This window comes from Stenotrophomonas sp. Steno-C18 (assembly GCF_056393195.1).
The window spans coordinates 1-55,807 of record NZ_JBWJOX010000007.1; the positions used below are offsets into that span (position 1 = coordinate 1).

The 55,807-nt window shown below is 68.1% G+C and carries 54 protein-coding genes (1 of these 54 cut by a window edge); 17 read left to right on the top strand and 37 right to left on the bottom strand.

What is annotated here, in order from left to right; all coding sequences use genetic code 11:
- Window positions 1-33: 33 nt before the first annotated feature.
- From AC06FE_RS14500 to AC06FE_RS14510, 3 genes are all read right to left on the bottom strand, one after another.
- A complete protein-coding gene (locus AC06FE_RS14500; RefSeq protein WP_132865778.1) occupies window positions 34-693 on the bottom strand; it encodes a hypothetical protein in 660 nt (219 codons plus the stop codon).
- Complete coding sequence (gene aceF, locus AC06FE_RS14505) at window positions 690-2,069, bottom strand: dihydrolipoyllysine-residue acetyltransferase (protein ID WP_192287760.1); 1,380 nt, start codon at window positions 2,067-2,069, stop codon at window positions 690-692. The genes AC06FE_RS14500 and aceF overlap by 4 nt, the downstream gene beginning before the upstream one ends.
- A gap of 187 nt (window positions 2,070-2,256) precedes the next feature.
- Entirely contained in the window at window positions 2,257-2,811 is a 555-nt protein-coding gene (locus tag AC06FE_RS14510; RefSeq protein WP_313252315.1) for a DNA-deoxyinosine glycosylase, read from the bottom strand.
- Window positions 2,812-3,013: 202 nt separating this feature from the next.
- Between AC06FE_RS14510 and AC06FE_RS14515 the strand changes: the two genes are divergently transcribed.
- Window positions 3,014-3,655 (top strand): OmpW/AlkL family protein, encoded by a 642-nt coding sequence (locus AC06FE_RS14515; RefSeq protein ID WP_132865781.1) that lies wholly within the window; start codon window positions 3,014-3,016, stop codon window positions 3,653-3,655.
- A gap of 89 nt (window positions 3,656-3,744) precedes the next feature.
- Here the strand turns inward: AC06FE_RS14515 and AC06FE_RS14520 are convergent, their stop codons facing one another.
- The 6 genes from AC06FE_RS14520 to AC06FE_RS14545 all read right to left on the bottom strand — a co-directional run bounded on the left by AC06FE_RS14520 (window position 3,745) and on the right by AC06FE_RS14545 (window position 9,014).
- Window positions 3,745-4,506, bottom strand: coding sequence for a YiiX/YebB-like N1pC/P60 family cysteine hydrolase (locus AC06FE_RS14520; protein ID WP_132865782.1), 762 nt, complete (start codon window positions 4,504-4,506; stop codon window positions 3,745-3,747).
- 60 nt (window positions 4,507-4,566) lie between these two features.
- A complete protein-coding gene (locus tag AC06FE_RS14525) occupies window positions 4,567-5,130 on the bottom strand; it encodes a CcdC protein domain-containing protein (protein ID WP_478073442.1) in 564 nt (187 codons plus the stop codon).
- Between the two features lie 143 nt (window positions 5,131-5,273).
- A complete protein-coding gene (locus AC06FE_RS14530) occupies window positions 5,274-6,068 on the bottom strand; it encodes a MetQ/NlpA family ABC transporter substrate-binding protein (protein ID WP_478073443.1) in 795 nt (264 codons plus the stop codon).
- A gap of 84 nt (window positions 6,069-6,152) precedes the next feature.
- Entirely contained in the window at window positions 6,153-6,842 is a 690-nt protein-coding gene (locus tag AC06FE_RS14535) for a methionine ABC transporter permease (protein ID WP_192287764.1), read from the bottom strand.
- Complete coding sequence (locus tag AC06FE_RS14540; protein ID WP_478073444.1) at window positions 6,839-7,846, bottom strand: methionine ABC transporter ATP-binding protein; 1,008 nt, start codon at window positions 7,844-7,846, stop codon at window positions 6,839-6,841. Before AC06FE_RS14540 ends, AC06FE_RS14535 begins: the two co-directional genes overlap by 4 nt.
- 271 nt (window positions 7,847-8,117) lie before the next feature.
- Window positions 8,118-9,014, bottom strand: a complete 897-nt coding sequence (locus AC06FE_RS14545; RefSeq protein WP_132865787.1) for a DMT family transporter — start codon at window positions 9,012-9,014, stop codon at window positions 8,118-8,120.
- 105 nt (window positions 9,015-9,119) lie between these two features.
- Here AC06FE_RS14545 and AC06FE_RS14550 point away from each other — a divergent pair, with 105 nt between their 5' ends.
- Both AC06FE_RS14550 and AC06FE_RS14555 read left to right on the top strand, forming a co-directional pair.
- Window positions 9,120-10,211 carry a serine hydrolase domain-containing protein gene (locus tag AC06FE_RS14550; RefSeq protein WP_478073445.1) on the top strand — a complete coding sequence of 364 codons (1,092 nt, stop codon included), beginning with the start codon at window positions 9,120-9,122 and terminating at the stop codon, window positions 10,209-10,211.
- Window positions 10,212-10,296: 85 nt separating this feature from the next.
- Window positions 10,297-10,782 (top strand): YajQ family cyclic di-GMP-binding protein, encoded by a 486-nt coding sequence (locus AC06FE_RS14555; RefSeq protein WP_132865789.1) that lies wholly within the window; start codon window positions 10,297-10,299, stop codon window positions 10,780-10,782.
- Between the two features lie 18 nt (window positions 10,783-10,800).
- On the opposite strand, the gene AC06FE_RS14560 is transcribed toward AC06FE_RS14555, so the two are convergent.
- From AC06FE_RS14560 to AC06FE_RS14570, 3 genes are all read right to left on the bottom strand, one after another.
- On the bottom strand, window positions 10,801-11,907 hold the full coding sequence (locus AC06FE_RS14560; protein WP_478073446.1) for a helix-turn-helix domain-containing protein: 1,107 nt from the start codon (window positions 11,905-11,907) through the stop codon (window positions 10,801-10,803).
- A 74-nt stretch (window positions 11,908-11,981) separates the two neighbouring features.
- Window positions 11,982-13,109, bottom strand: coding sequence for an NAD(P)-dependent alcohol dehydrogenase (locus tag AC06FE_RS14565; RefSeq protein ID WP_478073447.1), 1,128 nt, complete (start codon window positions 13,107-13,109; stop codon window positions 11,982-11,984).
- A 14-nt stretch (window positions 13,110-13,123) separates the two neighbouring features.
- Window positions 13,124-14,587, bottom strand: coding sequence for a benzaldehyde dehydrogenase (locus AC06FE_RS14570; protein ID WP_478073448.1), 1,464 nt, complete (start codon window positions 14,585-14,587; stop codon window positions 13,124-13,126).
- Between the two features lie 223 nt (window positions 14,588-14,810).
- Here AC06FE_RS14570 and AC06FE_RS14575 point away from each other — a divergent pair, with 223 nt between their 5' ends.
- Window positions 14,811-15,380 carry a DUF1415 domain-containing protein gene (locus AC06FE_RS14575; RefSeq protein WP_192287771.1) on the top strand — a complete coding sequence of 190 codons (570 nt, stop codon included), beginning with the start codon at window positions 14,811-14,813 and terminating at the stop codon, window positions 15,378-15,380.
- A 101-nt stretch (window positions 15,381-15,481) separates the two neighbouring features.
- Here the strand turns inward: AC06FE_RS14575 and AC06FE_RS14580 are convergent, their stop codons facing one another.
- From AC06FE_RS14580 to AC06FE_RS14600, 5 genes are all read right to left on the bottom strand, one after another.
- Entirely contained in the window at window positions 15,482-16,159 is a 678-nt protein-coding gene (locus AC06FE_RS14580) for an HAD family hydrolase (RefSeq protein ID WP_446539888.1), read from the bottom strand.
- Entirely contained in the window at window positions 16,156-16,863 is a 708-nt protein-coding gene (locus AC06FE_RS14585) for a pseudouridine synthase (protein ID WP_478073449.1), read from the bottom strand. Before AC06FE_RS14585 ends, AC06FE_RS14580 begins: the two co-directional genes overlap by 4 nt.
- On the bottom strand, window positions 16,860-17,915 hold the full coding sequence (locus AC06FE_RS14590) for a class I SAM-dependent methyltransferase (protein WP_313252323.1): 1,056 nt from the start codon (window positions 17,913-17,915) through the stop codon (window positions 16,860-16,862). Before AC06FE_RS14590 ends, AC06FE_RS14585 begins: the two co-directional genes overlap by 4 nt.
- A 62-nt stretch (window positions 17,916-17,977) precedes the next feature.
- Window positions 17,978-18,283: a DUF3247 family protein gene (locus AC06FE_RS14595; protein WP_132865796.1), complete on the bottom strand. Its 306-nt coding sequence runs from the start codon at window positions 18,281-18,283 to the stop codon at window positions 17,978-17,980.
- A 63-nt stretch (window positions 18,284-18,346) separates the two neighbouring features.
- Window positions 18,347-20,365 (bottom strand): hybrid sensor histidine kinase/response regulator, encoded by a 2,019-nt coding sequence (locus tag AC06FE_RS14600; RefSeq protein WP_446539886.1) that lies wholly within the window; start codon window positions 20,363-20,365, stop codon window positions 18,347-18,349.
- Between the two features lie 187 nt (window positions 20,366-20,552).
- Between AC06FE_RS14600 and AC06FE_RS14605 the strand changes: the two genes are divergently transcribed.
- Window positions 20,553-21,122: a DUF3016 domain-containing protein gene (locus tag AC06FE_RS14605; RefSeq protein WP_446539885.1), complete on the top strand. Its 570-nt coding sequence runs from the start codon at window positions 20,553-20,555 to the stop codon at window positions 21,120-21,122.
- A gap of 73 nt (window positions 21,123-21,195) precedes the next feature.
- Here AC06FE_RS14605 and alr read toward each other — a convergent pair whose 3' ends face one another.
- Together alr and AC06FE_RS14615 are read right to left on the bottom strand one after the other, a co-directional pair.
- A complete protein-coding gene (gene alr, locus AC06FE_RS14610) occupies window positions 21,196-22,272 on the bottom strand; it encodes an alanine racemase (RefSeq protein WP_478073450.1) in 1,077 nt (358 codons plus the stop codon).
- Window positions 22,272-23,537 (bottom strand): D-amino acid dehydrogenase, encoded by a 1,266-nt coding sequence (locus AC06FE_RS14615; protein ID WP_132865800.1) that lies wholly within the window; start codon window positions 23,535-23,537, stop codon window positions 22,272-22,274. Before AC06FE_RS14615 ends, alr begins: the two co-directional genes overlap by 1 nt.
- 149 nt (window positions 23,538-23,686) lie before the next feature.
- On the opposite strand from AC06FE_RS14615, the gene AC06FE_RS14620 reads away from it, so the two are divergent.
- Window positions 23,687-24,166 (top strand): winged helix-turn-helix transcriptional regulator, encoded by a 480-nt coding sequence (locus AC06FE_RS14620; protein ID WP_132865801.1) that lies wholly within the window; start codon window positions 23,687-23,689, stop codon window positions 24,164-24,166.
- Window positions 24,167-24,328: 162 nt separating this feature from the next.
- On the opposite strand, the gene AC06FE_RS14625 is transcribed toward AC06FE_RS14620, so the two are convergent.
- A complete protein-coding gene (locus AC06FE_RS14625) occupies window positions 24,329-24,760 on the bottom strand; it encodes a classical arabinogalactan protein 4 (RefSeq protein WP_478073451.1) in 432 nt (143 codons plus the stop codon).
- Window positions 24,761-24,862: 102 nt separating this feature from the next.
- Between AC06FE_RS14625 and msrB the strand changes: the two genes are divergently transcribed.
- From msrB to AC06FE_RS14650, 5 genes are all read left to right on the top strand, one after another.
- Complete coding sequence (msrB, locus tag AC06FE_RS14630) at window positions 24,863-25,330, top strand: peptide-methionine (R)-S-oxide reductase MsrB (protein WP_446539882.1); 468 nt, start codon at window positions 24,863-24,865, stop codon at window positions 25,328-25,330.
- Between the two features lie 138 nt (window positions 25,331-25,468).
- Window positions 25,469-26,323: a flagellar motor stator protein MotA gene (gene motA, locus AC06FE_RS14635; protein ID WP_132865804.1), complete on the top strand. Its 855-nt coding sequence runs from the start codon at window positions 25,469-25,471 to the stop codon at window positions 26,321-26,323.
- Window positions 26,324-26,333: 10 nt separating this feature from the next.
- Window positions 26,334-27,269 carry a flagellar motor protein MotB gene (gene motB / locus AC06FE_RS14640; protein ID WP_132865805.1) on the top strand — a complete coding sequence of 312 codons (936 nt, stop codon included), beginning with the start codon at window positions 26,334-26,336 and terminating at the stop codon, window positions 27,267-27,269.
- A 189-nt stretch (window positions 27,270-27,458) separates the two neighbouring features.
- On the top strand, window positions 27,459-27,935 hold the full coding sequence (locus tag AC06FE_RS14645) for a hypothetical protein (protein ID WP_478073452.1): 477 nt from the start codon (window positions 27,459-27,461) through the stop codon (window positions 27,933-27,935).
- Between the two features lie 14 nt (window positions 27,936-27,949).
- Window positions 27,950-28,225 carry a DUF4031 domain-containing protein gene (locus AC06FE_RS14650; RefSeq protein WP_323439034.1) on the top strand — a complete coding sequence of 92 codons (276 nt, stop codon included), beginning with the start codon at window positions 27,950-27,952 and terminating at the stop codon, window positions 28,223-28,225.
- A 30-nt stretch (window positions 28,226-28,255) separates the two neighbouring features.
- On the opposite strand, the gene AC06FE_RS14655 is transcribed toward AC06FE_RS14650, so the two are convergent.
- Entirely contained in the window at window positions 28,256-28,798 is a 543-nt protein-coding gene (locus tag AC06FE_RS14655) for a DUF6630 family protein (protein ID WP_478073453.1), read from the bottom strand.
- A 129-nt stretch (window positions 28,799-28,927) separates the two neighbouring features.
- On the opposite strand from AC06FE_RS14655, the gene AC06FE_RS14660 reads away from it, so the two are divergent.
- A complete protein-coding gene (locus tag AC06FE_RS14660) occupies window positions 28,928-29,176 on the top strand; it encodes a DUF3297 family protein (RefSeq protein WP_132865809.1) in 249 nt (82 codons plus the stop codon).
- A 75-nt stretch (window positions 29,177-29,251) separates the two neighbouring features.
- On the opposite strand, the gene AC06FE_RS14665 is transcribed toward AC06FE_RS14660, so the two are convergent.
- A complete protein-coding gene (locus tag AC06FE_RS14665) occupies window positions 29,252-30,895 on the bottom strand; it encodes a Na+/H+ antiporter (protein ID WP_478073454.1) in 1,644 nt (547 codons plus the stop codon).
- A gap of 210 nt (window positions 30,896-31,105) precedes the next feature.
- Window positions 31,106-31,906, bottom strand: a complete 801-nt coding sequence (locus AC06FE_RS14670) for a dioxygenase family protein (protein ID WP_478073455.1) — start codon at window positions 31,904-31,906, stop codon at window positions 31,106-31,108.
- 107 nt (window positions 31,907-32,013) lie between these two features.
- Between AC06FE_RS14670 and AC06FE_RS14675 the strand changes: the two genes are divergently transcribed.
- Window positions 32,014-32,901, top strand: coding sequence for a LysR family transcriptional regulator (locus AC06FE_RS14675; protein WP_478073456.1), 888 nt, complete (start codon window positions 32,014-32,016; stop codon window positions 32,899-32,901).
- Between the two features lie 9 nt (window positions 32,902-32,910).
- On the opposite strand, the gene AC06FE_RS14680 is transcribed toward AC06FE_RS14675, so the two are convergent.
- Window positions 32,911-35,859 (bottom strand): bifunctional diguanylate cyclase/phosphodiesterase, encoded by a 2,949-nt coding sequence (locus AC06FE_RS14680; protein ID WP_478073457.1) that lies wholly within the window; start codon window positions 35,857-35,859, stop codon window positions 32,911-32,913.
- A gap of 303 nt (window positions 35,860-36,162) precedes the next feature.
- Here AC06FE_RS14680 and AC06FE_RS14685 point away from each other — a divergent pair, with 303 nt between their 5' ends.
- Entirely contained in the window at window positions 36,163-38,271 is a 2,109-nt protein-coding gene (locus AC06FE_RS14685; protein ID WP_478073458.1) for a M13 family metallopeptidase, read from the top strand.
- 132 nt (window positions 38,272-38,403) lie between these two features.
- Here the strand turns inward: AC06FE_RS14685 and AC06FE_RS14690 are convergent, their stop codons facing one another.
- Window positions 38,404-39,324, bottom strand: a complete 921-nt coding sequence (locus AC06FE_RS14690) for an oxygenase MpaB family protein (protein WP_478073459.1) — start codon at window positions 39,322-39,324, stop codon at window positions 38,404-38,406.
- Window positions 39,325-39,645: 321 nt separating this feature from the next.
- Here AC06FE_RS14690 and AC06FE_RS14695 point away from each other — a divergent pair, with 321 nt between their 5' ends.
- A complete protein-coding gene (locus AC06FE_RS14695; RefSeq protein WP_132865816.1) occupies window positions 39,646-40,248 on the top strand; it encodes a hypothetical protein in 603 nt (200 codons plus the stop codon).
- 73 nt (window positions 40,249-40,321) lie between these two features.
- On the opposite strand, the gene AC06FE_RS14700 is transcribed toward AC06FE_RS14695, so the two are convergent.
- From AC06FE_RS14700 to AC06FE_RS14755, 12 genes are all read right to left on the bottom strand, one after another.
- Window positions 40,322-40,651 carry a hypothetical protein gene (locus tag AC06FE_RS14700; protein ID WP_225591819.1) on the bottom strand — a complete coding sequence of 110 codons (330 nt, stop codon included), beginning with the start codon at window positions 40,649-40,651 and terminating at the stop codon, window positions 40,322-40,324.
- Window positions 40,652-40,673: 22 nt separating this feature from the next.
- On the bottom strand, window positions 40,674-41,447 hold the full coding sequence (locus AC06FE_RS14705) for a LytR/AlgR family response regulator transcription factor (protein ID WP_132865817.1): 774 nt from the start codon (window positions 41,445-41,447) through the stop codon (window positions 40,674-40,676).
- A complete protein-coding gene (locus AC06FE_RS14710; RefSeq protein WP_132865818.1) occupies window positions 41,437-42,774 on the bottom strand; it encodes a histidine kinase in 1,338 nt (445 codons plus the stop codon). Before AC06FE_RS14710 ends, AC06FE_RS14705 begins: the two co-directional genes overlap by 11 nt.
- Window positions 42,775-42,895: 121 nt before the next feature.
- The gene (locus AC06FE_RS14715) at window positions 42,896-43,345 is read right to left on the bottom strand and encodes a GNAT family N-acetyltransferase (RefSeq protein ID WP_478073460.1); all 450 of its coding nucleotides are present in this window, start codon (window positions 43,343-43,345) and stop codon (window positions 42,896-42,898) included.
- Window positions 43,346-43,374: 29 nt separating this feature from the next.
- On the bottom strand, window positions 43,375-45,342 hold the full coding sequence (locus tag AC06FE_RS14720) for a WD40 repeat domain-containing protein (protein ID WP_478073461.1): 1,968 nt from the start codon (window positions 45,340-45,342) through the stop codon (window positions 43,375-43,377).
- A 170-nt stretch (window positions 45,343-45,512) separates the two neighbouring features.
- On the bottom strand, window positions 45,513-47,132 hold the full coding sequence (locus AC06FE_RS14725) for a M28 family metallopeptidase (protein ID WP_478073541.1): 1,620 nt from the start codon (window positions 47,130-47,132) through the stop codon (window positions 45,513-45,515).
- Window positions 47,133-47,306: 174 nt separating this feature from the next.
- Window positions 47,307-50,375 carry a TonB-dependent receptor gene (locus AC06FE_RS14730; protein WP_192287791.1) on the bottom strand — a complete coding sequence of 1,023 codons (3,069 nt, stop codon included), beginning with the start codon at window positions 50,373-50,375 and terminating at the stop codon, window positions 47,307-47,309.
- A gap of 325 nt (window positions 50,376-50,700) precedes the next feature.
- Window positions 50,701-51,942 carry an RNA polymerase sigma factor gene (locus tag AC06FE_RS14735; protein ID WP_478073462.1) on the bottom strand — a complete coding sequence of 414 codons (1,242 nt, stop codon included), beginning with the start codon at window positions 51,940-51,942 and terminating at the stop codon, window positions 50,701-50,703.
- 48 nt (window positions 51,943-51,990) lie between these two features.
- Window positions 51,991-52,347: a DUF1428 domain-containing protein gene (locus tag AC06FE_RS14740; RefSeq protein ID WP_478073463.1), complete on the bottom strand. Its 357-nt coding sequence runs from the start codon at window positions 52,345-52,347 to the stop codon at window positions 51,991-51,993.
- 19 nt (window positions 52,348-52,366) lie between these two features.
- Window positions 52,367-52,777, bottom strand: a complete 411-nt coding sequence (locus AC06FE_RS14745) for a VOC family protein (RefSeq protein ID WP_132865823.1) — start codon at window positions 52,775-52,777, stop codon at window positions 52,367-52,369.
- Window positions 52,774-53,211, bottom strand: coding sequence for a VOC family protein (locus AC06FE_RS14750; protein WP_192287794.1), 438 nt, complete (start codon window positions 53,209-53,211; stop codon window positions 52,774-52,776). The genes AC06FE_RS14745 and AC06FE_RS14750 overlap by 4 nt, the downstream gene beginning before the upstream one ends.
- 24 nt (window positions 53,212-53,235) lie before the next feature.
- Entirely contained in the window at window positions 53,236-53,664 is a 429-nt protein-coding gene (locus AC06FE_RS14755) for a YciI family protein (protein WP_132865825.1), read from the bottom strand.
- Window positions 53,665-53,826: 162 nt separating this feature from the next.
- On the opposite strand from AC06FE_RS14755, the gene AC06FE_RS14760 reads away from it, so the two are divergent.
- Together AC06FE_RS14760 and AC06FE_RS14765 are read left to right on the top strand one after the other, a co-directional pair.
- On the top strand, window positions 53,827-54,201 hold the full coding sequence (locus tag AC06FE_RS14760) for a YciI family protein (RefSeq protein WP_132865826.1): 375 nt from the start codon (window positions 53,827-53,829) through the stop codon (window positions 54,199-54,201).
- Between the two features lie 287 nt (window positions 54,202-54,488).
- Window positions 54,489-55,807, top strand: the 5' portion of a protein-coding gene (locus AC06FE_RS14765; RefSeq protein ID WP_478073464.1) for a TonB-dependent receptor. The gene runs 1,729 nt beyond the window's last position; 1,319 of the gene's 3,048 nt are visible here — the first part of the coding sequence; its start codon is at window positions 54,489-54,491; the stop codon falls past the right edge of the window.

Sequence of the window (55,807 nt, forward strand, 5' to 3'; positions counted from 1 at the left end):
TTTCAATCGTCGCCATTGTCTTCTCCTGTGGGCTCAGCCGGCGTCTTCGCCGTAGAACCGGTCATGCATCTTGTCGAGCGCGCGTTCGATGCCCTCGTAGCGCTTCTCGTATTTTTTGTCCTTGCTGTGCGCCAGCTCGACCAGCAGCGCAGCCTGCTCCAGCAGCTCCGCCAGTTGGCCGCAACCGGGCCGCAACCCGCTGTAACGCTCGCCGTTGATGGTGAAGGACACCACCTCGCCATCGGTCACCGGTGCACGCGCAGCCACTTCGGGCGTGGCCAGGGCACTGGCCCATGCCGCCACCAGGCGCTGGGCCAGTGCATCGGGCAGGGGTGCCTGGGCGAACTCCGGCGACTGGTCCAGGCGCAGGTTCACCCCGCCACGGCTGGCACCGCCGTCCCAGTTGTAGATGCGCTTGTCGGCCTGGCCGGCCAGCACCTGCCACTGGCTGCTGCCGGCGTCGCGCCGCAGCAGCACCTGGGTCTCCACGCCCCGCGCCGGCAACACCAGCAGCGACAGACCGTCTTCGGCCTGGCCCCCCAGCAGTTGCGCGGCGGCCTGGCCGTAGTTGCCCACCGCCGGCGGCCAGCCTTCGCCGACCACTGCTTCGCACTGGCGAGCAGCCAGGGCCGGCGAGGATGCCAGCCCCAGCAACGCGATCAACAGCGCCCGCTTGAGCGCGGCCGATGTCACAGCAGCACGCGCCGCATATCGGCCAGCACCTGCGACAGGTACGTGGTGAAGCGTGCGGCCAGCGCGCCGTCGATGACGCGGTGGTCGTAGCTCAGCGACAGCGGCAGCAGCAGCTTGGGGGCGAATTCCTTGCCGTTCCAGACCGGCTGGATCGAGGACTTGGACACGCCCAGGATGGCCACTTCCGGTGCATTGACGATCGGGGTGAAGGCGGTGCCGCCGATGCCCCCCAACGAGCTGATCGAGAAGCAGCCGCCGCTCATGTCAGCCGGGCCGAGCTTGCCGTCGCGCGCCTTCTTCGCCAGCTCGCCGGTTTCCTGCGCGATCTGCACCACACCCTTCTTGTCCACGTCGCGGATCACCGGCACGACCAGCCCGTTCGGCGTGTCGGCGGCGAAGCCGATGTGGAAGTACTTCTTCAGGGTGAGGTTCTCGCCGCTGGCATCGAGCGAGGCGTTGAACTCGGGGAACTTCTTCAGCGCCGCGGCGCTGGCCTTGATCAGGAAGGCGAGCATGGTCAGCTTGATGCCGGCCTTCTCGTTCTCCTTGTTCAGCGCCACGCGCAGGGCTTCCAGCTCGGTGATGTCGGCCTGGTCGAACTGGGTGACGTGCGGGATCATCGCCCAGTTGCGGGCCAGGTTGGCGCCGGAGATCTTCTTGATGCGCGACAGCGGCTGCACCTCGGTCTCGCCGAACTTGCTGAAGTCCACCTTCGGCCACGGCAGCAGGTTCAGGCCACCGCCGGCGGCGGCCGGTGCGGCACCGGCCACGGCCACGCCACCGCTCAGGGCGCCCTTGACGAACTTCTGCACGTCGGCCTTGGTGATGCGGCCGCCCTTCTCGCTGCCCCCCACCTGGGCCAGGTCCACGCCCAGCTCACGGGCGAACACGCGCACTGCAGGGCTGGCATACGGCACCTTGGACGGCAACACGCCTTCGGCGTTGAACTGCACCGGCGGGGTCGCCGGGGTGCCGGCCGGCAGCGCGTCCTCCTGCTGGATCTCGCGCTGGGCCAGCTTGTCGGCCACCGGGGCAACAGCCACCGGCTCGACCTTGGCACCGGTCTCGGCGGTCGGCTCGACCTTGGCCGGCGCGGCCGGGGCAGCAGCGGCGGCCGGCTTGGCGGCGCTCTCCTCGGCCACTTCGATCACGGCCACGACCTTGCCCTCGGACAGGGTGTCACCCACCTTGACCTTGAGTTCCTTGACCACGCCGGCATAGGCGGACGGCACTTCCATCGTGGCCTTGTCCGATTCCAGCGTGACCAGGCCCTGGTCCTTCTTCACCGTGTCGCCGACGGCAACCAGGATCTCGATCACCGGAATGTCGCTGTAGTCACCGATATCGGGGACAAGTGCTTCCTTGATTTCGGCCATGAATAACTCCAGCAACAGTGAGGGAATCTCCTATTGTGGCGTCCCCGGGCCGCAGCGCCAACCGCCTCCACTGAATTCGCCTACGTATGTCCCTGGACAGCCACGCCCCAAGCCCGGCCGGGCGCGACGGTTGTCCCAGCCAGGTCATCAATACTGACCCGAACGGTTGTCCCTGATGTCCTGCCCGTCAACGGCCACGGGCCGTTGGGCCAGCTTGCGCGCCGGTTTCCAGCCACGGCTGCAGTGGCGCCCAGGCCGCGCACAGGCGCGGCAATGTCCATGCCGCGTTGGCCGGACTGGTGGAAGGCAGCGCCAGCACCGGCAGCGCAGCCGCCAAAGGCGGCAAAGCCGGGGACACCCAGCGCCGGAACGCCGCGGCGGCCGCACCGCCATTGCAGGCGATGGCGCGCAGCCCGGGCAGGCCCTGGATCAGCGCCGGCAGCGCATTGGGCACTTCGCTGCCCCGCTCGATGGCCGCATCCAGGCTGCCACTGCGCCGGCACTGGCCGATCACGTCCCAGACGCCGACCCCGGACTGCAACAGGCAGTGCAGGCGCTGCGTGTACTCCAGCGCGGGATCGAATCCGCACAACGCGCCCATCAACGGCCAGAAGCGGTTGCGCGGATGCGCGTAGTAACGCGCCTGCTGCAGTGACACCGCGCCCGGCATCGAACCCAGCACCAGCACCCGGCAATCCGCATTCACCTGCGCAGGCAATCCGTGCAGTAGCTGTTCGTCCATCACGCGCGCCACAACATCGTGAACGGACTTTGGGTGGTTTGTCCCGATTTCATGGGGTTTCGTCCATTGCTTACTGAACGCATGCACAGAAAAAACCCCATGCGTACAGAGCGATTCATCTTCGCATCGCTAGGGTTTGCCACGCCCCGCAACGAGGGCCTCGAAAACAACAATGTCCCGATAGAGAGACGAGGAGTTTGTCATGCGTTCGATCAAGATTCTGAGCCTTGCCACCCTGGGCGCACTTGCGCTTTCTTCCACTGCGTTCGCGCAGGACGGCACGGCTGACACTGCATCGGGCAAGCATTTTGCCGTGGTTGGCGGCGTTGCGCTGCTGCAGCCCAAGAGCGATCCGGTGGACGGCATCGACAAGTTCGATGGCGGCCCGGCCCCGACGCTGAGCGCCAGCTACTACTTCAACGACAACATCGCCGTGGAACTGTGGGGTGCTGCCGACAAGTTCAACCACCGCGTGCGCACCGATGGTGGCGCCAAGGCCGGCTCGGTCGAGCAGCAGCCGATCGCGCTGAGCGCGCAGTACCACTTCGGCGCGGCTGACAACGTGTTCCGCCCGTTCGTGGGCGTGGGCTACTACGAGTCGAACTTCAGCAACGAGAAGATCGATGGCCTGTCCGGCACCGGCGACCACGTCGCCGTGGAAACCGCCAAGGGCGCCATCGGCACCGTCGGCGTGGACATGAACATCAACTCCACCTGGTTCGCCCGTGCCGATGCACGCTACATGCACGCCCGTCCGGAACTGCGCGTCGCTGGCGCCGGCACCGGTCAGGACCTGAAGCTGGACCCGTGGACCGTGGGCTTTGGTATCGGCGCCCGCTTCTGATTCCTCCAGAACAAAGCAGCGGTTGATCCAACAGGCACGGACCGTTCGCGGTCCGTGCCTGTCTTCGTTCACGCAGCCGCAGGGCGGCTTCACGGGGTGCCGTCTTCGCTCCATTGCAGGGCGAGGTAGTCGAAGCCGGATTGCAGGCGTGGCTTGATCACGTCGAAGAACGGCGAGACGTCGAAGTCGCGCGGCGTGTACAGGCTGTAGTTGCGGATGTGCAGGATCTCCAGCCGCTGTTCGCGGCCACCGGCCTGCTCCAGCACCGTTTCGATCTCGGGCAGGATCGGGTAGCGGATCGACTCGAATGCCTGCGCCAGCAAGGTCGAGCAGATCGCCTTGGTCGGTTCGCCGCTGCCCAGCGCGATCAGGCGCCGGCGCATGTTGCCGGGCACGGGCGGCTGGCGGATCAGGTAACGGGCCAGGTCGAACACGTTCTTCAGGTCGTAGCTGTAGCCCAGCCGTGCACGCATGAATGCGACCAGTTGTTCCACCACCATCGGCGCCAGCCCCTGTGGACGGCAGATGCGCGTGTGCTGGTGGGCGAACTCGCTGAGCGGAATGCGCCGCACGCCCTGCTCCACGTCCACGTCGATCAGCATCGGCTGCGGCCGCCCGCCTTCGTGCAATGGCTCCTCGCCGATGTACAGCGCGGCGTGCGACCAGGTGGACTGGGTGAGGTACTTGATCGCCGTGGCGAAGCGGCTGTTGCCTTCCACCAGCAGCACGTCGCCGCGTCGCAGCGTCCGCGCCAGCAACGCCGGGTCGCTGGTGGACGGCCGCATCTGGCGACGCCGTGGCTGGGCGAGGAAATGCGCCATCCGGCGTCCCAGCAGGTTCAACACGCCCATGGATACCCCCGGCAGGATCGTTGCACCAGCCTACCGGCAGCCCGGCGTGGCCGCCATGGATCAGCGCATGCTGCGGTCGTGGCGACGGTAGCGCAGGTGATGCCGTACCCGTCGCCGCAGCAACAGTGCGTACATGCCGGCATAGCCCAGCAGCAGGGCCGCCATCGCCAGCAGGCCGGCATGGCTGAGCCAGCCGCTTTGCGGCCAGGCCACGCCGTTCACCGAGGCCTGCCATCCCTGCACCAGGCCTGCCACCAGGCGCACCACGATCATCAGGGTCAACAGCAGCACCAGCGCCGTGCTGGGCTTGTAGAACAGCACGTCCGGACCCGGGTCGAACCGCGTGAGCCGGTAGCCCAGCACGCCGACCAGCAGCCCCACCAGCCATCCCAGGGCGGCATAGGCCCAGGCGTTGGTCCACCAGAAGCCGGCGATGGCGGTGAACACCACGAACATCACGGTCGAGACCAGCGTGCCCCAGAAATTGAAGGTGACCAGCCAGGGCCGCGCCTGGCGTCGCGCGCCACCATTGCGCACGCGCTGCCACAGCGACAGCGGCAACAGCAGCAGCGTGATCGCAACGAAGACCAGCAGCCCCAACGGCAGGGCGAACAGCATCGGCATGGTGTCAGGGTCCGTTCGTGATGCAGCGGGAACGGGGAGCATAGGCCGGCGCGCGTGATGGCCGGTAGAGCGGAGCCATGCCCCGCCGGGACTTCACCGGGCACGCCCCTGCCGCGCGTGGCCCGGCACGAGCGGTGCGTGGGTCAGAACGCCGGCAGTACCGCGCCCTTGTACTTCTGCTCGATGAAGGCCTTCACTTCCGGGCTGGTCAGGGCCTTGGCCAGCTTCTGCACGCGGGCGTCGTCCTTGTTGTCCGGGCGCGCGACCAGGAAATTCACGTAGGGCGAATCGCTGCTCTCGATGGCCAGCGCATCCTTGGTCGGGTTCAGGCCCGCATCCAGCGCGTAGTTGGTGTTGATCAGGGCCAGGTCGACCTGGTCGAGCACGCGCGGCAGCATCGCCGAGTCCAGCTCGCGGAACTTCAGGCCCTTGGGGTTCTCGACGATGTCACGCTGGGTGGACAGTGCGTTGGACGGGTCCTTGAGCTTGATGACGCCGGCCTTGTCCAGCAGGATCAGCGCGCGGCTGTTGTTGCTGGGGTCGTTCGGGATCACCACGTCGGCGCCGCTGGGCAGTTCGGCCAGCGAGGTGAAGCGACGCGAATAGGCACCGAACGGCTCGATGTGCACGCCGGTGACGGTGACCAGGTCGGTCTTGCGGTCACGGTTGTAGGCCTGCAGGTACGGCTCGGTCTGGAAGTAGTTCACGTCCACCTGCTTCTGCACCAGCTGGTCGTTGGGCTGCACGTAGTCGTTGAACACGCGCACGTCGAGCGTGACGCCTTCCTTCTGCATCAGCGGCTTGACCACTTCCAGGATCTCGGCGTGCGGCACCGCGGTGGCCGCGACCACCAGCTTGGACTCATCCGCGGCCGGCTTGCCGCAGGCCGAAAGCGCCAGCGCGGCGGCGAACAGGGGGAAGGCGAGCAGCTTTTTCATAGGAATCAGGATCCCGTGGGGAAGGATGGTGGACGGCATACCGTAACAGGCCCACCGCGCGGACGACGCACGGCCGGGCGCGGCTTACTTGCGGCTGTAGTGCGCGACCAGCCGGTCGCCGGCCATCTGCAGCAACTGGACCAGCACCAGCAGCAGCACCACGGTGACCAGCGCCACGTCGGTATGCGAGCGCTGGTAGCCGTCGCGGAAGGCCAGGTCGCCCAGGCCACCGGAACCGATCGCACCGCCCATCGCGGTGAAGCCGATCAGCGCGATGGTAGTGACCGTGGCGCCGGCGATCAGGCCCGGGCGCGCCTCCGGCAGCAGTACCTTGAACACCAGCTGGCGGGTGGTCGCCCCCATCGCCTGGCTGGCTTCGATCACGCCGCGGTCCACTTCGCGCAAGGCGGTCTCGACCAGGCGCGCATAGAACGGCGCGGCGCCGACGACCAACGGCAGGATCGCGCCGCGCACGCCCAGCGAGGTGCCCATCAGGCCCAGCGTGACCGGGATCAGCACGATCATCAGGATGATGAAGGGCACCGAGCGCAGCAGGTTCACCAGCAGCGCCAGCACGCCGTAGACCACCGGCTTGCGGTGCAGCTGCGGCGAACCGGTCAGGAACAGCAGCACGCCCAGCGGCAGGCCGATGGCCATGGTCAGCGGCAACGAGCCGGCCAGCATCAGCAGGGTGTCCAGGGTAGCCTGGCCGATGTCGGCCCACTTGCCGGCATCGAGGTGGCGGAAGAAGCCGCCTGCGGTCGCGAACATCATTGGCGCAGCTCCTCCACGTGTACGCCGGCGCCGGCGAACACCGCCAGCGCCGCGTCCTGGTCACCCCCGACCAGTGCGACGGTCAGCTGGCCATAGGGCGTGTCCTTGATCCGGTCGATGCGGCCGGACAGGATGTTGTAGTCCACCCCGGTCTCGCGCGCGATGCGGCCCAGCAGCGGTTCGTAGGTGTCATTGCCGAGGAAGGTCAGGCGCACGATGCGGCCGTTGACCGCGGCGTAGTCGCGCAGCTGCTCGCCTTCGTCCACGTGCTCGGACTCGGACACGAAGCGGCGGGTGGTGGGATGCTGCGGGTGCAGGAACACATCGGTCACCGGGCCCATCTCGACCAGGTGCCCGGCGTCGAGCACGGCCACGCGGTCGCAGACACGGCGGATCACGTCCATCTCGTGGGTGATCAGCACGATGGTCAGGCCCAGCTCGCGGTTGATCTTGCCCAGCAGCGACAGCACCGAGGCGGTGGTCTGCGGATCCAGCGCGCTGGTGGCCTCGTCGCACAGCAGGATCTGCGGGCGCGTGGCCAGCGCACGCGCGATGCCCACACGCTGCTTCTGGCCGCCGGACAGCTGCGCCGGGTACTTGCTGGCATGGGCTTCCAGGCCCACGGTGCGCAGCAGTTCGGCGACGCGCGCATCGATCTCGGCCTGCGCGGTGCCGGCCAGTTCCAGCGGGAAGGCGACGTTGGCCGCCACCGTGCGCGAGGACAGCAGGTTGAAGTGCTGGAAGATCATGCCGATGCGGCGGCGCAGCGCACGCAGGCCGGCATCGTCCAGCGCGGTGGCGTCCTGCCCGTCGATGAGCACGCGGCCGCCGCTGGGTGCTTCCAGGCGGTTGATCAGGCGGATCAGGGTGGACTTGCCGGCACCGGAATGGCCGATGATGCCGAATACCTCGCCGGCCTCGATCGTCAGATCAAGCGGATGCAGCGCGGTGATCGCGCGACCATCGACGACATAGGACTTCTGCAGGTTCTGGAACGCGATCACTGCCTGGGCAACCGGGGGGACAGAATGGGGGGCGTGCAGCCTAGCAGCGCCGACCGCCCGGCGCGCGTGCTGATGGACGGAAGCTTATTCCTTTTGGTTCTAAGCTGGCATCTCCGGGGCTGCGGCTGGCCCACCGGGCCCCATCCCGACCCGGGCGCTGCCCTGCCCCCTCCCCTGGACGCAGCCCAAGGGGACAACAGGGGAGGATGGCTTCGGGCCCGGCCGGAAAGGCCTCACCGGGATCGCCTGCCTATGTGCGGCCGGCGCGGGCTCAGGGATGGTCGACCGGTCCGGCCCGATGGGCCTGCTGTACCCGCTCGCGGTGCAGCAGGTACAGGCCGCTGGCGACGATGATCGCCGCGCCGATCCAGGTCCAGCGATCGGGCAGCTTGTCCCACAGCATCAGGTCCCAGCCGATCACCCAGACCAACCCGGTGTACTCCAGCGGCGCGATCAGCGAGGCCTGGCCAAGCTGGAAAGCCTTGGTCAGCGCGATCTGGCCCAGCGCCCCGGCCAGGCCCATGCCGGCGATCAGGGCAGCGTGCTTCCACTGCAGCGGCTGCCACTGCGGCCAGGCCAGCAGGCCCGCACCCACCGCCATGATCAGAAGGAACCACACCACCATCGACTGCGGGGTATCGGTGCGCGTCAGCAGGCTGACCGTCACCGCGGCGATCGCGTAGGCCGTGGCCGCGATCAGCACCATCAACCCGGGGAAGGAGATGAAACCATCCACGCCCGGGCGCAGCACCACCATCACGCCGAGCAGGCCGATGCCGATGGCCACCCAGCGGCGCGGCCCCACGTACTCGCCCAGCAACGGCACCGACAGCGCGGCCACCAGCAACGGGGCGACGAAGTAGATCGTGTAGGCGGTGGACAACGGCAGCGTGCGCAGCGCGTAGACAAAGCAACCGATCATCACCATGCCCAGCACGCCGCGCAGCAGGTGCAGGCCCCAGCGCACCGGGATGATCGAACGCGGGCCAGCGGTCATCAGCACCCACACCAGCACGAACGGCAACGAGGCCGCGCCACGCAGCGTGGTCACCTGCAGGGTGGGATAGCTTTCGGCCAGCATCTTCATGCCGGCATCCATCAGCGAAAAGAAGGCGACGGCGGCCAGCATCCAGATGATGGCGCGCGCGGGGGATTTGGTCACGGACATGGATCGATTATCCGCTGTCGCGCGCATTATCGGTAACCCCGGCCGGTGCGCTATGTTCAGCCCACATCGTGCCGGGAGATTCCCATGCAAGCGAAGTGTCCGCGGTTGCCCGTTCCCCTCCGCCCGTTGCTGGCCTGCCTGTTGGCCGCACTGCCCTGGCCGTCGCTGGCCGGCGAGGTTCCCGACCCGCTTGCGCTGGCCCAGCTGGACGGCTTCGCGCTGGGCGTGGAAGCGGCCGGCAAGTTCTCCGGCGTGGTACTGGTGGCCAACGGCGACACGGTATTGTTCGAGAAGGCCTACGGCCTGCGCGACGAGAACGGCGATGCGCCGCTGCAGGCCGGTGACCGCCTGAACTTCGCCTCGGCCGGCAAGATGTTCACCAGCGTGGCGGTGCTGCAGCAGGTGGCCGCGGGCAAGCTCGGCCTGGACTCGCCGGTCGGGCAGGTGCTCAAGGACTATCCGAACCGGGCATTCGCCGACGGGGTAACCGTCCGGCAACTGCTCACCCACAGCGCCGGCGCCGGTGACATCGAGGAGCTGTTCGGTGCCACGCATTCCGCAGAGCGCGCCCGGCTGCGGACGCTGGCCGACATGATCGCGCTGCACGGTGGCCGTGCCCCGGAGTTCACGCCCGGCACGCAGCAGAAGTACGGCAACTACGGCTACATCGTGCTCGGCAGGATGGTCGAGGTACTGTCCGGGCAGGACTTCGAAAGTTACATCCGGCAGCACGTCCTCGCACCGGCCGGCATGACCCGGACCGGCTTCGTGGACTGCAGCGACCCGGCCCCCGACCTGGCCGCGGGCTACGTGGAGGTGGACGGCAAGCGCGTGCGCAACTGCGCCACGCTGCCGGCGCGCGGTTTTGCCGCCGGCGGCGAGGTGGGTACCGCGCGCGACCTGCTGCGCTTCGTGCAGGCGTTGAACGCAGGCAAGCTGCTGCCTCCTGCCCTGCTGGCCGAGGCCACGCGCACCCAGCGCGAGTTCATGGGGCTGGGGTTCTTTGCCACCGGCTATGGCGAAGGCGTGCCGGAGCGCGATTTCCGCTGGGGCCATGGCGGCAGCGCCGACGGCATCTGCACCGACGTGCGCCACTACCCGCGCACCGGCGAGACGGTGGTGGTGTTGTCCAACAAGGACGCCCCGGCCTGCTATGCGGTGTCCAACCTGCTGCATGCGCAGTGGAAGGGGCCCTGAACGCCGGCGCATCATGGCGGTGCTCTACCGGGGTGCAAGGCATCGCCTAGAATGGCGGCGGTTTTCATTGAACGGAGTTACCCCCATGCCTTCTTTTGACGTCGTTTCCGAAGTTGACAAGCACGAGCTGACCAACGCCATCGATCAGGCCAACCGCGAGCTGTCCACCCGCTTCGATTTCAAGGGCGTGGATGCCAAGTTCGACCTGGAGGACGAGAAGCTGATCAAGCTCACCGCGCCCACCGACTTCCAGCTCAAGCAGATGGCCGACATCCTGCGCCTGCGCCTGTCCGCGCGGAACATCGACTTCCGCTGCATGGAGTTCGGCGACATCGAGACCAACCTGGGCGGCGCGCGCCAGCAGGTCACGGTCAAGCAGGGCATCGAGCAGAAGCTAGCCAAGCAGATCGCCGCCAGGATCAAGGAAGCCAAGATCAAGGTCGACACCCAGATCAACGGCGACAAGCTGCGCGTGAACGGCAAGAAGCGCGACGACCTGCAGGAAGTGATCGCGCTGCTGAAGAAGGGTGAGTTCGAGCAGCCGCTGCAGTTCGACAACTTCCGCGATTGATCCAACGCCGCGGCAGGGTCAGTCGCCCTGCTGCAACTTGCGGTACAGCGTGGTGCGCGAGATGCCGAGCCGGCGCGCGGCCGCGCTGATATTGCCCTGGTGCAGTTGCATGGCTTCATGCACCGCACGCGTGCCCTGTGCACGCAGCGAGCCCTGCCCCACCTGCCGGGCCGCCTCCGGGATGGCGATGCTGCCGCGCCGCGGCACCGGCGGGCGCAGGTACTGCACGTACACCGCCCGGTCCTCGCTGACCGACACGCGTCGCGCCGCCCCGGCCTGCAGCAGGCGCCGCCGCTGGTGCACGTTGGCCGCGGCGAACAGGCCTTCCAGCATCAGCGCCGGCAAGGGGCCACGCCGTGGCAGGTCAAGCAGGCGCCGGGCGATGCGGTTGGCGGCACGGACGCGCCCGTTCTCCTCTACCGCCAGCAGCCCCTGGAACGGGGTGTGCAGCCAGCGTGGATCATGCTGCAGGGCCAGCAGGTAGCACGGGCGGCATTCGAGCATCAACCGGTTCTCCACCGACAACGCCGCCTGGCGGAAGTAGTCCAGCAGCAGGGCGGCGTTGCGGTCGCCGTTGCCGGTGATGTCCAGCGCGCCCAGCACCTGGCCTTCCAGCCCATGCAGCGGCACGCTCAGGCAGAAGGTGTGCGCGAAGTGGTCCAGGTAGTGTTCGTTGCCACGCACCAGCACCGGCAGGTCATCGGCCAGCGCGCAGCTGGGGGCAGTGGTGCCCAGCTGCGACTCGCGCAGCCGCCGGCCGAGCTGGATCGAGCGCAGCAGCGGCGAATCGGTCAGGCCGTGCTCGCGCTGGGCCACGATCCATCCCTGTGCATTCACGCAGAACAGGGTCCAGTGGCGGCCGCAGAACGCGGCCCACAGCCGGTCCAGTTCATGCTGCACGCAGCGTGCCAGGCGCCGGTCGTCCGGGTGTTCCGGCGGTGGTGGACGGGCGATGCGCGGCTGCAGCATCGGGGCCTCGCGCGGCGCGACGCCAGCCTGCCGCGAGCGTTGCCACGAGCGCAACAGCGGGGGCGGCAGCAGGTGGACGGGTAGCGGTCCGCCTTCGGCGAACGCGTGGCGCGCTTGGGCCAGCTGTTGCTGGCGCTCCTGGATGATCCCGGTCATCACGGCGACTCCTGCGGGTGGGCGCGGCGGCGGCCTGCCCGCGTTGTGTGCATTCCCGACACCTCGTCCCGCCTTCAGCCGCCGATGCGCAGGATCGGCTTGAGCGTGATGCCACGGCGGCTGTCCTCGGCCGCCTGGTTGATCTGCGCCAGCGGGTAGAACGTCACCAGCCGGTCGAACGGAAAGCGCCCCTGCAGGTACAACTGCACCAGTTGCGGGATGAACACCTGCGGCACGCTGTCGCCTTCGACCACGCCACGGATGCTACGCCCGCCCATCAGCAGATTGTTGACGTCGAAGCTGGCCTGGGTGCCCATCTTCGAAGCACCGACCACGCCGATCACGCCGAGCTTGGCCAAGGCGGTGACGCCCTGCTCCAGCACGTCGGCGCGGCCGGTGGATTCCAGCGCGTAGTCCACGCCGCCGGGGCTGATCTGCTGCACCGCCGCGACGATGTCCTGCGTGCGGCTGTCGATGACATGGGTGGCGCCCAGTTCCCGCGCCAGCGCCAGCCGCGACGGCACCACGTCCACGGCGATGATGATGGCCGCACCCGCCACGCGCGCGGCCATCACCGCGCTCAGGCCGACCGCACCGACCCCGTAGACGGCGAAACTGCTGCCGGGCGTGACCTTCATCGAGTTGATGACCGCCCCGGCACCGGTCTGGATGCCACAGCCCAACGGCCCCAGCAGTTCCAGCGGTGCGTCGTCGGGCACCTTCACCGCGTTGTTCTCGCGCGCCAGGGCATAGGTGGCGAAAGAGGACTGGGCGAAGAAGTGGTCGTGCAGCGGGGCGCCGTCGGCGTCCTCCAGCGCGTTGGAACCATCGGCCGCGGCGCCGCCGAAATTCTGCGCATAGAAGTCGACGCAGTACGCGCCGTGGCCGCTGCTGCACGGCTTGCAATGCCCGCAGGCACCGTAGGCCAGCACCACGTGGTCCCCCACCGCGAGCCCCTTCACTTCCGGGCCGATCGCTTCGATCACCCCCGCGCCTTCGTGGCCAAGCACGATCGGCAACGGCACCGGGTAGTACTGGTCGCGCACGATCAGGTCGGTGTGGCACAGGCCCGTCGCCACGATCCGTACCCGCACCTCGTCGCTGCGCGGGCCGCGGATACGCGCCTGCTCGATATGGAAGGGTTGTTCCTTGCCGCGCACCACTGCCACGGTGATCTCGCGCGTTGCATCAATCGCATTCATGCCGGTCTCCTGGCTTACAGCGGATAGGCAGGGGCATCGGCCTTGATCGTCAGCCACTGCCACTGGGTGAACTCGTCGAGGTTGGCCGGGCCACCAATGCTGGTGCCGTTGCCCGAGATGCCCACGCCCCCGAACGGGTTGAGCACCTCGTCGTTCACGGTCTGGTCGTTGATGTGCAGCAACCCCGTGTGCAGCCGCTCACCGAGCTTCAGCGCACGCCCGACGTTGGCGGTGATCACGCCCATCGACAGGCCGTAGGGCGTGTCATTGGCCAGTTCGACCGCTTCATCGTCGCTGTCGAAGGGCACCACCACTGCCACCGGGCCGAAGATCTCCTCGCCGAACGCGGGATTGTCACGGCCCACGTCGGCCAACACGGTCGGCGCGAAGAACAGGTCGTGGAACGTACCGCCGGCGGCCAGCGTGGCGCCGGCCGCGCGCGCGGCGTTGACGATGCCGATGGCGTGGTCGCGTTGCTGCGCGTTGATCAGCGGCCCCAGTGCGACGTCCTCCTGCGCGGGGTCACCCACCTTCAGCTGCTTTGCCCTGGCCACCAGCTTTTCCACGAACGCCGCGTACAGGCCACGCTGCACCAGCACGCGCCCGGTCGCCATGCAGATCTGGCCCTGGTGCAGGTACGCGCCCCAGGCGGTGTTGGCCACGGCCAGGTCGATGTCGGCATCGTCCAGGATGATCAGCGTGTTCTTCCCGCCCAGTTCCAGCGACACCTTCTTCAGGTGCTGGCCCGCGGTTTCGCCGACCTTGCGCCCGGCGGCGGTGGACCCGGTGAACTGGATCATCCGCACGTGCGGGTCGCGGGTGAGCGCCGCACCGGCGGCGCCGTCCCCGGGCAGGACATGCAGCACGCCTTCCGGCAGGCCGGCCAGTTCGAACAGGCGGGCGATCACCAGCCCACCGCACACGGCGGTGCGCGGGTCCGGCTTGAGCACCACCGCATTGCCCAGCGCCAAGGCCGGCGCGACCGCGCGCAGGGCCAGGTACAGCGGGAAGTTGAACGGCGAGATCACCCCGACCACGCCCAGCGGGCGCCGCCGCGCCAGGCTCAACCGCCCCGGCTGCGATGGCAGCACCTCGCCAACGGCACGGGAGGGCAATGCCGTCGCCTCGTGCAGCACGCGGACAACCACCTTCAGCTCGGAACCGGCCTTGAGCCGCGTCGACCCGCCCTCGCGCACCAGCCAGTCAACGATCTCGCCGGAATGGGTTTCGGCCAGCACGGCGGCACGACGCAGCACACCTGCGCGCACTTCGTGCCCGGCATCGGCCCATGCACGCTGCACGTGCGCGGCCCGCGCCGCCGACTCGGCGATCTGCTCGGGCGAGGCCATCGCCACCTGGCCCAGCGCACGCCCGGTCGCCGGCTCGCGTACCTCGTGCAGGATGCGTCCGTCCCGCCACTGCCCGACGAACTGCTTGCCCGACCAGAGTGCGGCCGGCAGGAAGGTCTGTACGCTCATCACACACACTCCACGCATCGCTTGCGATGCATTGGATACCCCCACCCCGGCGTTGGCTATTGGCCGTGCCCGACAATCACGCAGATGCCCGCGCAGGCCGCCATTGCGGGACTTGCGGGTGTTTCATTGCGGGACAGCCGGCGCTGTACCCGGCCTCATCACGGGACAGCAGGTGTGCCGGAACCTCTACAATCGGCCCCCCAGCCAGCCCAAAGGGCCTGCCATGACCGACTTCACCGACCACCTTGCCCCCGATCCCATCGCCGTTACCCGGAACTGGCTGGAGAAGGCGGTGATCGGCCTGAACCTGTGCCCGTTCGCCAAGGCGGTGTACGTCAAGCAGCAGGTGCGCTTCGTGCTCAGCGATGCGACCACGCCCGAGGCACTGCTGGAAGAACTCGCCGAGGAGCTGGTGCTGCTGCGCGACACCCCGGCCGAGCAGATCGACACGACGTTGATCATCCATCCGGACGTGCTGACCGATTTCCTGGAGTACAACGACTTCCTCGACAACGCCGACGCGGTGCTGGAAGCGCTGGACCTGCCGGGCATCCTGCAGGTGGCCAGCTTCCATCCGCAGTACCAGTTCGAGGGCGTGGCCCCGGACGACGTCAGCAACTACACCAACCGCGCGCCCTACCCGATCCTGCACCTGCTGCGCGAAGACAGCGTGGAGCGCGCGGTGGCGGCCTTCCCCGACCCGGACGTGATCGTGGAACGCAACATCGCCACGCTGGACAAGCTGGGCGTGGACGGCTGGGAGCGGTTGTTGTCGGGCGAAAAGCCGCACTGAAACCCACGTGCGGCGCATGGCGCCGGGATTGCATCCCGGCCTGCGGGAGGGTCACCGGGCGAACCGCTTGCCCGCGCTGCCATGAGGGAACCTGGCCGGGTTCAGCCCAGCCAGGGTTGCAGCATCTGGTGCACGTCGTGCAGCGAGCCGGTGATGCGGTGGCCCAGCGCGCGGACGTCGTCGTCAGGCTCGAGCAGGTCGGGAATCTGGATGGTGGTCATGCCCGCCGCCAGCGCCGCGCGCACGCCGGTCGGCGAATCTTCCAGTGCCAGGCAATGCTGCGGCGCCACGCCCAGCCGCGCCGCGGCGAGCAGGTAGATGTCCGGTGCCGGCTTGGAATGGGCCACTTCGGTGCTGGTGGCCACGGCCTGGAAATACGCCAGCAGGCCAGCCGCTTCCAGTTTGCGCTGCGCCAACGGCGTGCGGGTGGCGGTGGCGACCGCGCGCGGCACCTGGTGCGCGTCCAGCAGCTTCAGCAGTTCGAGGATGCCCGGGCGCAACGGCACGCCGGCTTCGACGATGCCGTCGTAACGGGCATAGGAATCGGCCAGCAGCGCGTCGGTGCGCTCCACCCCCAGTGCATCGCCCAGCCTGCGGCGGGTAACCGCATCGGCCGAGCCCACCAGCGACAGCAGCAGGGCGCGCGGCACCTCGTAGCCATGCGCGCGCGCGGTCTGTTCCAGGCAACCGAGCAGCGCGCGTTCGCTGTCCAGCATCAGCCCGTCCATGTCGAAGATCACCGCCTGCGGACGTGCCGGCAGCCCCGTCATCAGGTTCACTGGGCCGCTCCGAACAGGGTCTCCAGATCGGCGGCCTGCAGTTGCCGCCACTGCCCCGGCTGCAGCTGGCCCAGGTCCAGGCCGCCAATGCGCACGCGCTGCAGCGCCTGCACGTGGTTGCCGACCGCGGCGAACATGCGCCGCACCTGGTGGTAGCGGCCTTCGTGCAGGGTCAGGCGCACCTGGCGCGGGCCCAGCACCTCCAGTTCGGCCGGCAGCAGCGGCTTGTCGTCCGATTCCAGCAGCAGCGTGCCGCTGGCGAACTGCGCCGCCTCGTCACCGCGCAGGTCCTGCGCCAGCTCGGCGACGTAGACCTTGTCCAGGCGTGCCCTGGGCGAAACGATGCGGTGCAGCAGCTGACCGTCGTCGGTCATCAGCAGCAGGCCGGAGGTATCGCGGTCGAGGCGGCCGACGCTGGACAGCACCGGGTCGCGGTCGCGGAAACGCTCGGGCAGCAGGTCGTAGACCAACCGCCCCTGGTCCTTGGTCGAGCAGGTGTAGCCGGTCGGCTTGTACAGCATCAGCGCCAGCCCGGGCGGCGGGTCCAGCGGTTCGCCGTCGACGCGGATGGCGTCGTGCTCAACCTTGTCGTCGGCATACAGCACCTCGCCGTCGGCGTCGGTGATGCGGCCTTCGCGGAACATCCCCTGCACCTGCTTGCGGCTGCCGTAGCCGAGGTTGGCGATGTGTTTGACCAGCTTCATGCGCGGCCCCCGCGGGTGCCGACGATCACCTTGAAGCCATCGCGCTCGGCCGCCACGCGCACCTGGCCGAAGCTCTCGTTGAGAATCTGCTCGTACGGCAGGTGGCGGTTGGCCACCATGAACAGCTGCCCGCCCGGGCGCAGTGCCTGCGCGGCCACGGCGATGAAGCGCTGGCCGATGTCGGGGCGGTCTTCGCGCGCCGGGGTGTGGAATGGCGGGTTGGAAACGACGAAGTCGTAGCGGCCGTCGATGCCGGCGGTGACGTCATGCCAGCGGAAGTCCAGCTTGGCGCTGCTGCCGGCCAGGTTTCGGCGGGCCAGCGCCAGCGCGCGTGACTCGGCTTCGTACAGGTCCAGCGCGGTGACCTTGGGGCAGCGTGCCAGCACTTCGGCCGACAGATACCCCCAGCCGGCGCCGAGGTCGGCGCCACGCCCGGCCAGGTCGGCCGGCAGCTGTTCGACCAGCAGCGCCGAGGCCGGGTCGATGCGGTCCCAGGCGAACACGCCGGGCCGGCTCTGGAAGCGCCCATCGACGATGCCGCGCGGCGCGTCCAGTGCCGCCCAGCGCTTGCGCAGGGCTTCGTCATGACGGCCATCGGCCGGCGCGGTCCAGTAGGTGCGGCAGTGGTTCTTGGTCAACTTGCCGCCCAGCCCGGCCAGCTGCTGCAGGTCGCTCTCGCCCGAGCGCGCGCCCTCGTTGTTGGACTGGCAGGCAACCACGATGCCGCCCGGCGCCAACGACGACAGCGCACGGGCGAACAGCGCGCGGGCCTCATCACGCTGGCGCGGCGGCAGCACCAGCACCAGCGCATAACGCGTGTCGTCGGCGTCCAGCGCGTCCTCGTCCACCACCTGCCAGCCACTGCGCCCCAGCGCGTCGGCGAACGGGCGGAAGCTCTGCGCGCAGACCAGTTGCCCCGGCGCGGCGTGCTCGCGCAGCGGCCAGCCATCGCGGGCGCGCAGGAACAACACCGGGCCGGCCGGCCAACGCAGGCCAGCATGGGAAAAGGGCAGGAACAGGGTTTGCAGCGGGGCGTCTTGCAGGGCGGGCATGCCGGTACTTCTTGGAACGGGCCGTCCATTCTACCGGGGCTTGGCCCCGGCCCACCGCAACGCTACAGGACCTCGCCCGGCCCCGGCTCGCCCAGCCGCAGCACCTGGCGGACGCTGTCCAGCCAGATCACGTGCTGCTGGGAGATCCGCGCCAGGTCGTCCAAGCGCACCATGGCGTTGACCCCGGCCTGCTCGGCCGGGTCGGAAAAGTGCTGCAGGCAAGGCCGCATCACCACCGTGCCGGCGACCCGGCTGCCGTCCTTGAGCACCAGCATCACCCGCGCCTGCCCCGGCAGTTCCCCCGCCAGGGTTTCAAGCGCGGCAATGGTCAGCGGGTCGGAATAGACGTGGGGCGCGTAGAGGGCCATGCGAGCGTCCAAGAGTGCTCGCCATCACATTAGCGGGGCGGCGCGTGAAACCGGCGCAAAGATTCAGCGCGGCAAGCGGGCATCGCGGATGGCGCCCACCAGCTGGGCCACGCTGTACGGCTTGGCGATATGGCCCTGGAAGCCGGCCAAGAACGCACGGCGCCGGTCGTCCTCGCGGGCCAGCGCGGTCACCGCCACCGCCGGCAGTTCGGCCCCGCCGATGCCCAGCGTCTCGCGCAGGGTGGTGACCAGCCCGTAGCCGTCCATGCCGGGCATGCCGATGTCGCTGATCAGCACATCGAAGGCCGCATGGCCACCCATGCCCAGCAGTTCCAGCGCTTCGGCGGCGCTGCTGACGGCCACCACCGAAGCACCCTGCTCCTCCAGCAGGCGCTTGAGGTAGACCAGCATGTCCGGCTGGTCCTCGACCGCGAGCATGCGCAACCCGGCCAGCGCGTGCGCGGCCACCACCTGTGCGCCGATCGGGCCACGCTGCACCTTGCGCCGCGGTCGTCCCTCCGCCTCGCGGGCGCGATGGACCGGCAGCCGCAGCCGGAAGGTGGCACCACGGCCCTCGCCGGCACTCTCGGCCGACACCGTGCCGCCATGCAGTTCGGTCAGCTGCTGGACGATGGCCAGGCCCAGCCCGAGCCCGCCATGGCGCCGGGTGGTGGTGCCATCGGCCTGGCTGAAGCGGCTGAACAGCTGCTGCAGGAACTCCGGCGCGATGCCGTCGCCGTCATCGCTGACCCGTACTTCGTAATGTTCGCCGTCGCGCAGCACGCGGATGTGGATATGGCCTTCGACGGCGGTGAACTTGATCGCGTTGGAGAGCAGGTTGGAGAGGATCTGGCGGATGCGGGTGGCATCGCCCAGCACCTGGCAGGGATGCTCGGGCAGCGACAGGGTCAGCTCCTGCGCCTTGCCTTCGGCCACCAGCTCCTGCGCGCGGACCGTCTCGCGCACCTGCTCGGCCAGGTCCAGCACCTCCACTTCCAGCTGCACCTTGCCCAGCAGCATGCTGCTCAGGTCGAGCATGTCCGACATCAGGTGCTTCTGCGTCATCGCGCTGCTGGCGATCACCTCCAGCCCCTTGCGCATCGGGTGGTCGGCGTCCATGCGCTGCAGCAGCAGCTCGCTCCAGCCCAGCACCGTGGTCAACGGCGTACGCAGTTCATGCGACAGCGTGGCCAGGAATTCATCCTTCATCCGCGCGGTGCCTTCGGCGGCGTTGCGCGCGGCACGCTCGGCGGCGAGCAGTTCCTCGCGCGCCATGTCGATCTCGCGGCGCTCGGTGACGTCCGGGCTGTTGCCGGCCAGGCCGATGAAGCGGCCGTCCGGGGAGAATCGCGGCACGGCATTCATCTCCAGCCAGCGCCATTGCCCGTCGTGGCGGCGCACGCGCACGCTCATGTGCAGCTCGCGGCGCTCGGCCAGGGCCGCTTCGAGTTCGTACCCGAACGGCGCCAGGTCGTCGGGATGCAGCAGTTTCTGCCAATGCCCGGGGCCGATGTCCACGTCCGGGGCCAGGCCGAAGTAGGTGCCGAAGGCGGCGTTGACGAAACGTACCTGGCCCAGGTCATCCAGCACCCAGACCGGCATCGGCAGGCCGTCGGCCAGCGCGCTGAAGCGCGCCTCGCTCTCGGCCAGCTCGGTTTCCACCCGCTTGGCCTCGGAGATGTCGAAGAACAACATCGCCACCCGGCATTGCTCCGGCGCGCCAACGCGCACGGCCTCCACCGAGTACCAGCGACCGAGCTCGCGCACCTCGCGCTCGAACTGCACCATCCGCCCTTCACGCACCACGTGGCCGAACAACTGGAACCAGTACGGCTCCACCCCCGGCAGCACTTCACGCACGCGCCGGCCGGTCACCTCCGCCAGGCCGGTGATGCGCTCGAACGCGCGGTTGACCTTCAGGTAACGGAAATCGACGGCCTCCTCGTTCTCGAACAGCAGCTCGATCACGCAGAAGCCGGTTCCCACCGCATCGAACACCTCCCGGTACACGGAGGCATTCTCCAGGTCCAGGTCAGGCAGGTTGGGAAGCGGGCGGCGGATTTCGTGGTCGAAGGGGAGCATCGGCGGGGCGTTCGGGGGGGCGTACTCGGGCTGGCGGCGGCGCTGCTGCAGTCTGCGCAGCGGGCGATCCACAGGACGTGATGATGAACCATCACGCAATCCGGGGCTGGCAGGTTGACAGCGTTCATTGCCGGCTCTCCCAACCCCGATCACACTTGGTCCATCCCAACCCACCGGAGTACGTGCCATGAGAACCCTGACCGTCACCGGACTTGGCCTGGCCTGCCTGCTGGCGGTTGCCGGTGCCCATGCCAAGCCGCGCAACGTGTCCGACCCGGAGGCCCCGCGTGCCCTGCCCACCGAAGGTACGGTGCAGGTGCAGTGGACCGACCCGGCCCAGTTCACCGAGCTGCGCAACAGCCGCAACCGCTGGGAAGCCCAGCGCGGCGACTGGGTGGTGACCCTGGCCGAACACCTGCGCAAGCAGGCCGACAAGCGCCTGCCCGAAGGACAGAAACTGGACGTGACCATCACCGACATCAAGCGTGCCGGTGACTACGAGCCATGGCATGGGCCGCAGATGGACGACGTGCGCTTCCTGCGTGACATCTACCCGCCGCGCATCAACCTGCAGTTCACCCTGACCGATGCCAATGGCCAGGTGATCGACCAGGGCGAGCGCCGGCTGTCGGACACCGGCTACCTGTTCAACAGCAGCCTGCCCAGCAACACCGATCCGCTGCGTTACGAGAAGCGCCTGCTCGACGATTGGCTGCGCCGCGAGCTGCAACCGGAACGCAAGACCGCCGGGCTGTAACTCCACCCGAACCGGGCATTACCAGGAAGGGCCGCGCATGCGGCCCTTCTGCATGGGTGGCCGGCGGCGCGGCTTACTCGCCCAGGTAGACGCGCGGGGTGCGCTTGAGGCTGCACGGCAAGCGGTAGGCGCTGGTGTTGCAGCGCGGGGCCAGCTCGGAAATGGTCGGCGCATTGCCCCACAGCTGCACGACGCTGCCGTGGCCCGCCTGCGGGTGGTCGGTGAGGTCGATGGTGAGCATGTCCATCGACACGCGGCCGATCAGCTGCCCGGGCACGCCATCGATCAACACCGGCGTGCCATTGGGCGCGAACTGCGGGTAGCCATCGGCATAGCCCATCGCCACCACGCCGACGCGGGTCGGGCGCTGGGCGATGAACCGCGCGCCATAGCCCAGCGGCTCACCGACACCCAGCTCGCGCACCGCGATGACCCGCGACTGCAACGTCATCACCGGGCGCAGCTGCGCCGCGTGCGGGCTGGGCTGCGGGTACAGCGGATCGGCGCCGTACAGCATCAGGCCCGGGCGCACCCAGTCGCTGCGCACGTCCGGCCAGCCCAGCAGCGCCGGCGAATTGCACAGGCTGGTCTCGCCGGCCAGGCCGGCGATGGCGTGCTGGAACACGTCCAACTGCTCGCGGGTGCGGTTGCTGTCCAGTTCGTCGGCGCGCGCCAGGTGGCTCATCATCACCAGCGGTCCCACGGTGGGCAGCGCGCTCAGGCGCGCGTGCGCATCGCGGAACTGATCCGGCGACAACCCCAGCCGGTGCATGCCGCTGTCCAGCTTCAGCCAGATGCGCAGCGTGGCATCGGTGCGGAAGGCTTCCACCGCCTCCAGCTGCCACGACGAGGACACCACCGTCCACAGGTCGTGCTCGACGATCAGCGGCAACTCGGCCGCATCGAAGAAGCCTTCCATCAGCAGAATCGGCCCGCGGATGCCGGCCTGGCGCAGCTCCAGCGCTTCCTCGATGCAGGCCACGCCGAAACCGTCGGCCTCGTCCTGCAGCGCGCGTGCGCAGGTCACCGCACCGTGGCCGTAGGCGTCGGCCTTGATGATCGCCAAGGCCTTGCCGCCCCCCAGCTGGCGGGCCAGCCGGTAGTTGTGGCGCAACGCCTCCAGGTCGATCAGTGCCTGTGCCGGGCGCATCAGTGCTGCCCCTTGCCGTAGCGGAAGATGTCCAGGCCTTCGCTGCTGATCTGCGGCGTCCTGCCGCTCATCAGGTCGGCAAGGTAACGGCCCGAGCCGGCGGCCATGGTCCAGCCCAGCGTGCCGTGGCCGGTGTTGAGGAACAGGTTGCGGTACGGCGTGGCGCCGATCACCGGGGTGCCGTCCGGCGTGGCCGGGCGCAGGCCGGTCCAGAACGTGGCCTTGGACAGGTCGCCACCCTGCGGGTACAGGTCGTTGACCACCTTCTCCAGCGTGGCGCGGCGGCGTGCTTCCAGCGACAAGTCGAAGCCGGCCACCTCGGCCATGCCGCCGACGCGGATGCGGTCCTCGAAGCGGGTGATGGCGATCTTGTAGCTCTCGTCCAGGATGGTCGAGTTCGGTGCCATCGCCGCATCGGTGATGGGCAGGGTCAGCGAATAGCCCTTCAGCGGGTAGACCGGCAGGCGCATCCCCAGCGGCGCCAGCAACTGCGGCGAGTAACTGCCCAGCGCCAGCACGTACTGGTCGGCGGTTTCCAGCGCGCCGTTGACGCGCACACCGGTGATGCGGTCGCCGTCGCCCTGGATCGCGCTGATGTCCTGGTCGAAGCGGAACTCCACGCCCGCATCGGCGGCCAGCGCCGCCAGCTTGCGGGTGAACAGCTGGCAGTCACCGGTCTGGTCCTCGGGCAGGCGCAGTGCGCCGACCAGCAGGTCGGTCTTGCTGGCCAGCGCCGGCTCCACGCGGGCGATGCCCTGGCGGTCCAGCACCTCGTACGGCACGCCGTACTGGCGCAGCACCTCGATGTCCTGGGCGGCGGCGTCGAGCTGCTGCTGGGTGCGGAACAGCTGGGTGGTGCCGAGCTGGCGGCCTTCATAGTCGATGCCGGTGGCCGCGCGCAGTTCGTTGATGCAGTCGCGGCTGTAGTCGGACACCCGCACCATGCGCGCCTTGTTCACCGCGTAGCGGGCCGCGGTGCAGTTGCGCAGCATCTGCCACAGCCAGCGGTACTGGTTCAGGTCGGCGGTCGGGCGGATCGCCAGCGGCGCGTGTTCCTCGAACAGCCACTTGATGGCCTTGAACGGCACGCCCGGGGCGGCCCAGGGCGAGGTGTAGCCAAAGGACAGCTGGCCGGCGTTGGCAAAGCTGGTCTCCAGCGCCGGGCCCGGCTGCCGGTCGACCACGGTGACGTCATAGCCGGCCTGCCGCAGATACCAGGCACTGGTCGTGCCGATCACACCGCTGCCAAGCACCAGAACTCGCATTGCCCTCTCCTGACCCGATCATTTCCTGCCCGGGAGTGGGCAGGCACTGGAAACGGCGCAGTATATTCAGGTCCTTCCAGAACTTTTCCCTGTATTGATTGGCCGATGCAGGGTAATTTCTTGTTTCGTTCATCAAAAGCAGAATCCCGATGGCCACGCGCAGCCGCGAACTGGACAAGATCGACCGCAGGATCCTGCGCATCCTGCAGCAGGAAGGCCGTATTTCCTTCACCGAACTGGGCGAACGGGTGGGGCTGTCGACCACGCCCTGCACCGACCGGGTGCGCCGCCTGGAACGCGAAGGGGTGATCACCGGGTACTACGCCCGGCTCGATCCACAGTTCGTGAAGGCCAGCCTGCTGGTATTCGTGGAGATCAGCCTGGCCTACAAGTCCGGCGACATCTTCGAGGAGTTCCGCCGCGCCGCGCTCAAACTGCCCAACGTGCTGGAGTGCCACCTGGTATCGGGCGACTTCGACTACCTGCTCAAGGCCCGCATCAACGAAATGGCCTCCTACCGCAAGCTGCTGGGCAGCACCCTGCTGACCATGCCGCACGTGCGCGAATCCAAGAGCTACATCGTGATGGAAGAGGTGAAGGAGACCTTGTCGCTGCCGATTGATGAGTGAGTGGCCGACGGCAGAAGTCCCTCTCCCCTACGCCTTCGGCGCAAGGCAGGCGCAGTCAGGCGCGCTGCAGGGAGCCGGGAGCGCCGGACTGTCCACCTGCTCCCTTTCGTGCAGCAAAGGGGAGGGCTGGGGAGAGGCCCTTTCACGCATGGAAAACACACGTCACCTCTGCGGCGTTGCTCCGGCCGGCGGCGGCACGATGCGCTGGCCGACGCCGCTCGGCTCGGTGGTGTGATATCGCCCCGTCCGCGGGTCGAAGACCCGGTTCGGCCCGGCCTGGCGCATGCCTTCGACCCGCTGGCCCTTGCTGTCGTAGATCGGGCGCATCGGCGGTGGCGGGGTCACCGGCTTGACTGGCGGCTTGGTCGGTCGCGGCGGGGGTGGCACCCGCGGTTGCGGGTCCTCGCGCTGCGCGTCGTCGCGGGTAGGCGGCGGCACGCTCGACGGGCGGGTGGCCGTCGGTGAGGTCGGCGGTGGCGAACCCGGAAGGCTCACCGGCCGCGTGGCGGTCGGCGAGGCCGGGGCCTGCAACTGGGCCAGCGCCGTCACCGGCAGGAGCAATGCGACAAGCAATACCGTGGTCGTGCGGAACATCACCCGTCCCTGTCTGTATCCGGCTCGAAGCATGCACCCATTCGACTTGCATGGCGATGAACCGGCCACCACCATGGTTCCCTGCCCCACGGATTCCTCGCCATGACCGCTTTCGACCTGACCCCCCCCAGCGCTGCACAGCGTGATGCCCTCATCGCTGGCCTGAGCGAGGAGGAAAAGCGCGTGCTGCTGCAGCACGGCACCGAGGCGCCGTTCTGCGGCGTGTTCCTGGACAACAAGCGCCAGGGCGTCTACTGCTGCCGGCTGTGCGCGCTGCCGTTGTTCCGCTCCAGCACCAAGTTCGACTCCGGCACCGGCTGGCCCAGCTTCTTCGCCCCGTTCGACCCGGCCCATGTCGGCGAGATCCGCGATACCAGCCACGGCATGGTGCGCACCGAGATCGTCTGCGCCCGCTGCGGCAGCCACCTGGGCCATGTGTTCCCGGACGGCCCGCCGCCGACCTTCGAGCGGCACTGCCTGAACTCGGTGTCGCTGGGCTTCGTCGACCAGGGCCAGCCCTACCCCGACCCGCTGCAGCGCGGTGGCGCCGAGGCCGAACCGGCGCGCTGAGCAATCGCGCCGAGCGATGCCGGGGGCATGGCGGCGCCTGGCCGTCTGCACGCACGCCCTGCTTAGCGGCCAAGCCCGCGCCTACAGAATCCGGCGAGCGTGCCGACAACGGGATATCCCCTTCCCCGTGCCCGCACCATGCTCATCCTCGTTGGCCTGCTCATCGTCATCATCAGCGTGCTCGGCGGCTACGTCGGCGCGCACGGCCGCCTGGGCGCGCTGTGGCAGCCTTACGAGCTGGTCATCATCGGCGGCGCGGCGCTGGGCGCGTTCCTGGTCGGCACGCCGGTCAAGACCGTCAAGCAGACGCTCAAGGCCGTGGTCGGCGTCTTCAAGGGCCCGCAGTACAAGCGCCAGGACTACCTGGACGTGCTCAGCCTGCTGTACGAACTGCTCAACAAGGCCCGCCGCGAAGGCTTCATGGCGCTGGAGGACCACGTCGAGCGACCGCAGGAAAGCCCGGTGTTCGCCAACTATCCCAAGGTGCTGGCCGACCACCACCTGATGGACTTCATCACCGACTGCCTGCGCCTGATGATCGGCTCCAACATCGAGCCGCACGAGCTCGAGCCACTGCTGGAACTGGAGCTGGAAAAACACCACCACGAGGCCATCGAGCCGGCGCACGTTCTCAACAAGGTGGCCGATGGCCTGCCCGGCTTCGGCATCGTCGCCGCGGTGCTGGGCATCGTGATCACCATGGGTTCGATCGGCGGTGACATCAAGGAAGTCGGCGCCCACGTGGCCGGCGCGCTGGTCGGCACCTTCCTCGGCATCCTGCTCGGCTACGGCTTCATCGGCCCGCTGGCGGCGGCGGTGGAAGCACGCGCCGAACAGGACGCGCGCATCTACGAGTCGGTCAAGACCGCACTGCTGGCCTGCCTGCGCGGCTACAACCCGAAGATCGCGCTGGAGTTCGCGCGCAAGACCGTGCCCTCGGCACTGCGCCCGGGCTTCAGCGAGTTCGAGCAGCACCTGAAGTCGGTCAAGTAAGGCAGCCACGATGAGCGATACCAAGCCCACGGTGATCGTGCGCCGGGTCAAGAAGGTCCAGGGCGGCGGCCATCACGGCGGCTCCTGGAAGGTGGCCTATGCCGACTTCGTTACCGCGATGATGGCCTTCTTCCTGGTGATGTGGCTGATGGGCAGCACCAGCAAGCCCGAGCGCGCGGCCATTTCCGAGTACTTCCGCAACCCCAGCCCGTTGAGCGGCACCAGCAGCACGCCGGCCCCGGGCATGGCCGGGCCGGGCGGTGCGAGCACGTCGATGATCAAGCTCGGCGGGGCCACCGACATCTCGCGCGGCAACAGCAACGACCCGTTCCAGAACAAGCAGGAAGCGGTGCCGACGCCGGTGGCTGAACGCGAGCGCGAGCGCCAGCGGCTGGAGGCGCTGAAGCAGGACCTGCAGGAAGCGATCAGCAAGAGCCAGGCGCTGGAGCCGTTCAAGGACCAGCTGCTGCTGGACATCACCCCCGAGGGCCTGCGCATCCAGATCGTGGACCAGCAGAACCGGCCGATGTTCGACCTCGGCAGCGCACGGCTGATGCCCTACACGCGATCGATCCTGCTGGAGTTGTCGCACTTCATCAACCAGGTGCCCAACCGCATCAGCATCACCGGCCACACCGACACCACCGCGTACTCAACGCAGCTGGGTTATGGCAACTGGGAGCTGAGCGCCGACCGTGCCAATGCCGCGCGCCGCATCCTGATCGAAGGTGGCATGGACGAGGCCAAGGTCGCCCGCGTGGTCGGCCTGTCCTCCTCGGTACTGTTCGACAAGGCCAACCCGCAGAACCCGATCAACCGTCGCATCAGCATCGTGGTGATGACCAAGGAAGCCGAGGCCGCCGCCCTGAACGAGACCGAGTCGCTGCCGGTGCCTGCGCCCGGTGCGGCGCCGGTGGCAGTGGTAACGCCGCCTGCGGTGGAGTAAGGAGGCCGGGGGCATCCCGGGCCTGCGGGAGGGCATTCCACGCGGTTCCGGCCGATCCCCGCGCACCCCCGCGTCTGGCCCCTTTTGTGCAACGAAGGCAAGGACGGCGGCGGCCCAAGGGGCCCCCATCAAGGCAGGAACCGGCCCGGGCGCCTACAATGGCCGCTGTTTTCCTTCTCTACCGAGCCCATGTCCAAGCAGTCCAAAGCCAAGCGCGACAAGCGCAAGAAGCAGGCCCCACGCCGCCCGTTCGCCCGCCTGAACGCCCAGCAGCAGATCCAGAACCACGCCGTGCTGGTCAATGAAGAAGGCCAGGTCGTGGCGGCCATTGGCCTGCAGGGCAACGAATGGCTGCTGGCCATCGGCGGCCAGACCATGGGCAATGCCGATAACCCGGTGCCGATGCTGGCCATGCTCAAGCACCTGGCCAACGTGCAGGAGAAGGAAGGCCGCAAGGTCACGCTGGAATACTCCGCGCAGCTGCAGCAGATGATCGACGACCTGGCCGCCGACGAAGGCAAGACCGCCGACGACTACCTGGCCGGCCTGGTCGCCGAATTCGAAGGCGTCGAGGGCGAGGAAGCCACGAACGTGGCCGAAGCCAGCGAAGCGGCCGAGCAGGCCGATACACCGGCGGCCGACGCCGACGAACAGCCCAAGGCCTGAGCCCCGGGCCGATCGTGACGGTCTATATCGACGATGCGGTACATCCCTGGCGTGGCGAACGCTGGGCGCATCTGATGGCCGACACCCTGCCCGAGCTGCATGCGCTGGCGCAGCAGCTCGGGATTCCCCGCCGCGCCTTCCAGAACCTGCCCAGCGGCGTGCACTACGACGTGCCCGCGCCGCTGCGCGAGCAGGCCATCGCCCTGGGCGCGCAGCCGATTTCCCGCCACACCGACCGCACGCGGATGCGCCAGGTGATCGCCAACGCCCGGGCGCTGTACCAGCCGTAGGCGTAACGGGCGCCGGACCCGGCAGGAGCGTCAGAACGGGTCGCTGCCGGGGCGCACTTCCACGCCCAGCAACGAACACAGCGCCATCATCGCCTCGTCGTCGCGGCTGAGCGCGATCCAGCCGGCATAGGCGTCGCCACCGGTATTCCAGTTCCAGATCGAATAGCCGTGCTCACGCAGGCGGTCGTAGGCGATGTTCATCAGCGCCGGGACATCCAGGTCCTCGGCGAAATCCTCGTCGTCCAGGTCGCCGCCCCAGTCGATGCCCAGGTTCCAGCGCGCGGCCAGCTCCTGCAGCGCCGCGACGAAGGAGTCGGTGTCCTTCCAGTCCACGTAGAAGCCGGCGCGCCAGTCGATGGCGTCCTTCAGGTCCCACAGCCAGCTTTCATCGGACGGATCGTCCTCGGCACCGGCACGGGCTTCGCGCCAGGCATCGAACTGCTGCAGCGCCGCGTCCTCGTCACCGGGGTTGATCAGCCACAGCAGGTTCCAGACCCGTGCCGGATGGTCATCCTCGTCGAAGGTGGGTTGCAGTTCGTCGGCGTCTTCGTAATCGGCGCTGTTGTCGGGCATTGCGGTCTTCCACGGCGTGTTTGCCGCGCATTCTGCCGCCACGCGCCCGGCGGCGGAAGCCGTCCGCGCGCCCAGCGGTTATCCTGTGGCACGGAAGATGGCCACGGTGGCCGTCAATGAATCAGTGCCATGAGCGATACCCCTCCCGATCACCTGGCGGTCAACCCGCAAAGCCCGTTCCATGATGCCGCCGCCCTCGAGCGCGGTGTCGGCGTCCGCTTCAACGGCATCGAGCGCGATGACGTGGAGGAGTATTCGGTCAGCGAAGGCTGGATTCGCGTGCAGGCCGGCAAGGCCCGCGACCGTCGCGGCAACCCGATGACGCTGAAGATCAAGGGCGCGGTGGAACCGTACTTCCTTGAGCTGAAGAACGCCTGATACCGGGACCACCGGTTCGGCAGGACACGCAAGGGCCGCCCACGCGGCCCTTCTGCATTCCCCGGCAGGAGCGGCCTATTCGCGTTGGCGGCTTTCCAGCAGGTCGAGGTTGCGGATCAGCTTGCGCGAGATCTCATCGGAGATCTGCCCGCGCCGGGTCAACCGGAACAATTCCTCGCGCTCGGCGTTGAGGCCGGCCGAGCGCAGGTTGCGGTAGGCCTGCTCCATGCGCTTGATCTTGTCGGGGTCTTCGTCCGGGCTGATGCCCTTGTCCAGGTTGCGCTGGTACAGCAGGCTGACCCGCGCCGCCGCGTCGTTGAGCAGCTGCACGTTGCCGGTGGGCTGGCCGTCGGCCAGTTCCTGGCGGGCCCGCTCCACCGCCACCAGCGCGGCCTTGGACGAGGACTTGCGGGCCAGGTCCTCCTCGCGCCGCGAGGTATCGTCTTTGGGCAGCTCCAGCCCGCGCAGCAGGCGCGGCAACAGCAGGCTGGCGGCGATCAACGACACCAGGATCACCGCCGCGGCCAGGAAGATCACCAGGTCGCGGGCCGGGAAGGGCGCGCCGCTGGGGATCATCAATGGCAGCGTCAGCACGCCGGCCAGGGTGATCGCACCGCGCACGCCGGCCACCGACATCGCCAGCACCACGCGCAGCGGCGTGCTGGTGCCCTTCTCGCCGCGCATGCGCGCGCGCAGCAGGTTCCAGCGCAATGACAGCCACACGAAGGCCAGGCGCATCGCGATCAGGATGGCGTTGATCGCCAGCACGTAGACCAGCAGCCACCACGGGCTCTGGTGGCCGGTGACCGACATGGTCTCCACCGCGCGCTCGACGATGCCCGGCAACTGCTCGCCCAGCAGCACGAACATGATGCCGTTGAAGGTGAACTGCACCATGTTCCAGACCGCGCTGCGCTGCACGCGCATGCTGCCGCTGATGCGGCCGGTCAGCTCGACGTAGCTCATGGTGATGCCGGCCGCGACCGCGGCCAGGATGCCGGAGGCGCTGAGCTCTTCGGCCAGCAGGTAGGCGGCGAACGGGATCAGCAGGTTGACCAGCAGGGCGGCACCGGGCTCCTCGCCGAAGCCGCGCCACAGCCAGCGCTGGAAGGTGGACACGCTCCAGGTCACCGCCACGCCGATGGCCAGGCCGGCGAAGGCCACCCACAGGAAGGTCAGCGAGGCCTGCGCCAGCGAGAACGTACCGGTCATCACCGCCGCCACCGCGAAGCGGAAGCAGACCAGGCCCGAGGCATCGTTGAGCAGCGACTCGCCTTCCAGGATGTGCATCAGCCGCTTGGGGATGGGCACGCGCGAGGCGATGGCACTGACCGCCACCGGATCGGTCGGGGAGATGATCGCCGCCAGCGCGAAGGCCACCGCCAGCGGCATGGTCGGGATCATCCAGTGGATCAGCAGGCCGGCACCGACCACGGTGAACACCACCAGGCCGAAGGCCAGCTCCAGGATCGCGCCCTTGTCGCGGAACAGGCCCTGCTTGGGGATGCGCCAGCCATCGAGGAACAGCAGCGGCGGCAGGAACAACAGGAAGAACATCTCCGGGTCGAGCGCATGGCCACGCTTGAACACCCCGGCGATCAACGCCCCCAAGCCGATCTGCACCAACGGCAGCGGCAGGGAAAAGGGAAGGATTCTTACCAGATAGCCGCTGGCGACGACGGCCACCAGCATGGCCAGGACGACTTCGATCGTGTGCATGCCCGTTCCACGGATTCACCACCGCGGCAGCATGCTGCCGGCGCTGGCAGCGACGGTTGATTAACCCTTGGAAAACTATCACAGCCATGTGGAATGCAGCATGGCGTCGACACTGCGCAGGAGCGGCCTTGGCCGCCAAACCGGTGCGGCGTGCAATCACCGATGCCCGCGCGGGTGCCGCGAGGGTGAACTTCGCGCCTGAAGGCGCTCCTATGCGGCCGCGTCGGCCCCATCGAAACGGTAGATGTCCATCGCCAGGAAACCCTGGTCGATGCCGGCATCGATGCGCTGCGCGCCCAGTTGGTCACCGCCGGCGGCACCCATCGCGAAGTACAGCGGCAGCAGGTGCTCATCGGTCGGGTGGGCCTGTGCGGCGAACGGGGCCTGGCGGCGGTAATCGAACAGGGCCGGCAGGTCATCGGCCTCCAGCTTCTGCTCCACCCATCCAATGAACGGCCGCACGTACGGGGCCTCCTTGGCCTCGGAGTAGCTGTGCCAGTCATGCAGGTTGTGGGTGATGCTGCCCGAGCCGATCAGCAGCACGCCCTGCTCGCGCAGCGGTGCCAGCGCGCGGCCCAGCGCGAACTGGTGCTGCGGGCCGAGCATCGGCTGGATCGAGACCTGCAGCACCGGGATGTCAGCCTGCGGGTACAGGTAGCGCAGCGGCACCCAGGCACCGTGGTCCAGGCCGCGCTGCGGGTCGATGCCCGGCTGCAGCCCGGCATCGGCCAGGCGCTGGGCCACCTCCTGCGCCAGTGCCGGCGCACCCGGGGCCGGGTACTGCAGCTGGTACAGCGGCTCGGGGAAGCCGCCGAAGTCATGGATGGTTTCCGGCTGCGGGGCCGCCGAGACCAGCGGCGCCCGGCCCAGCCAGTGCGCCGAGGCCATGACGATGGCGCGCGGTCGCTGCAGGCCCGCCGCCAGTTCGGCCAGGCGCGGTCCCACCTGCCCCGGCTGCAGCGCCGTCATCGGCGAACCGTGGGAGATGAACAACGAAGGCAGGCGATTCATGGCAGGCTCCCGGCGTGGGAAGAACAGAAGTTGGGACGCAGCTTATTGCGCGGCAAAGGGGCAACAAATAGCCTCGACATCAACGTTTTATTGCAGGGATGGAAATAATGGACACCATCGATGCCATGCGGGTCTTCGTCGCGGTCGTGGAGCGCAACGGCTTCAGTGCCGCTGCCGATGCCCTGAACCTGTCCACCGCGGCGGTGACCCGGCAGATCGCCGCGCTGGAAAAGCGCCTGTCCGCGCGCCTGCTCAACCGCACCACCCGGCGGGTCAGCCCGACCAGCACCGGGGCAACCTACTACCAGCGCTGTGTGCAGCTGCTCAACGAATTCGATGAGCTGGAAGCCTCGGTCGGCGCGCAGGCCCTGCAGCCGGCCGGGCGGCTGCGCATCAACGCGCCGGTCAGCTACGGCATCTCGCGCCTGGCGGCACTGCTGCCCGGTTACAGCGCGCGCTACCCGCAGGTGGAACTGGACCTGTCGCTGTCCGACCGCCTGGTGGACATGGTCGAGGAAGGCTTCGACCTGGCCATCCGCATCACCCGCCAGCCCTCACCCTCGCTGATCGCCCGGCGCCTGTCGCAGGCGCGGATCATCCTGTGCGCGGCGCCGTCCTACCTGGCCCGGCGCGGCGAGCCGGCCACGCCGCAGGCCCTGGCCGAGCACGGCTGCCTGGCCTACAGCTATTCGGACACCGGGGACGCCTGGACGCTGCAGGGGCCGCACGGGGACGTCAGCATCCCGGTGGTGCCGCGCATGCGTGCCAACAACGGCGAGGTGCTGCGCGAGGCAGCCATCGCCGGCATGGGCATCATCGCCCAACCGGACTTCATCATCGACGCGGCGCTGGCCAGCGGCCAGCTGGTACCGATCCTGCGCGACTGGACCGTGCCGCCGATCGGCATCCATGCGGTCTACGCCAGCCGCAGCCACCTGGCACCGAAGGTGCGCAGCTTCATCGACTACCTGGTGGAGTGCCTTGGCCCGGCGTGACCCCGGCGCTCAGGCCGCGTCACCCGGCGCGCCGAGCGCGGCGAGCAGGGCCTCCAGCGCCATCGGCCGGCCCAGCAGGTAGCCCTGCACCTGGTCACAACCATGCGCGGCCAACCAGCGGTACTGCCCTTCGGTCTCCACGCCCTCGGCGATCACCGACAGGCCCATGCTGTGGCCCAGTGACAGCAGCGCACGGCAGATGGCGGCATTGCGCGGGTTGGTCTCCACGTCGGAGACGAAACTGCGGTCGATCTTCAGCGCGTCCAGCGGCAGGTGCTGCAGGTAGGACATCGACGAGAAGCCGGTGCCGAAGTCGTCCAGCGAGATGTGGATGCCCTTCTCGTGCAGGCGTTGCATGGTCTGCAGCGCCTGGGTTGGGTTGCGCATCAGGCTGCTCTCGGTCAGTTCCAGCTGCAACGCGCCACGGCGCAGGCCGTACTCCTCCACCGCGTGGGTGAACTCGCCGGCCAGGTCGGTGTTGAAGAACTGCACCGCCGACACGTTGACCGCGACCGACAGCTCGCCCCAGCCGGCATCGGCCAGCTGCCGCTGCGCCCGCGCCGCGGCGCGGGTGACCCAGCGGCCAAGCGCGATGATCAGGCCGGTGTCCTCGCACAGCTGGATGAAGTCGCCGGGCGGGATGTAACTGCCATCGGGCTGCGGCCAGCGCAGCAGCGCCTCCAATGCCACCGGGCTGCCATCGGCGGCATGCCGGATCGGCTGGAAATGCAGCTCGAACTCGTCGCGGTCGATGGCCACGTGGATGCGCCCGGCCAACTGCAGGCGTTCGGTGTAGCGGGTGGCCATGGCCTGGCTGAAGCGCGCCAGCGCCAGCCCGCCTTCACGCGCGGCATGGGCGGCCTGCGCCGCGCGGCCGATGACCTGCTCGGCCAGTTCGCCGTCGCGCGGGCAGCTGGCCACGCCGATGCGGGCCTCGAGCTGGTGGAAGGTGTCGCGGCCTCGCACCGGTTCGGCCACCGCCGCCTGCAGTGCGTCCAGCGCCAGGGGCGCGGCGGCCGGGTCCAGGATGGCCAGGACGAAATCCTCGGCCGGCTGGTGCGCCAGCAGGCCATAGCGTGCGGCCAGCCCCCCCAGCCGCACCGACACCGCACGCAGCGCATCCTCGCCGGCTTCGCGGCCCAGCGTGTCGGTGATCATCTGCAGCCCGCGCAACTGCACGTGGGCGATGGTGTAGCCGCGCGCGCCGCCGTCCAGGCGCTCGCCCAGCGCGCGCACGGTCAACAGGCCGGTACTGGAATGGTGGCTGGCCCGGTACGCCAGCTCGTTCTCGAAGCGCAGCCGCTGGCTGACGTCCTCGGCCAGCACCAGGCAGGCCTTGCGCCCGGCGAAGTCCAGCAGTGCACTGTGCGCGACCACCATGAAGCTGCTGCCGTCCTTGCGCAGATGGGCATGCGCGATCAGCGGCGGCGGCGCACCACTGTTGATGCTGCGGATGGTCTGGCGCAGTTCGTCCCATTCCTCGGGCGGGCGGATGTCCAGGATCGACATCCCCAGGAACTCCTCGCGGCTATAGCCGTATTGGTCGATCGCCGCCTGGTTCACCTCCAGGAAGCGCAGGTTGACCATGTCGAAGATCCAGAACGGCGCGGGGTTGCGGTCGAACACCAGCCGGAACTGTCGCTCGGCCTCCTGCGCGCGGGCCTCCACGTGCACCCGCTCGCTGATGTCCACCACCGCGCCGGCCAGGTGCGCGGCGCCGCCGTTCGGGCCACGGACCTGGTCGCCACGCGCCGACAGCCAGCGGAACGAGCCATCGGCCAACAGCAGCCGGAACGTGGCGTTGACCGCCCCCTGCCCTTCGCCGGCGGCATCGAGCACCTCGCGCAGCACCGCCACGTCCTCGCCATGCACGCGCGCGTACAACGCCTGGAGGGTGGATGAGCGCCCCTCCAGGCCCAGCATCTGCTGGGTCAGCGCCGACCAGTGCAGGGTCCGCCCGTCGCCGCGGATCGACCAGGTGCCGACCTTGCCCACTTCATGCGCCAGCGCCAGTTCGGCGGCGCCGGCCTGCAGTTCCTCGTTCAACTGCTGCTCGTGCGAGGCGCTGCGGCGCAGGCGCCCCATCAGGAAGCCGAAGCCGATCAGGTAGACCAGGTACAGGCCGGTGGCCGCGTACAGGAACACGTACCAGCGCGCCATCACCTCGCGGTAGGACAGCGCGGTATACAGGGTGAGCGGGTAGTCCAGCGGCACGCTCACCGCGGCGATGCGCTTCTGCCCGTCCGACGGGCTGTGGACCACCCCGCGCGGGATCACCGAGGCCGACTGCGGCAGGACGGTCATCGGCGACGGCAGCGTCCGCCCCACCAGGCCGGGGTCACGGCTGTGCGCCAGCAGCTGGCCGTAACGGTTGCCGATGGACGCCACGCCATCGCGGCCCAGGTCCAGGCCGCTGACCACCTGCTGGAAGGTGCCCAGCCGTACCCGCGCCAGCAGCCACTGGCCGTTCTGCATCGGCAGTGCCGTGCGCACCACCCAGTGCCCGCCCGGCAGTTCCTCCAGCGCGCCGATGTAGAGCTCGCCGCTGAGCAGCCGGTTCTGCGCGATCGTCCAGCTGTGCAGGGTGGGATCGCCCTGCCCCTGCGACAACGCCATGCCCTGGTCGTCCACCAGGGTGATCGAGGCCAGGTCGCGGTTGCGCGACAGCACGCCCTGGATGTTGGCCTCCAGCAGCTGCACCGCCTTGTCCGGCACCTGCCGGTAGAACTCGCGGCCGTCGTTGGCGGTACCGCGCAGGGCCCGCTCCAGGGTGACCAGCTGTGCCCGCATCAGGCGCTCGCTGCCCGAGGCCAGTGCCATGCTCTGCCGCTGCGCGCCCTCGATGCGGGTGCTGCGGTCGTTCCACAGCATCATCACCAGCCCGACCGCCAGCAACACCGCCACCGCCGTGCCGGCGATGGCGATCACCCGCAACGGGTGCACGGCGCCCCGGCTCACGGAGACATCCAACGCAGCGGCAGTCGGCACACAGGTATCACGGGCATTCCAGGAAAGTTGGCGACGGGGGAGTCGGCAAGCGAACACCATTGACCGGTGGTCCCCTCGCAGCTGTTGTCTCCCCAGACACGGCATGCATCAAACGCACGACAGCATGCAGCACAACCACGGCGGCGTGAAGACGGGTTCACGATATTAAGCGGGACTTTGATACGGGCGGGTGATGCCAAGGGCCAGAATGGGCACTCCCGGTCACACTCCACCCGCTCTAGACTTGGCGGTTTCACCGACACGGAATCTGCCATGGTCCTGCAACGTTCCCTCCTGATGCTTGCCATCGGCGCTGCGCTCACGCTCAGCGGCTGCAACAAGGATGCCCCCCAGCCCGCGGCCGAAGGCCAGGCACCGTCCGCGTCGGATGCGACGGCGGCGGCCAAGCCGCAGCTGGGCAGCTTCGGCTTCGATGCCGCCGGCATGGACCGTGCTGTCGCCGCCGGCGACAACTTCTTCGACTTCGCCAACGGCGAATGGGTCAAGCGCACCGAGATCCCGGCCGACCGCTCCAACTACGGCAGCTTCAACGTGATCGCCGAGAAGACCCTGGCCGACACCCGCGCGATCATGGAGGAAGCCGGCAAGGCCAGCGACGGCGAAGCCCGCAAGATCGGCGACTACTACGCCGCCTACATGGACGAGGCCGGCATCGAGGCACGCGGCGCCGCGCCGGTGCAGCCGCAGCTGCAGGCCATTGCCGGCATCGCCGACAAGCAGGCCCTGGCCAAGGCCCTAGGCGGCACCCTGCGCGCCGACGTGGACCTGCTCAACGCCACCAATTTCTATACGCCGCACCTGTTTGGCGTATGGGTTTCGGTGGACCTGATGCAGCCGGACCGCAACGCGCCGTACCTGGTGCAGGGCGGCCTGGGCATGCCCGACCGCGACTTCTACCTGCAGGACGGCCGCATGGCCGAGCTGCGCAAGGCCTATGAAGGCTACGTGGCCCAGCTGCTGACGCTGTCCGGCGACACCGATGCCGCCGCCAAGGCCGCGCGCATCGTCGCCCTGGAAACCCGGATCGCCCGCGCCCACGCCACCCAGGAGGAAACCAACGACGTGCAGAAGGGCGCCAACGCCTGGAAGCAGGCCGACCTGGCCGCCAAGGCACCGGGCATGGACTGGGCGGCGTTCCTCGACGCGGCCGGCCTGTCGGCGCAGCAGGATTTCATCGTGTGGCAGCCCAAGGCCGTGGCCGGGCTGTCCCAGCTGGTGGCCAGCGAGCCGCTGGACACCTGGAAGGACTACCTGGCCTTCCACGCGCTGGACGAAGCCGCACCGTACCTGCCCAAGGCCTTCGCCGACGCCCACTTCGCCTTCCACGGCACCGCCATGAGCGGCACGCCGCAGCAGAGCGAGCGCTGGAAGCGCGCCGTGGGCCAGACCAACGATGCCATCGGCGAAGCGGTCGGCAAGATCTACGTCGAGCGCCACTTCGACCCGGCCACCAAGGCCCGTGCCGACGAGATGGCCAGGAACATCATCGCCGCCTTCGCCAAGCGCATCGATGCGCTGGAATGGATGTCGCCGGAAACCAAGGCCCACGCCAAGGCCAAGGTCGCCGGGCTGAAGGTGGACATGGGCTACCCGAGCAAGTGGCGCGACTACAGCGCGCTGGAAGTCAAGCGTGACGACGCGCTGGGCAACGCGCAGCGCGCCTCGCTGTTCGAGTACCGGCGCAACCTCGCCAAGCTCGGCCAGCCAGTGGACCACAACGAATGGGCGATGCTGCCGCAGACCATCAACGCGATGAACGTGCCGCTGGAAAACCGCCTGGTGTTCCCGGCGGCGATCCTGCAGGCGCCGTTCTTCGACGGTGCGGCCGATGACGCGATCAACTACGGCGCGATCGGCGCGGTGATCGGCCATGAGATCAGCCACGGCTTCGACAACGCCGGCGCCCTGTTCGACGAGACCGGCAAGCTGCACAACTGGTGGACGGCCGAGGACCTGAAGCAGTTCAACGCCGCCGGCGATGCGCTGGCCGCCCAGTTCAACAGCTACGAGCCGTTCCCCGGCGTGCACGTCAACGGCCGCCTGACCCTGGGCGAGAACATCGCCGACGTGGCCGGCCTGGCCACCGCCTACGACGCCTACCGGCTGTCGCTGCAGGGCAAGCAGGAACAAACGCTGGAAGGCTTCACCCCGGACCAGCGCTTCTTCCTGGGCTTTGCCCAGGCCTGGCGCAGCAAGGCCCGCGAGCAGGCACTGCGCAACTCGCTGCTGACCAACGTGCATGCGCCGGGCCAGTTCCGTGCGCTGACCGTGCGCAACCTGGATGCGTGGTACCCGGCGTTCGAGGTCAAGGACGGCCAGAAGCTGTACCTGGCGCCGGAGAAGCGGGTCAAGGTCTGGTAACTGCCGGCTGGGTTTGAATGCGGTACGAAGCACGGGCGCCTGAGGCGCCCGTGCTTCGTTTACCCCTCCCCAGCCCTCCCCTTTGGCGCAGCCAAGGGGAGGGTTGGGGAGGGGTCGCTTCTGCTTCTGCCCCTATGCCGGCCAGCGCATCAGGATCGCCGGGTCCTCCCCCACCCGCCGGCAGGCGCGCGTGGAGATGCCATCATCCAGGGCGATCCGGAATAGCGGCGCGACGCTGCGCAGCACGCGTGCGGCCACCACCGACTGCAGCTGCTGGCCGCGGCTGCGGCCCAGCAGGCGCGTCGCCCACTCCGGCAACAGCGCCGCGCCGGCGGCCAGGAACATGTCGCGTGACACCCCCGGCAGCGGCACCGGCAAGCGCACCGCACTGAGTACGTCCAGCACTTCGCGCGAGCGCTCGTCCATCCGCAGCTGCGGTTGCCGCGCGGCGAAGTACGCCTGCACCTGCGCCTCGCTGGCCGGCACATCACGTGCGCCCAGGGCCTCGGCCACGCGCCGGTATTCGTCGTAGTAGCGGTCGGCGATGGCCTGCGGTACGTCACGGCAGTACCGGCGGCAGCCTTCCAGGAAGCCATAGGCCTCGGTCACGTGCACCCAGGTCAGCAGCTCGGGATCCTCGGCGGTGTACGCGCTGCCCTCGGGCAACGTGCCGACCACCTGGGCATGGATCTTTCGTACCCGCGCGATGAGCGCGTCCACCTCCGCCGCCGGTGCGTAACTGGTGCCGGCCACGAAACTGGTGGTGCGCCGCAACCGGCCGACCAGGTCCTGGCGGAAGTTGGAGTGGTCATAGACACCGGCCAGCGCACGCGGGTGCAGCAACTGCAGCATCAAGGCGCACAGCCCGCCGGCCAGCATGCCCGGGAACTCGGAATGAATACGCCAGGTGACGCTGCCCGGGCCGAACCAGCCCGGGTCACCGGCTGGCACGTCGTAGTCCACGCCGTTCTGGTTGCGGGGGAAGGCATCAAGCACCCAGCGGCGGATCTGGGCGGTGGCAGCGGTGGAGACACGTCGGGACAAGGGCAGCATGGCCGCTATCGTAGCCGGGCAGCCGCGCAACTGGCGTGTCCGGCGCCGGTGACAGCCGCGTGGCAAGGCCCCCTGCCCGCCCGCGGACGTGCCATGTGCGGGCGCAGCACGCCGACCGGATTTCAACTTCCGGCTCCATTACTTGCATCGTGGTGCGCTGCAAAAATCCGCCCCGCAGGCGGATCACCGCCGGTGGCCGGACGCGGAATCTTCGCGTTTTCCCCATTGCCAAGCGTGGTGAAAGTGCTAGAACTGGCCTTGCCTCACCGTTCCACGCTGCATCCGTCGCTCGTTCCAGATAGTTACTGCAAGGAGCTCACCATGATCGCGTTGTTCAAAGGTTTGGGGTTGTTGCTGCAAGACAACGAGCTGTACAACAGCCCGTTCGAGAAACAGGTTGCACACTGGAAAGGGTTGAGCGACCAGCAGATCCGTGAGGAAGTGTCCTTGCTTGCCAAGGCCAAGTGCCAATGGCTGATGGCCTCGATCGTGATCTGGCAGGCGTCCTCGCTGCTGATCCTTGGGCTGATCACCAACTATCTGTGGCGTGACGATTTCCATATCACCTTCACCCGCATCGTGATCGTGCTGGGTTCGTGGGTGTCGATCCTGTTCGTGATCTGGTTCATGGCCAACATGTTCGACCACACCGCCGGCTTCGAGCGCTGGATGAAGGCCTTCAACAGCCGCGCCCGGATCAGCTCCGACGCCGACAGCGTCGACGACGTGGCCGAGGCACTGGACATGGCCAGGCATTATCCGGAGGTGCTGGACTACAAGCAGGCCGTCACCGCCAGCCGCGAACTGCGCCACGAGGACATCCGCATCATGCGCGAGCTGGGCCGCATGCGGCAGCACTCGCAACTGGTCGGCGAACTCAACCACATCGGCGACGACGGGCTGCGCCTGCAACCGGCGTTCTAGCCCGCCCCTGCCCGCGTCCTCCCGCCGGGACGACGCAACCTGCATCCCCATCGCCGCGCCCGTCGCGGCGATGTCACTTGTGGATCGTCACCTGCTGCGCGAAGCCATCCGGCAGCCCGGTCATCTCGCGGGTGTAGCCCACCACCACGGCGAAATCCATCAACGCCTCGCGGTTGCACACCTGGGCGCGTTGCCCGTCGGCGCACTGTTCGCGGTAGAGCTGGTAGAAGCAGCGACCGCTTTCACTCTGCAGGCACTGGAAGCGGGCCACGTCCTGCCGCACCGTGGTGCGGCTGAGCAGGCTGTGCTCGCCGCTGATGCGGGTGACCGAGGTCTGCCCCGGCGGCTCGCTGAAACCCAGCATCGACAACAGGCTGCCCAACAGCATGGTCAGGTAATGCATGGCGATTCTCCTGGCAGCGGCGTTACATGCCGCGGAACAGACTCATGAAGGGTTGGCTGACCACCAGCGTCTCGCTGCGGTGCTTCAGGCGCAGCACGCCGCGGCCGGTATCCTCTCGGCTCACCGATGCCACCGCCTGCATGTTGACGATGGTGGAGCGATGCACCTGACGGAAGCGGTTGGGGTCCAGCGCCTCGGCCAGCTCGCGCAGCGAACTGCGCAGCAGCAGTTCCTCATCGGCGGTCACCACCGAGGTGTATTTGCTGTCGGCGCGGAAATACAGCACGTCCTCCAGCATCACCAGGCGGGTCTCGCGGCCGTTGCTGGCGGTGATCCAGGCCAGCGGCGGCGCCGCCTGTGGCGTGCTCGGTTGCTGCGCCAGCTGCCTGAGCAGGCGTTCCAGCAGGGTGGGATCCGGCAGCCCGGCCTGGCGTCGCGCCAGCACGCGCTGGCGGGTGGCCAGCAGGCGCTCGTCGGTGACCGGCTTTAGCAGGTAGTCCACCGCGCCCTGCTCGAACGCGGCGATGGCGTACTGGTCGTAGGCGGTGACGAACACCACCTGGGTCTGCGGGCTCACTGTCTGCAACGCGCGGGCGACGTCGATGCCGGTGACGCCGGGCATGCGGATGTCCAGGAAGGCCAGATCCGGTTGCTGGCTCTCCAGCGCTTCCAGGGCAGCCGCGCCGTCCTCGCACTCGGCCACCAGGTTCAACTCCGGCCACAGCCGCTGCAGTTGCCCGACCAGCGCCTGGCGCAGCAGCGGCTCGTCCTCGGCGATCAGGGCATCAAGACGCATGTGGCACCTCCGGCAGCGGCGGCAGTACCGGTGCGCCGGCCGGCGATGCGACGCCGGGCACGATCGACAGGGTGGGCGGCGCCGGGGCCTTGCCCGTGTACGGCAGGCTGATGGTCGCGGCCACGCCGCTGGGGAAGTTGGACACCATCGCCAGCGCAGCCTGCTCGCCGCAGGTCAGGCGCAGCCGCTCGCGCAGGTTCTTCAGCCCGATGCCGGTGCCGGCGGTGTGGGCGCTGATGCCCTGCCCGTCGTCGGCCACGGTGATGGTCAACTGGCCGTCGAGCGCACGCGCCAGGATCCAGACCGTGCCGCCGCCGGACTTGGGCTCCAAGCCGTGCTTGATCGCGTTCTCGACCAGGGTCTGCAGCGACATCGACGGCAGGCTGACCTCGTGCAGCGCCTCGGGCACGTCGATCTGCAGGGCCAGCCGGGCGCCCATGCGGATGCGCAGGATCTCCAGGTAAGCCTGCACGCGTTCCAGCTCCTGGCCCAGCGTGGACACCGACTGGTCGATGCCCGGCAGCGAGCTGCGCAGGTACTGGATCAGGTGGCCGAGCATCTGCTCGGCACGCTCGGGATCGGCCCGGGTCAGCACCTGTGCGTTGGCCAGCGTGTTGTAGAGGAAGTGCGGCTCGACCTGGGCATGCAGCAGATTGAGGCGGGCGACGGTGAGCTCCTTCTCGGCCTCGGTGCGCGCGGCGTGCTCCCGCTCCTCGCGGCGCAGCTCGGCGACCTTGCCACTGAGCGCATGGGTCACGGCATCGGCGTTTTCGTAGTTGCTGCCTTCATCGAGCAGCAGCAGGTCCACCCAGGCCCCGGCATCGGGTTCGAACAGCAGGGTGACGCTGCTGGTGTCCGCGCCAGGGGTGACGCGGGCGGTGATCTGGTTGCGCTTGATCGCCAGCCGCGCCAGCGGGTTCCAGCGCGATGGCGGACGGTCGCCATAGGGGTCGGCGCGGCGCTGGGTGGCGCGCACCTGCAAGGTGCCGACCGAGCGTTCCATGTGCTCGATGCGCGGCATCTGGCCGATCACCTGCTCCAGCAGGGCGAAGGCGGTGGCCGCGTCCATCGGCAGCTCGACCTGGCGACGGTGGCGGTTGGCCAGGGTCTGCGCGTCCAGGCGGTCGGCGACCAGCGCGACGCGCCGCACATGGCCGACGATCGAGGTCAGCGCGAACACCATCAGCGCCATCGCGGCCAGGCCGAAGATCCAGCCCGGCGCTTCGTCCATCCCGCTGAACAGCCCGCTCCACAGGAAGCCGGCGGCGATGAGCGTCAACGCCCATGCCAACAGGATGCGGAAACCCAGGAAGAGGCTGGCGAACATGATCGGACCTGATGGCAGGGAACTGGCGTCGAGCATAAATGCCGCCCGCGCCGGCACAAGGGCCGTGCGACGAAACCCCGGAATCGGCGCCTGAACCCGGCCACCGGCGGAGCGACCCCGTTCAGGCCGCCGGCCGGGCCTTCTCGTAGCGCAGGTCACCGTCGTCCAGCGCGGCCACCACGTCCCAGCCATGGCGGCGGTAGAAGCCATTGGCACGCACGTCCTCGTGCCCGTCGGTGCTCAGCCAGATCCGCGCATGGCGCGCGAACAGCGCCTGTTCGGCCGGCCGCAGCACCGCCGCGCCCAGCCCCTGCCCCTCGAAGCCGGGCTTGACGAACACCGCGAACAGGCAGGCATCGTCCAGGTCGACCATCGAGAACGCCACCGGCTGACCCTCCACCTCCGCCAACCACGCGCACGGCGCGGCCGCGAGCATCGTGGCGAGCACGTCGGCATCGATGCCCAACTGCGCCATCTGCTCGCGCGAGAGATGGTTCTGGGTGACGCTGGTGCGGATGTCGAACAGCGCCTGGACATCAGCAACGGCGGCCGGCCGTACGGTGAATGCCATCGGGTTGCCCTGCCTGTAAGTTGCCTGCTTCACTCGCGCCGCGATTGCCAGTTGGCCGGCAGCTCCCATTGCACCAGCGCATTGACGCAACGCCCCCACAGCCGTTGGCCATCCGGGCTCCACTGCAACTGGTTCAGCTCGTCGCAGTGGGCATCGTCCGCACGCAGGCTCAGCGACCGACCACTGTCCAGGTTCCACAGCACCGCAGCCACATCGCCCGCCGCCGTGCCCAGGGCCAGCAGGCGGCCGTCCGGCGAGCCGGCGGCAACCTTGAGCGAGTCCCGCCCCGGCAGGGTCAAGGAGTAGCGCACCTTTCCGCTGTCCACGTCGACCACATGCATGCCCGGGTTTCGGCGCTCGCCGTCCATCAACACGAAGCCAACCGCGACCCAGCGCCCCTTGACCGAGCCGAACGGCTCGGGCGTCCATTGCGCCATGCCGATGTCATCGAACGGGTCCACCGAACCGAAGCGCCGTGGCAGTGGCAGCACGCGCAGCACGCGGCCGGTGCCGCCATCAAGCTCGGTGAGGCCAAAGACATCCTCGACCCAGGGATTGGCCATCGGGCCATCCCATTGCACGGGCTTGGACTGCGCGTTGCCGGGGAAGTCGCCGCGCATCACGTGCTGGCGGGGCGCGGCGAACTGCTGCGCGTAATCCCAGCGGGCACCGTCGGTGCTCGCGGCCTGCACCGGCGCCCACAGCTTGAACGTGTCGCGCTTGTCCACGTAGTCACGCAGGTACGCCAGCGGCACGCCGTTACCGTCGTGGAAGTAGCGCACGTAACTGTCGCCGAGCACGCCCTTCTGGTCGAACGCCAGCGGATGCGTGCTCAGTGACCGGGCCACCGTGTCGTAGCGCATCACCCGCCCATCCACCAACAGATGGGCGACCTGGCCGCGCGCGTCGGCGGCCAGCAGCCAACGGTTGGCGTGCGGTTGCGGTGACGTCCACAGCGTGCGCGGCGTGGCACCGTCGTCGGGCCGCCAATGCATCAGGGTGAACGGATATCGCTGGATCAGCAGCACGCTGCCATCGGCCAGCACCTGCATGCCATCGGCATCATAGGTCTTGAGCGAGGCCACCCGCTCGATGCGCAGCACGGCCTTGGCTTCGAGCGTCGCCGCATCGGCGTCGGGCAGCTTGCGCTGTGGCTCGACGATCGTGACCTGCGGCTGCGCCGCCGCGATCCACTCCGAGGCACCGGTACCGATGCGCATGCGTGCCCCGGGCAGCGCGCTCAACGCCTCGTACATCGGGTTGAACGCCTGCTCCGGCACGCTGCTGCGCTGCAGCCGCGCCTGCGGCCCGGTACTGAAGATGTTGGCGTCAGCCAGCGCGCGCAGCTGCCCGACCACGCCACCGCCGGGATTGGGCCAGTCATCGCTGCGCCACACGGTCACCGCCGTGGCCGGTTGCCCCATCACCGCATCAAGCTGGGTCACGCGCACGTTGAGCGTGCTGGTGCTGCGCCCCATCGCCCCGTGCCGTTGGGTGATGCGGCCATCCCAGTAGCGGAAGGGCTGCTGCAGGTCCGGCATGCGTTCACCGTGCCCCTCGAAGCGGAACTGGCGCTCAAGCCGCGCCATGCGCCCGGGGATTTCCGATTCCAGCAGCGCACCGTCGCTGACGTACTGCTGCAGCTCGGGCAAGGCGTAGCGGCGCAGGTAGTCGCGCGTGAGTTCGGGCCGCCGCGCCAGCAGGACATCGCCCCAGCCCTGGCCAATGCGTGCCACCAGGTTGTGGTTGTCTTCCCCGGCCACGGTTCCCAGCGGTCTGAGCGTGGCCTGCACCACCGGCAACACCTGCGCGTAGGGCAGGTCCACGACCATCTGCACCTGCGCCAGGCGCTTGCCTTCGCGGGCCAGCTGCGGGGAACGCAGCACGGAGGGAAGTCCGTTCTCGACGGCACCGGGGTCGGTGGGAACCACCTGCCAGTTCGGCGGCAAGGCCGCGGCGTTCGCCCATCCTGCGCTGCCCATGGCAAGCAGCCACAACGCGCGTTTCCATCTGCCAGCGTCCGCCATCCGTGTTCCCTTGTCGCGATAAGGCCTGACCTTAAGGGTTGGGGTGGTGACGAGGGAATCAATGGCCGTGATTGAGGTGCCCTTGGGTGCCCAAAGCCCAATCCCTCTCCCGTTTCCGGGAGAGGGGCTCGGGGCATGCGTTACCGGCGCTCGGCCGCGCTGGCATCGCGCGTGGCGCGGAATGCCTCTTCCGGGCTCCAGTTCGGCCAGTCACGCGAATTGGCCAGCTTCTCGCCCAGGGTGTAGACCACTTCCAGGTCACGCACCGCGCCGGCGAAGGTCCAGTCGGCCTGCCATTCGTCACCCTGCTGGTGGTAGCGCTTGGCGGTGTAGTCGTCGGAGGCCTTCTTGCCGGCTTCCACGCCACCGTCGATCCAGTCCTGGCCGGCCGAATACGACAACGCCGGCACGCCACGCTTGGCGAACGGGAAGTGGTCGGAGCGGAAGAACAGGCCCGCTTCCGGCTTCGGGTCCGGCGTGTAGTGCAGGTCCCATCCCTTGGCCACCTCCTTGAGCTGGTCCAGCAGTTCCATCTTCGCCGAACCGTAGATGCCGAAGTCACGCGACGGGCTGTACGGCGCCATGCCGTCCATGTTGATCACCGCCACCGTTTTGGACAACGGGTACAGCGGGTTGCTGGCGTAGTACTCCGAGCCCAGCAGGCCCTTTTCCTCGGCCGTCACCGCCAGGAACACCACAGACCGCTGCGGCTTGGGCTGCGTGGCGAAGCCGCGGGCCAGCTCGACCAGCGCGGCGGTGCCGCTGGCGTTGTCCATGGCACCGTTGAAGATGCGGTCACCGCGTGCATCCGGCTCGCCCACGCCGATGTGGTCCCAGTGCGCGCTGTAGATCACCGTCTCGTCCGGGTGGGTACTGCCTTCCAGCCGCGCCACCACGTTGTGCGAGGTGATCACCTCGTTGTGGACCTGGTAGTTGGCCGAGAAGGTCTCGCCCTTGATCTCCACCGGCTGGAAGTCGCGCGACTGCGCCTGCTTCTTCAGCGTTTCGAAATCCAGGCCGGCGCGCTTGAACATCGCCACCGCCAGGTCACGCTGGATCCAGCCCTCCAGCGCCGGATGCGCCTCGGCGGGCTTGTCGCGCACCACGTCGAACATGGTGTTGGTGTTGGAACCGGCCACCGTCGCCCAGCCGTAGGACGCCGGTGCGGTTTCGTGGACGATCAGCACGCCGGCCGCGCCCTGGCGCGCGCCTTCCTCGTACTTGTAGGTCCAGCGGCCGTAGTAGGTCATGCCCTTGCCGTCGAAGTCACCCACGCCGGTCTCGAAGTCCGGGTCGTTGATCAGCACCACGGCGATCTTGCCCTTCAGGTCCACGCCCTTGAAGTCGTCCCAGTTGCGCTCCGGCGCCTTGACGCCGTAGCCCAGGAACACCAGCGGCGCGTCGGTGATGGCCACCTGGCTGTCGCCATTCATCGCGGCGCGCACGGCGATCTCCTGGCCCTGGGTCAGCGCCTGCGGCGTGCCCTGGCCGGTCAGCGTGAGCTGCGGCTTGCCGACGATGTCGCCCTTGAGCAGGGGCACGGCCTGGGTCCACAGGCGCTTGCCGTCCTTCAGGTCGCCGCCCGGCTGCAGGCCCGCGTCGGCGAACTGCCGGCTCAGGTAGGCGATGGTCTTTTCCTCGCCCGCCGAGGCCGGCGAACGGCCTTCGTAGGCGTCGGAGGAAAGCTCCTTCACGTCGGCCGAAATGCGGGCACCGTCGAACTTCGGCGGGGCGGCCATCAGGGCCGTGGATACCGACATCGCCAACAGGCTGATTACTACATGCTTCACGCTGCACCTCCAGTGGTCAGACAACCCCGGAGTGTAGCCAGCTTGGCGCCCCTGCGGGCAGTGCCAGCGTGCACGTGACGGACAGAAAGAACCGGCCTTCTCGCGAAGGCCGGTTCAAATGGAGCAATGGCAGAGAGTTTCTGCTTACCAGTCGTAGGACACGTTCATCATGACGTAGCGCGGAGTAGCGAAACGCAGCGGCATGTTGTAGGTGTTGCTGACCGTCGCAACGGCCGTCTCGGTCTCACCATCGATCGCGGTCGGCTTGCGCTCGTTGAAGACGTTCATCACGTTCAACGAAACGGCCAGCTTCTCTTCCGCGAAGGACGGACGATAGGTGACGCCCAGGTCGAAGCGCTTGGTCCACGGTGCGAACTTCTTGCCCGGGGGCGACGCCTTGCCGAAGCAGGTGTGGTAGTACGAGCCGTCGTAGCCCACCGGATCGGTCTCGTTCTGCGCCGGATCGCCACCCTGCTCGTTGTAGTAGCCCCAGCAGGTGATCGGCATGCCGGACTGGACGCGGAGGCTGCCGCTGATCAGCCATTCCGACGTCAGCGCGTAGCTGCCACGCACCTTGATCTGGTGGCGCCGGTCGTTGGGCAGGTAGCCCATCGAGTGGAACATGAAGGCCGGGCCGTCCCAGTTGACGCTGGTGGAGACGCCGTTGTCATGCGAGGCCGAACCCTGACCGGAGTCGGAGTTGGCCGGGCCTTCCATGTTGCCCTCGCTCTTGCTGTAGGTGTAATCGACACGGGCTTCCCATTTGCCATCGAACGGATGCTCGATGAACAGGTCCACCGCCTTGTAGGTGCGCTTCATCGGCACCGTCCAGCCCCAATCGTCCGGCGTCATCTGGAACTGGGTGTAGCCCTTGCCGTCCTTGTTGGCGAACTTGAAGGTGTTGCTGTCGCCGACATTGACGATGAAGCAGCCGCCGTCGATGCCGGTCGAACCCGGGATGGCAACCGTGGACGGGTCGATCCCCATCTTCTCGAGCTTGGCCTCCATCGCTGCGGCGTCGCAGGTGTCGTCCATCGCGGCCTTCAGGTCGCGGTAGGTCAACTTGGCGCCGTAGTTCCAGTTCTCGTTCAACTGGGCCTGGAAGCCGAGGATGAACTCATCCTGGTAGGACGACTTCAGGTCGGTCGGCGCGAAGCTGCCGGCGTCCTTGGGCTGTCCGGTTTCGTGGTTGGACGACACCGGGCCGGCCGGCGCGGTACCCGCCACGTTCAGGATCGGCGTCAGGCCCGTCGGCACGCCGTTGGCATCGATGCCGGTGTAGGTGAAGTACTCGCTGGTGAAGATCGACGAGGACGCACCGCGCACGGCGACCGCCTGCGGCAGGGCCAGGTAATAGCGACCGGCATTACCGAAGATCTTCAGCGAGGAATCACCCCGCACGTCCCAGCTGAAGCCAAGGCGCGGGGCCCACTGGTCACCGGTATCGACGTACGCCGCGCCGGTGTTGTTCTTGTTGGTGAACTGGTCGTTGCGGATACCCAGCGACAGCAACAGGTTATCGGTCACCTGCCACTTGTCCTCCAGGTACCAGCCCTTCTGCTCCAGCGACATGCTGGTGGAGTTGCTGTAGATGTACTTGCGGACGTAGTACTGGGAGCCCGGCGCACCGACGTCAAGCGTCTTGTTGATCGGATTGTTCGGCGCGTTGGTGCTGTGGTAGATCCAGCGGTCCACCAGTTGGTCGACGCCTTCGTTCTTGGCCTCGAACTTCTGGTTGTCGATACCGGCGGTCAACGTGTGCTGGCCCAGCACGTACTCCAGCTCCAGGCGCAGGCCATCGCCATAGTCACTCGCACCCGGCGTACCGTTGCTGGCGACCTGCGAATTGGTGATGCCGCTGTTCGGCGTACCGGCCGGCCAGTAGGCCTTGTTCTGCAGGTTCGCGCTGGACACGCGCGAGAAGCCGGTCAGCGTCGGGATGCTGCTGTAGCGAAGGCGCGAGTGACCGTACATCGCGTTCACCGTCAGGTTGTCGGTGAGGTAGCCGGTGTACTTGAGGATCGAGAACTCGTCGTTCTCGCTGACTTCGTTCGGCACGGCGCCGTTGCGGTCACCGATGGTGTCCTGCTCGAAGTCATAGTCGGAGTAGCTGCCGCTGTAGCGGTAGCGCTGCGCCATGTACGTCATCTCCAACAAGTGGTTGTCGGTGATGTTCCAGTTCAACTTGGCGTACAGCTTCGGGTTCTTGGTGGTGTCGTTCAGGACCTGCGGGGTACCCACCGCGGTCGGGAACGTATCGGCCTCGGTCTTCTCCTGCTCCAACGAGACGAAACCGAACAGGCGGTCCCTGATCAGCGGGCCGCTCACGTAGGCGCTGTAGGTCTGGCTCCAGCTCTTGTTGCGGTCACCACGGCTGTAGAGATCGCCCAGGATCGTGTCGTCCTCGTAGGCGTAGCCCGGCGGCAGGCTGGTGCTGGGATAGTAACGGTTCGGGTTGCCTTCACGCAGTCCCTTCGGGGTCCAGGTGACCTGGGCGCCAAAATGGAACTCGTTGCTGCCGCTCTTGCCGATCTGGTTGATCACGCCGCCATCGGAACGACCGTACCTGGCGCTATAGCCGCCGGTGTAGGTTTCCTGCTGCTCGATCGAGCCGTAAGGCAGCGTGTAACCACCCACGTTCGTCATCGGATTGCCGGTGAAGAAGCCGTTGATGTAGTAGGCGTTCTCGGCCACGCTGGCGCCGCCAAGCGATACCGCGCTGCCAAACCACACGCTGTTGCCCGCCACCGCGCCCGGTGCCAGCATGGCAATCGCCTCGGCGGAACGGGTCAGCGGCAGGCGCTGCAGTTCCTGCGCGGTGATCACGGTGCTCGTGGACACGGTGCGCACGTCGATGGTGTTGGCGGCGGTGGCGGTGACGTTCACGGTGCTCAGCGTCGATGCGTCCGCACCGCCGAAGGACACCGTGACGGTGTTGCCCACGGTCACCACGACGTCACGCTTGTTGCCGCCCGCGGTCACGGTGTAGTTGCCCACCGGCAGGTTGCTGGCGTTGTAGCGCCCGTTCGCGTCCGCGGTGATCGTGCGGGTGAGGCCGCTGTTGTTGACGATGGTCACGCTGGAACCTGCCGGCACCGTGCCGGCGATGTTGCCCGTCGTGTTCTGCGCATGAACGCCGCCGGCGAAGCACAACCCCAGGGCGACCGTCAGTGCACTGCGTTTGAATCCCTTTGAAACGTAATGTGAAGCCATTTGTTACTCCTCTCTCCGAGACAAAATGACTAAAGCAATTGAAGTGATTTCAAGGATTTCATCCGACCTGAATGGACGGACCGGCGGACTATAGAGCCCTGAATGATTCGTTAACAATAGGTTTAACGGAAATTCATCAAATTAAATTTCCGTTCATGTGTTTGACTGATAACTGAATGGAATGAAGTGTGAGCCAGCTGCCGACCGACCGCCCATGAAATCAATCAATTACGGGTGAAAGCAGCGCTCACCGCCGCGTGGGCATGGCAAACGGCCGGGCAGGCGTCGCGCCAGCCCGACGCCCCTTTCCGGCGACCCTTTCCAGCTACAGGGAGGCTGCGCGCGCGCGCAGCACGGCGCTTTCCCGCGCGTTGCCGCTCAATTCGGCGGCCAGTTCGAACGCGACACGCGCCTCCGCGGCGCGGCCCAGCTTGTCCAGCAAGTCCCCGCGCACGGCCGCCAACGGGGCATAGCCCTTCAGCCGGGCATCGCCGGACAGGGCTTCCACCAGCGGCCAGGCGGCCTCCGCGCCGCGTGCCTGCGCAATGGCGACGGCGCGGTTGAGTTCGATCACCGGCGATGGCGTCACCTGGCCAAGCCGCGTGTACAGCTCGGCAATCCGCTGCCAGTCGGTCTGTTCGGCGCGCCGCGCGCGGGCGTGGCAGGCGGCGATGCCAGCCTGCAACACGTAGGCATCCTCGGCGCCGCCCAGCGCCTCGGCCGCGTCCAGCGCCTGCAGGCCGCGCGCGATCTGCAGCCAGTCCCAGCGGCTGCGGTCCTGCGCCGGCAACAGCACCGGTGCGCCGTCGGCGCCGGTGCGGGCACGCAGGCGCGAGGCCTGCAGCTCCATCAATGCGAGCAAGCCCAGCACCGCCACCGTGGATGGCAGCAGGCCGTTGAGTATGCGGACAAGCCGCAAGGCCTCCTCGCACAGCGCCGGGCGCATCCAGTCCTCGCCGCTGCTGGCGGCATAGCCCTCGTTGAAGACCAGGTAGACCACCTCCAGCACCGACTGCAGGCGGGGCTGCAGGTCCTGGCGACGCGGCACCTCGAACGGCACCTGGCGCTCGGCCAGCAGGCGCTTGGCGCGCACGATGCGCTGGGCGATGGTGGCCTCCGGCTGCAGGTAGGCGCGCGCGATCTCGGCCGTGCTCAACCCGCACAGCAGGCGCAGGGTCAGCGCGACCCGGGCCTCGGCCGGCAGTACCGGGTGGCAGGCCACGAACACCAGCCGTAGCAGGTCGTCACCGAAATCATCCAGGTACTCCCGCGCATCCGCCCCCATGGTCGGCTCCTGCAGCTCGTCCGTCAGTTCGGCCTGCACGTGCAGGCGCCGTTGTCGCAGGCGGTCGATGGCGCGGCGCTGGGCGGTGGTCATCAACCACGCGGCGGGATTGTCGGGCACGCCGTGCCGGGGCCAGTGCTCGAGCGCGGCCACCAGGGCGTCCTGGGCCAGCTCCTCGGCGCTGTCCAGGTCGCCCAGCATCCGGGCAAGGCGCGCGACCAGGCGTGGCGATTCCATCCGCCACACCGTGTCGAGCCTGCGCTGGAGTTCGGCGTGTTCCATCAGGCCGCGATCAAAGCACCCGCCGCCGCGGCCGGCAAGCGCCGGGCCTCACACATTCACGAACGGCTTGAAGCCACCCCAGAACATGCGCTTGCCATCGAACGGCACGTTCTGCGCGTTCATGCCGGCCAGGCGCGGATCGGCCATGGCCTTGGCATTGACGCGGTCACGGTGCGCGCGCGAGCGGAACAGCACGTAGGCGAACACCACCACCTCGCCGGGCTTGAGCTTGACCGCCTGCGGGAACGAGGTGTGCTTGCCCGGCTTGACGTCATCGGCCACCGCTTCGAGGTAGCCCAGCGCGCCGTGCTCCTTCCATACCTTGGCCGCCTTGCGGGCGATGCGCTGGTACTGGCCCAGCTTTTCCTGCGGCACCGGCAATACATAACCATCGACGTAACTCATCGCGATTCCTCCACTGGGCTCAGTTGGGTTCACCGTCCATGAAGGCGATCTCCCACAGGTGGCCGTCCAGGTCCTGGAAGCCACGCTGGTACATGAAGCCGTAGTCGCGCGCCGGCATCGGCTCGCCGGCGCCGGCCTTCAGCGCCTTGTCCACCAGCGCATCCACGGCCGGGCGGCTGTCCGCCGACAGGCAGGTGATCACCGTCGTCTGCGCGCGTGCGTCACCGACCGGAAGCGGCGTGAACGTCTTGAAGAATGGCTCCACCAGCAGCATCACGAAGATGCTGTCGCTGACGATCATGCACGCGGCGTTCTCGTCGGTGAACTGCGGGTTGAAGTGGTAGCCCAGGGCGCCGAAGAAGGCCTTGGAGGCCTCCAGGTCGCGCACCGGCAGGTTGACGAAGATCATCTGTGGCGTGGCCATGCTCACTGCCCCCCGTCCATCGGCTTCATGCAGTTGACCATCCACGGCTTGCCGTAGCGGTCGACCAGCATGCCCCAGCGGTGCGCCCAGAAGGTCTCGCCCAGCGGCATCTGCACCTGACCGCCATCGGCCAGTGCGGCGAACACGCGCTCGGCCTCTTCGATGCTGTCCACGTCGACGTTGATGGTGGTGGCAGCCTGCCCGTCTGCCGCGGGTCCATCGGCGGCCATCAGCACCGCGCCGCCGGCCTCGACCTGGCAGTGCGCCACCTGGTCGGCATCCGGGGTGAAGCCCCCGCAGCCCTCCATGTCCGAATCGGGGCCGGGTGGCATATCGCCGTACTTCATCTCCGACACCACCTTGCCCCCGAGCGCCCTGGCGTAGAACGCCATCGCTTCGTGGGTATTGCCGTTGAAACCGAGGAAGGGAATCAATCTCATGGTCGTGCTCCTGTCGTTGCGGGGTCAGTTGTGCTCGATGCGGTCACGCAGACGCTGCTCCTGCGCGCGCAATTCTGGGGTGAAGGCTTCGCCGAAGTCCTCGGCCTCGAACAGCGGCCGGATCTCCACCTCCACCGCGCTGCCATCGGCGCTGCTGAACGGGGCGCGCTTGAGCCATTCCACGGCTTCGTCCATCGAGCGCACCTGCCACAGCCAGAAGCCGGCGATCAGCTCGCGGGTCTCGGCGAACGGGCCATCGATGACGCTGCGGCGCGTGCCTTCGAAGCGCACCCGCGCGCCGCGCGCACTGGGGTGCAGGCCTTCGCCGGCCAGCATGATGCCGGCCTTGACCAGCTCCTCGTTGTAGGCGCCCATCGCCGTCAGCTCGGCCTCGGTGGGCATCACCCCGGCCTCGGTGTCGGCATTGGCCTTCACGATCACCATCACTTTCATCACCGTCTCCGTCGCCGGCCCCATGCCGGCTCACATCCACTACGACGAACCCGCGCGACAGGAATCGACATTGCGCCCACGGAAATTCCTGAACGGATTCATGCGGCACCGCAGCACCAACGATGCGCGATGATGGGCGCCCGGCCCCACCGTCCCCGCCCGATGAAATACCTGCTGCTGATCTACATCGACCCCGACCTGGCCCAGGCGTTGCCGGCCGAGGAATACGACGCCTTGATGCGCGGCTGCCTGCGCCATGCCGACACCCTGCAGGCGCAGGGCACGCTGCTGATGTCCCAGCGTCTGCAACCGGTCGAACGGGCGCGCACCTTGCGCACGCGCGCCACGCAGGCGCGCGTGACCGATGGACCGTTCGCCGAAACCCGCGAACTGTTGGCCGGCTTCAACCTGATCGAGGCAGTGGATGCCGAGGACGCCATGCGCATCGCCCGGCAATTCCCCTGGTCGGCCTACGGCAGCATCGAGGTACGGCCCGTGGATGATCTCGACGCCGAGCGGGTACGCCTCGGCGCCTGATCGGCAACAAGCGTTGACGGGCACATCCTCCAGGTCACCTTAACCGTCCGCTGCACGCCGCCGGGATTCTCTCCGTGCGCTCCACCGAGTACTGCGGTGCATGAGCGCCCTGCATGAGCTCATGGCGCCAATGCATCAGCAGGCGCTGCTTTTATCCAGCATTTGTTGCCGTTGTTTGCCAACGCACGCCATGAATCGTTGCTTTTTTGTGGAACCGTCTGCACCAGGGCGGTTTGTGAATCTGGGGTTAAGGCCGCCCGCCCACTACATCGATTCAAGGGGATTCAATGAACCACTACAGGCACAACAAGAACGGACCGACGCTGCGACGCACCGCCCTCTCCCTGCTGTTGGGCGCGTGCATGGGCACGGCGTTCGCGCAGAGCACTTCCGGCGACATCATCGGCAGCGGCGCCGCCGCACAGAAGGTGCAGGTCAGGAACCTGGCCAGCGGTACCACCCGTGAGGCGTTGATCGGCGCTGATGGCAAGTTCCGCATTTCCGCACTGCCGACCGGCGAGTACGAGGTCACCACGCTGGACGGCGGCTCGCCGGTGGGCACCACCAAGGTCCGCGTGATCGCCGGCCAGGCCACGACCGCCACCTTCGCTGCGGGCGGTGATGGCGCGACCTCGTCGCTGGACCGCATCACCGTGCTTGGCCAGGGCCCGAACCAGATCGACCTGACCAGCGTGGAAACCCGCACCACCTTCACCGCCGAACAGCTCAACACCCTGCCGGTCAGCCGCGACATCACCAGCGTCTCGTTGCTGACGCCCGGCACCGTGGCCAGCTCCGGCTACTTCGGCCCGGCCTCGTTCGGCGGCGCTTCGGCGGCCGAGAACAGCTACTACGTCAACGGCTTCAACGTCACCAACCTCTACGACAGCCTGTCGTTCTCGGAAGTGCCGTTCCAGGCCATCGACCAGCTGGACATCCAGACCGGCGGCTATGGCGCGCCGTATGGCTTCTCCACCGGCGGCGTCACCGCGGTGAACGTCAAGCGTGGCACCAACGAATGGAAGGGCGGCTTCAGCTGGGCCGGCGTGCCCTCGGGCCTGCGCGAGAACGTGCCGGATACCTTCCGTACCGATGGCAGCCTGTTCCGTTCGTATGACAAGAACAGCAGCAGCTCCAATACCTACAGCGCCTGGGTCGGCGGCCCGCTGATCGAGGACAAGCTGTTCGTGTTCGCGCTGGCCGAGTTCGGCAGCTCCAGGAACACCACCTATGGCGGCCGGGTCGGCAGCCAGCTGCGCAACACCAGCGCACCGGACACGCCGGTCGTCCCGACCTCCCTATCCACCACCGCCTATGACTATGAGTCCAAGACGCCGTACTGGCTGGTGAAGCTGGATTGGTACCCGAACGACAGCAACCACCTGGAGTACACCGGCTTCGACAACAGCCGGCGCTACACCTACGACTACTACAACGCCGCCTACAGCAATGACACCGGCAGCGGCGAGCCCTCCAAGACCAGCTACCTCGGCCAGCTGGTCGGCAAGAGCGGTGGCCAGACCGATGTATTCAAGTGGACCAGTTATCTGACAGACACGCTGACCGCCTCGCTGCAATACGGCCAGATGCGCAACCGCAGCTCGCA

Excerpts from the sequence above, each read along its gene's own strand:
- aceF (WP_192287760.1), bottom strand. The coding sequence starts at position 2,069 with ATGGCCGAAATCAAGGAAGCACTTGTCCCCGATATCGGTGACTACAGC.
- AC06FE_RS14510 (WP_313252315.1), bottom strand. The coding sequence starts at position 2,811 with ATGGACGAACAGCTACTGCACGGATTGCCTGCGCAGGTGAATGCGGAT.
- AC06FE_RS14515 (WP_132865781.1), top strand. The coding sequence starts at position 3,014 with ATGCGTTCGATCAAGATTCTGAGCCTTGCCACCCTGGGCGCACTTGCG.
- AC06FE_RS14520 (WP_132865782.1), bottom strand. The coding sequence starts at position 4,506 with ATGGGCGTGTTGAACCTGCTGGGACGCCGGATGGCGCATTTCCTCGCC.
- AC06FE_RS14525 (WP_478073442.1), bottom strand. The coding sequence starts at position 5,130 with ATGCCGATGCTGTTCGCCCTGCCGTTGGGGCTGCTGGTCTTCGTTGCG.
- AC06FE_RS14530 (WP_478073443.1), bottom strand. The coding sequence starts at position 6,068 with ATGAAAAAGCTGCTCGCCTTCCCCCTGTTCGCCGCCGCGCTGGCGCTT.
- AC06FE_RS14535 (WP_192287764.1), bottom strand. The coding sequence starts at position 6,842 with ATGATGTTCGCGACCGCAGGCGGCTTCTTCCGCCACCTCGATGCCGGC.
- AC06FE_RS14545 (WP_132865787.1), bottom strand. The coding sequence starts at position 9,014 with ATGTCCGTGACCAAATCCCCCGCGCGCGCCATCATCTGGATGCTGGCC.
- AC06FE_RS14555 (WP_132865789.1), top strand. The coding sequence starts at position 10,297 with ATGCCTTCTTTTGACGTCGTTTCCGAAGTTGACAAGCACGAGCTGACC.
- AC06FE_RS14560 (WP_478073446.1), bottom strand. The coding sequence starts at position 11,907 with ATGACCGGGATCATCCAGGAGCGCCAGCAACAGCTGGCCCAAGCGCGC.
- AC06FE_RS14565 (WP_478073447.1), bottom strand. The coding sequence starts at position 13,109 with ATGAATGCGATTGATGCAACGCGCGAGATCACCGTGGCAGTGGTGCGC.
- AC06FE_RS14570 (WP_478073448.1), bottom strand. The coding sequence starts at position 14,587 with ATGAGCGTACAGACCTTCCTGCCGGCCGCACTCTGGTCGGGCAAGCAG.
- AC06FE_RS14575 (WP_192287771.1), top strand. The coding sequence starts at position 14,811 with ATGACCGACTTCACCGACCACCTTGCCCCCGATCCCATCGCCGTTACC.
- AC06FE_RS14585 (WP_478073449.1), bottom strand. The coding sequence starts at position 16,863 with ATGAAGCTGGTCAAACACATCGCCAACCTCGGCTACGGCAGCCGCAAG.
- AC06FE_RS14590 (WP_313252323.1), bottom strand. The coding sequence starts at position 17,915 with ATGCCCGCCCTGCAAGACGCCCCGCTGCAAACCCTGTTCCTGCCCTTT.
- AC06FE_RS14595 (WP_132865796.1), bottom strand. The coding sequence starts at position 18,283 with ATGGCCCTCTACGCGCCCCACGTCTATTCCGACCCGCTGACCATTGCC.
- AC06FE_RS14600 (WP_446539886.1), bottom strand. The coding sequence starts at position 20,365 with ATGCTCCCCTTCGACCACGAAATCCGCCGCCCGCTTCCCAACCTGCCT.
- AC06FE_RS14605 (WP_446539885.1), top strand. The coding sequence starts at position 20,553 with ATGAGAACCCTGACCGTCACCGGACTTGGCCTGGCCTGCCTGCTGGCG.
- alr (WP_478073450.1), bottom strand. The coding sequence starts at position 22,272 with ATGCGCCCGGCACAGGCACTGATCGACCTGGAGGCGTTGCGCCACAAC.
- AC06FE_RS14615 (WP_132865800.1), bottom strand. The coding sequence starts at position 23,537 with ATGCGAGTTCTGGTGCTTGGCAGCGGTGTGATCGGCACGACCAGTGCC.
- AC06FE_RS14620 (WP_132865801.1), top strand. The coding sequence starts at position 23,687 with ATGGCCACGCGCAGCCGCGAACTGGACAAGATCGACCGCAGGATCCTG.
- AC06FE_RS14625 (WP_478073451.1), bottom strand. The coding sequence starts at position 24,760 with ATGTTCCGCACGACCACGGTATTGCTTGTCGCATTGCTCCTGCCGGTG.
- msrB (WP_446539882.1), top strand. The coding sequence starts at position 24,863 with ATGACCGCTTTCGACCTGACCCCCCCCAGCGCTGCACAGCGTGATGCC.
- motA (WP_132865804.1), top strand. The coding sequence starts at position 25,469 with ATGCTCATCCTCGTTGGCCTGCTCATCGTCATCATCAGCGTGCTCGGC.
- motB (WP_132865805.1), top strand. The coding sequence starts at position 26,334 with ATGAGCGATACCAAGCCCACGGTGATCGTGCGCCGGGTCAAGAAGGTC.
- AC06FE_RS14645 (WP_478073452.1), top strand. The coding sequence starts at position 27,459 with ATGTCCAAGCAGTCCAAAGCCAAGCGCGACAAGCGCAAGAAGCAGGCC.
- AC06FE_RS14655 (WP_478073453.1), bottom strand. The coding sequence starts at position 28,798 with ATGCCCGACAACAGCGCCGATTACGAAGACGCCGACGAACTGCAACCC.
- AC06FE_RS14660 (WP_132865809.1), top strand. The coding sequence starts at position 28,928 with ATGAGCGATACCCCTCCCGATCACCTGGCGGTCAACCCGCAAAGCCCG.
- AC06FE_RS14665 (WP_478073454.1), bottom strand. The coding sequence starts at position 30,895 with ATGCACACGATCGAAGTCGTCCTGGCCATGCTGGTGGCCGTCGTCGCC.
- AC06FE_RS14670 (WP_478073455.1), bottom strand. The coding sequence starts at position 31,906 with ATGAATCGCCTGCCTTCGTTGTTCATCTCCCACGGTTCGCCGATGACG.
- AC06FE_RS14675 (WP_478073456.1), top strand. The coding sequence starts at position 32,014 with ATGGACACCATCGATGCCATGCGGGTCTTCGTCGCGGTCGTGGAGCGC.
- AC06FE_RS14685 (WP_478073458.1), top strand. The coding sequence starts at position 36,163 with ATGGTCCTGCAACGTTCCCTCCTGATGCTTGCCATCGGCGCTGCGCTC.
- AC06FE_RS14690 (WP_478073459.1), bottom strand. The coding sequence starts at position 39,324 with ATGCTGCCCTTGTCCCGACGTGTCTCCACCGCTGCCACCGCCCAGATC.
- AC06FE_RS14695 (WP_132865816.1), top strand. The coding sequence starts at position 39,646 with ATGATCGCGTTGTTCAAAGGTTTGGGGTTGTTGCTGCAAGACAACGAG.
- AC06FE_RS14700 (WP_225591819.1), bottom strand. The coding sequence starts at position 40,651 with ATGCATTACCTGACCATGCTGTTGGGCAGCCTGTTGTCGATGCTGGGT.
- AC06FE_RS14705 (WP_132865817.1), bottom strand. The coding sequence starts at position 41,447 with ATGCGTCTTGATGCCCTGATCGCCGAGGACGAGCCGCTGCTGCGCCAG.
- AC06FE_RS14710 (WP_132865818.1), bottom strand. The coding sequence starts at position 42,774 with ATGTTCGCCAGCCTCTTCCTGGGTTTCCGCATCCTGTTGGCATGGGCG.
- AC06FE_RS14715 (WP_478073460.1), bottom strand. The coding sequence starts at position 43,345 with ATGGCATTCACCGTACGGCCGGCCGCCGTTGCTGATGTCCAGGCGCTG.
- AC06FE_RS14725 (WP_478073541.1), bottom strand. The coding sequence starts at position 47,132 with ATGTCGGTATCCACGGCCCTGATGGCCGCCCCGCCGAAGTTCGACGGT.
- AC06FE_RS14730 (WP_192287791.1), bottom strand. The coding sequence starts at position 50,375 with ATGGCTTCACATTACGTTTCAAAGGGATTCAAACGCAGTGCACTGACG.
- AC06FE_RS14735 (WP_478073462.1), bottom strand. The coding sequence starts at position 51,942 with ATGGAACACGCCGAACTCCAGCGCAGGCTCGACACGGTGTGGCGGATG.
- AC06FE_RS14740 (WP_478073463.1), bottom strand. The coding sequence starts at position 52,347 with ATGAGTTACGTCGATGGTTATGTATTGCCGGTGCCGCAGGAAAAGCTG.
- AC06FE_RS14750 (WP_192287794.1), bottom strand. The coding sequence starts at position 53,211 with ATGAGATTGATTCCCTTCCTCGGTTTCAACGGCAATACCCACGAAGCG.
- AC06FE_RS14755 (WP_132865825.1), bottom strand. The coding sequence starts at position 53,664 with ATGAAAGTGATGGTGATCGTGAAGGCCAATGCCGACACCGAGGCCGGG.
- AC06FE_RS14760 (WP_132865826.1), top strand. The coding sequence starts at position 53,827 with ATGAAATACCTGCTGCTGATCTACATCGACCCCGACCTGGCCCAGGCG.